A 50,074-nucleotide genomic window follows, 5' to 3' on the forward strand; every position below is an offset into this window, starting at 1 on the left:
CCCCCCAAACTCAGGCAGGATCGCGGCGTTGATGGCAACGACCTCTCCTCGCCGATTGAGCGCAGGCCCTCCGCTTCCGCCGGTTGTGGTTTCAGCATCATAGACGATGGCACCCGAACTGGTCCGGGCAACGATCCCCCGGCTGGCGAGGGGTTGGATTTTGCTTTGAGCAGACAGCTGAGACGCTATGGACCAGAAATTCAGGGTTCCATCTTTCTCCAGCGTTTCCAAAAAGCCCGGCCCCGCTTGGGCGATCAAAGCCTTTAAACCTGTTGGGTATCCCAGCAAGTACAGTTCTTCTCCGGCCTGCGGAGCGGCATCTGCCAACGGCATCCCCAAGCCGTGTACCTTACCTGGATCAACTGCCAATATCGCCAAGTCTGCCATTTCACTGAACCTTTCCAATTGAGCGTCTATTGGTTCAGCTTGATCCGGCAGATAGGCCAACAACCTCAACATTTCTGCCCTAAGGCCCGCGTCTTTCAGAGTTTGCTCTCTGTCTCCCGAAGTCCAAGGTAAAGCGACATGACGATTGGTGGCCATTAACGGAACCCCTTCCAACAGAAAGCCGGTGCCGGTGAACTGAAATTCAGCGGGTTCGCCCATCGCACCCGGTTCAATCAAAGGCTGGCCTAAAGGGGTTTTCAGCTTTTCTCCGTTCGGCCCCAATACATGCCGCAAAAGCTTCCCGCTTTCCAAGTGCCGCAACCCATAAGCGCCCTGAATAAAAGCGACGGATCGAGTCGAAGCTGCGATCACTCGGGTTGGCGCTCCTGCTCTGTGTTCCAGCGTCCCTAATCGCTGCTCAGCCGACAAAACTTGGCTTTCGAATGCTTCTCGCAACGAGGCCAAATCCTTGGGCGTGAGTGCGTCTTCCCGAGTCTGTGCAAGCATAATTGCAACCGCTTCGATCTTACGGGATTCCTGTTCGATGCTGTCCGCCAAGCGTCTGTCGTTTTGGTAAAGCAGGAACCCAAAGCCTAAGATCACAAGCAGCGCAGCTACGACTGTGATCCTGAACAGAAATGTGGTCTGGGACACAAGCCGACGCCCGCTGTCGCGCAACGCGCCAGACATTTTCTTGGCGAACGGTCGCCGGCTAGTACGAGTATAGGCGTATGCATCACTGAGGATATCTTCAACCGAATGGCGAACAGGATACGAGTGATTGCACAACCTGTACCGAGACATCGGACCTTTTTCGCCGAACTCGATCATGTCGCCATGAACAAGCAGCGTTGAAGAGATTTCTTGCCCGTTCACCCACACATTTCGTCCCGCTGACACGGTTATCGCATATCCGTCATCTGCCCATTGAAGGGTGGCGATATCGTTATCATGCGGGGGCAGGTCGTCTTTGGGGCGAACGCTTAACGCTCTGCCTTCACCAACAGATACGGTCAGAGCATTGTCAGCAAGCCAGTTTACGTTACCACGCGATGGTCCAGTGAGGCTCTCTAAGAAAGCCCGCACTTCCCTTCTGTCAACAGTACTCGAGGGCGCGACACCATTCTCGCCCGGCTTGCGCATTTCGACCACCTCTCTTGACGCGTGTACGCATTCTAACACGCCTCAGCACGAAACTCATCGTACCGCTCGCGCAATAAATTTTTCCAATATAAATAGACTCTTGCAATCTCTGGCCAAGTTCATTCCTGTCCTTGCTTCCGGACCGCAACTCAAAGAGGATTGACCGATAGCCAACCCTCTGCGCCGTCTTTCCTTGGTTCGATTTCGCGCACAACACTGCGGCAGAAAACACCGTCTCAGACCTTGATCTTGCGCAAGCAATCACTCTTGGCATTGACAGCATTGAGCGCACCTACCGGGCTTGATGAATGAAGAACAGCCCGCCAACAGACAGCCCCGTCGCCCCACAGGAACGAATAATTTCAGAAGTCTTGATCGGATTCACAGGTCCGCCTACCGTTTGAATTTAATGAGTTCGAGTTGCCCACTTATAAAACCGCGGAGCAAATCCGTATGAAATGGCCGTTCTTGGTACTGGTCTACGTTTTGCTGATCCTAGCCCCATTGGGTATTTCTGGTTTTTTGGGCTGGTCCCCGCGGTCCTTTCATCAAGAGCTTGCTTCCGGACTTGGAATGCTTGCTTTTTCAATAATCCTGGTGGAATTCCTGCTGTCTGGAAGGTTTAGATTCATTTCTTCCGGTTTGGGTATGGATGTGACAATGCGAGTGCATCAACTGATGGCGCGCACCGCATTGGGCTTTGCTTTGATACATCCGCTTCTGTATCAGGGTACACCCACTGGTGGACACCGCCCTTGGGACGTGACGCATCAACTGACGATTACAACCGACCTTTCCACCCTGGCATCGGGTATCGGGGCTTACTTCTTGCTGTTCATACTGGTCGTCTCGGCGATTGCGCGCAAATCCCTTGAATACAAGTACGAGACATGGCGCTTCTTGCACGGACTGGGCGCCTTAGTGCTGGCCTGCTTGCTTTTGCACCATACGGTGTATGCCGGACGCTACGGCGGACATCCGTCACTGACCTATTTCTGGCTGGCACTGAGCAGTGTTGCGGTGGGAACTCTTCTATATGTCTATCTGGTTCGCCCTTTGCGTCAGAGGAAAAACCCGTGGCGCGTCACTTCTGTGTCTCGACTGACACCGAGGCAATGGGAATTGCGCCTCAAGCCCGATGGTCACAAAGGAATAAACTTCGAAGCAGGTCAGTTTGCCTGGCTCAACGTCGGCCACAGTGCTTTCTCGTTAAACGAGAACCCATTTTCAATCAGTTCAGCACCAGCCGACGACCCCGAAGTTTCATTTGTCATAAAAGAGCTTGGGGATTTCACACGCAATCTCGGACAGATCACTTTGCAGACCCACGCATATCTGGACGCCCCTCACGGAAACTTGTCGATTAAAAACAGGCCGGAGAAAGGCGTCGTTCTGATCGCAGGTGGTGTCGGGATAGCACCGATGCTGAGCATTCTGCGTCAAGTCAGGCTTACCGGAACACAACACGATCTAAAGCTCATCTATGGCAACCGGACCGAGGAACAGATTGTTTATCGCCAGGAGCTGTCCAAAGAGGACGCAGTGTTTGTTCTTTCCGAACCCCCAAAGGATTGGCAAGGAGAAACAGGTTTGATCGACGGTCCTCTTTTGGACCGCAACTTGTCCTCGGAGCATTTTGAGAACTGGCTGTTTGTGCTCTGCGGCCCAACTGCAATGATGGACAGTGTCGAAGAACACCTGATCGCCCGAGGAGCTTCGTCAGAGCGGATTCTGTCCGAAAGGTTCGACTATGATTGATCGGTTCAGAAACCAAACTGCGCGGCGACGATTAAGATTGGCTTTCTGGGTCATCAATACTTTAATTTGCTTCGCTGTTTTGGCCTTTTCTCTGCGATAGCAAAGCAGACCATTTAGCGTTGAGTGGCTGAACTAAGCCATCACAAAGCGTCTTTGTTCACGCCGTACTGAGCGCAGAAAAAATGTGCCACAACACCACCTCATTGATCCGGAAAACGCTTTTGATTGAGATCAAGGGCAAACACGCACCATTCATTCATATTCTAGGATCTATTCAGGCCGATTTATGGGAGGATCGGAATGACCGTACTCATAGCCTTCGCTACAGTCGAAGGTCAGACCGCAAAGATCGCGCGGTTCGTCGGTAAAATTGCCAAGGAAGCCGGTTTCAACACAAATCTGGTCAATACCGACAAAATGTCCGACCGCGTGTCACTGGGTGATGTGGTCAAGGTCATTCTTCTGGCTCCTGTCCACGAGCGACGGCACCCCGAGTCATTCGAGGCTTTTATCTCCTCACACAGGGATACCTTAGAGAAACGAAAATCTCTTGTGCTGTCCGTTGGTCTGAAAGCAGCATTTGCTTCGGGTCGTGAAGAAGCGCGCGACTATCTTACCGAAATGCTGTTGCGAACAGGTTTCCAACCTGACGCTACCGCTTTGATTGCGGGTGCGGTGAGGCCCGAAAACTATGGGTACTTTGAGAGAGAAATCCTCCGACACGTTGTTTTGCTGGGGCGGAAAATCGATCCACGAGATGGGGCGCGGGAATTCACTGATTGGGAGGAACTCACGTCAATTGTGTTGGATTTCCTGAGTGAAAAAGGTCAGGCAGACCAGCATCAATCGCAGGTTAAGTCTTAAAGAACATCAACTGCCCCGCATTTCACAAAAAAGACTGCAAGCTGTGGCTGCCCAGCTAAATTTCAGTCGTCGGCTTGTATTTTCAGTGCCCGAAAAGCACTGGCATCCCAGTCTGCTCTAACATTGCTTGCGTCGTTCCTCCAAAAATTGATTCACGCATATAGGAATGCCCATAAGCGCCCATCACAACCAGGTCGGCCCCAATTTCTCGCGCGCGCGTTTGAATGCAGTGCTCGATTGAATTCCCGCCACGCGGGAACTGCGACACGGTCACGTTGCACCCATGATGGCTGAGCCATCCAGCAATGTCAGTTCCGCGCACTTGACCTTCTAAGTCGTCAGGCGGCGGCAAATCAAAACACCCAATCACAACTTTGCTGGTTGCGCGAAGAAAGGGTAAAGCTAAATGCGCAGCCCTAGAGGCAGGCAAGCCATCATTCCATGCCAGAAAAATGCAGTCGCGCCGGACAAACGGATCCCCATTTACCATCAAGGCGATTGGTGAATGGAACAGTACTCCGCACGCAATCCTATGAAACAAGTCGGGGTCTTTTCTCAATTCGGCGTCTAGAAAAGCGATATCCGAGCTATTGGCTTGCTGTGCCACAAGGTGCTGTAACTCTAATCCAGATCCGATAAAGGCGATTACTTTTGTCGACACACCTTGTCGCTCCAGAAGCGCTTCAACCTCAGCAGCTCGAGACTTTAAGGCTACGTTTTTAGCCTTCAGAAGATCCAACCAGTTTGAAGGAAGGCCGGCCTCAACGAACCTGTTTGAGCCATACTTTAGGTAAGGTAGGTTGGGTAAAGCGGCAACCAAAATACACGTCAAATGACCGTTCTGGTTACGTGCTGCTTCGGCACATTCCAAAATGCGCGCATCGTCCGTATTAACTCCCAGATAATACGTCGAAGTTCTGTGTTGCATCCTTGGCCTCCGTACTAGGCTTCACAACGCTCAGGGGTTGAACGCGCTATTTCAATCAACACAGAGGCAATATTGCTGATCGTTCTTCTTACTTCGGCATCATGAAGAACTCTTCGAGAACGATCTTGCCTTCTGCCACTGAATACACCGCTATCTCACGCAAGGTTATATGCTCACCTGTGGCCTTCTGAACCACTTCAGCCCTGAACCGCACTCCAAAACGGTTGGGTGGGTGGACGTAAGGACCATCCACGTCGAGTTCTTGTATTTCGTGCGATGCCAACCAATCTTCTCTTTTTCCCTTGATGCCTTCCCGGCCCTTTGTAACGCGAAATTGTCGAACAGGAGGCACAACTGCCTCTATCGACTGTGCATTTTCGGCATACATTTCATCAACACTTGCAAGGCCCCTGCGCTCACGCATGGCCTGAACGAATGATCTTCCGATTTCAACTAAGTCTTCCATATCCACCTCATTGCTTTGGCACAGACTGTAACACGCGTTGACCCCGCCAATCTTGACAAGGATCAATGAGCTTATCGACGGAGCTGTCACGTGGGTGCTGCCAGACGAACGCGAACTAGGCTCAATTAGGGCAAAACGGCTGAATTTTTGGTCGCACGAAGACCGCGCCACTAAGTGATCGCGGGACACGAGTCAGCTTGAAAGTGTCTCGGCTGCAGAACGATCCTTTCCGATTGAAATGGTTGCGGACACCCTGCCCGCCTCAATCCAAGTTCCTCCGGCAAGACCGCCAATCAAATAATTCGAGCTGAAAAGCGAGCAAAAAAGTTTCCCTTTAGCCTCTGAAACAAAGGTCCCTCAGGTAATCGAGTCCGAGATCGGTGCCGACAGCAGCAATATGTGCTATGGTTTCCTTTTTTACTTTCAGCAACGCAAGAGGTCGGACTTGTCTAACAGTCGTGTAGAACTGCGTTATTTTTCAATAGCATTGGTGCCGGTTTTGATTTTCGGTTTGCATGAGCTGATCCACCATCATCTGATTGCAACTGATTTGAACGTGCCGCTCGAAATACTGAATGATGAAGTTACGTGGCTGGAAGCCGTTGGCCGATTTCGGTTTCTTGCGGCGTCTTGGTTTTTTGCGTCTCTTGCCGTGTTGGCAGTGGCTCTGCTTGTCCGCAACTTGGCAAAACCAATGGCGCAACAAACAAGAATTACTGCGATTGCCACGGTACTTGCCATATTCACCCTAGCGGTGGTTCCAACAATCGAACAATATATGACTTCGGCCACACCTCGAATTTACCACCAGGTCGGGAAAGCTGTCTTCGAAACGGCGCTGTCACTTGGAACGCTGCCAGGGTGTTTAGAACCTGACGATCAATGGCTTTTGGGCACGTGCGGAGAGATACCTGTTTTTACAATGTTTATGCGGGTGTTGGATATCATCAACGCGCTCGCCGGACTTGCGGTCGGTTCACTGATAGTTGGTATGATCCTGTGCCTGGCGAGCAGTGATCACGAAAGTGTTGAAGAAACAGCTGCAGAACTAGCCAGAAGCCTTCACCAGATGCGGCAGCAGCTATACTTGTCCAGTCTGGTTCTGACCTTTGGAATGTTCTTTGCGTCGAGCTGGATGTATTGGCCTCTGCCTTTGATCTCCGAAACTGAAAAAGCCGCGTACAACTCGCTCATCACAGCATCGGCGCTATTTACCGGAACTTATTTTTGTCTGCTTATGCTGAGTTTCTACCTTCCGGTCGCACTGATTTTGGATAGCAGGATTAAAAACCTTAGCCTCATGGTAAGCAAAGGTGAAATGAACAAACAGAGCTTTGATATCGAAGACTGGAAAACCGCGCACGGGTTGAAAGAAGGTGTGGGTGAGATCTTGCGCACAGGGCTGGCAATCGTTGCACCAATTTTGGCTTCATTCGCAGGTGGAATAGCTCCGCTTGCTGTCTAATCCATGTTGTCGGAGGAATGCCACCCGGTCTCTGACAGTTCATCGAGGCAGCATTAAGCCTCTTCGAACAAACCGAAATACCTGGTCAATACCGGAGCCAGATTATCACCCTTAAAAGCTCTGGACTGGTTTTGAATTACTTGAATAGCGATTGCTCAATCATGCGCGAAGGCTGCGAAAGGCACCTGTTCTGTCCCAAGACAAGTTTTTCTGGCAAGACACTCGCGGGAATTGCGGTACAATTCCGGATCAGAATACACAACTGAAGTGAGACAGGTATGAGTGGCGGTGCTGTCAGACGAATTCGAACCAGTCTCAGTTTGCTGCGGAAACCGCGGACCTATCCGGAACAAAGTTGACGCCACTCGCTAAGAGCGGCGGCGCGGGTCAGCTTGAAGGTGTCTCGACTGGCTAGCGATCTTTCCTGGTTGAAGTGGTTGTAGACAGAGGAAAGGACGGAGGCGAATTTCTGTAGACTTCGCATGCGCCTGAAACGCTGCATCGCGCGTTCGCGTCGTCGAAACCAGGTGCGAATTCTCGACGCGGTTTTTGAGCCACCTGCCCGTCTGCTGTTTTTCAAGCGCGCCCATTTCTCTGAGCGCAGCCTTGTAGGAAGCGAAGCGATCTGTGACGATCTCTTCGGCGCAACCGTGCCGCTTCATCAATTTCTTGAGGAATTTCAGTGCTGCGGCTTTGTTTCGACGCTTCGTAACGACGGCCTCAAGCACCTCACCTTCGTGATCAACGGCCCGCCAAAGATAATGCCGCTTGCCATTCACTTTCACAAAGACCTCGTCCACGTGCCACTTCCATTTGGAGAAGGCGCGCAGGTGCTGAACACGCTTTCTTCGGATCTTTGATGCAAACATCGGGCCAAACCTGTTCCACCAATATCGGACAGTTTCGTGGCTTACGTCGATGCCTCGCTCATGCAGCAGATCTTCGACATTCCGAAGCGAGAGCGGAAATCGGAAGTACAGCATCACCGCAAGGCGGATGACCTCGGGACTGGTTTTGAAGTATTTGAAAGAGACAGGTCTGGTCATGGGCAAATGCTACGCAACCGCCCTGCCCCGCTCAAGCAAAGTTCTTCTGACAAAACCATTCTGGCTCCGAAGCCCCCACGAAATTTTATGCATACCGACCAGTTCTAAAAAAGCACCTAATGCGGGCATGAGTTGCGCAAGTTGGAGACTGGAAAATCATTGAACATCGCAGGCGCGATCCAATTCAGGAAACTGTCGTCATCTATTAGATCAGCGAAGGCCGCGGTCATCATCCCTAGCTGAGAGATTAAATTGGCTTCACGCGCAGGATCGGCCTCTCCATGTGCGAATTCGCCTGGGTTATCCATCAGCCTCGTGGCCATCGCCCGAATACGCTCTGCCGAAACGGGATGTGAATTCTCCCGCCGCCCTTTCTCGCTTGCCGGGTCGTGCCACCAGGCAGCCTGATAGTACCAGAAGATGCCCATCGGATTGCCGCCCAGCCGCGCGAAATGATCAAGCGCAAAGGTGTCCGCCTCGGCTTCCTGCCGCTGACTCTCTGCACCCTCAACCCCAGTGCGATGATCAAGCAGGATATGCCCCAATTCATGTGCCAAAAGAAACTGCACACCTGACGAAAAGATCTTTCCGCTGAGATCGTAGGTGTAATTGTCAGCGAACAACTTGTCTCGATCCAGCCCAAACGCGACGAGTGGCGCAGGCAGGTTTTCATCGGCTCGAAGCAGCGCCGCCAGGTAGGTCTGAATGTACTCTTGCGGACATGAGCGGGACTCAAACCAGGCGTGCAACGTCGCGATGTCGTCATAGAAGCGCAAAGATGTCAGCGGCAAATGGATCTCCTGCCTCGCAGGTGCCGCATAGAACGACATCAGGCCCGGACCGCGTTCGGGAAATATCAATTTTACGTCGCTGGCACGGGCTCTGTACTCGGATGGCAGGCGAGGCACGATATCCTGCCACATCACAGACTGGATCGAAGGGACCGTACGTTCTCGAACACGTTGAATTTCTGCCGGGCTGTAGACGACCTCGGCTGTCGAAAAACCCGCGGTGACAATCCAAAGGAAAAAGACCTTCTTTAGCATCCGGTGTGCTTTCCATCAAAGAATTCAATCGCTTCCGGTGTCGGATTGGTGCCCAGGTTGGGATTGCGCGCCCAGTTTTCGAACTGAAGCACGGCACCCCAATTGCTGTCCCAAACTTCTCGCATGAGCTTCAGCTTGATTTCTGTCAGTTCAGATTGCGCAGGTGGACGTACGGTGGTCGAGGCCGCCAGGCAGTTGAGCGTCCAAATCTGGTGGCGGACACGCTGGCGCGCGTAGCTGCTGACCCCAGCCGCGGCGATGTCATGCGTTTGGGTGTTGACCGCGCCCGTGAACTGACCCGGAGCAGTTGCTTCCAAAGCGGCGGTCTGCCCGGAAACGGCTTCACTAGCAGGAGGTGGCGCGCTGTAGGAAATCGGGTGCGACAAGCTTACCCAGGCGTAGAGAATAACCGCCAACAGTGCGAAGACCGGCGTAGACAACGCCACTGAACCCGTGATGCCAAGCGAACCGCCATCCTTCAGCGTCACTCGCTGCACAGTTTTCCAGAAGCCGACGAGCACGACCAATGCCACGACGATAACAATTGCGGTCAGCAGCAGACGTTCGGACATACGGAAAACGATAATGGGGTTCAATCCTTCGAACATACCATAATCCCGTATCTGAATACGAAATCATACCACAGCGCGCGCTCGAAACCAAAACTCGGCCCATCAGTCTTCTGCAGGAAGGTACACGCGGAGACGTGTCAAATCGATTTCTATTGAATGCTGTGGGTTTACTAAACGTGCGTCTGCCAGCCTTCAAAATCCCTTTGAAACGCTTCTGATCCGGGTCGCACCTGATTGTTGGGTCTCCGTAGCCGCCCCTCGCCCCAACATTCACCAGCAAAATCTGAGCTAAATTTTTTTAATCCAAAACAGTTGTTTAGCGCGAACTTTTCCCTCACGTTTATCGCTGTTCCAGAATGTTGTTGATCAGAGGCCCAGATCTTCTGGTCCGTTTACCTCTCTTCGTGCGGCCATGCTTTCAAATTCACCACCTGCAACATCAAATGCTTGGAAGTCGCTGGTTTTCAAACCCGTCAGTTCGCCAATTACATGTATTGGCAACGCGCGCAGCTACTGAACACGCTTTCTTCGGATCTCAGCAGCAAACATCGGACCGAACCTATTCCACCAGTAGCGGACAGTTTCATGGCTGACATCGATCCCGCGTTCGTGAAGTAAGTCTTCGACATTTCGAAGCGAAAGCGGGAAACGGATGTACAGCTTCACAGCAAGGCGGATGATTTCGGGACTGGTTTTGAAGTACTTGAAAGAGGTAGGTTTGGTCATGGGCAAAAGCTACGCAACCGCCCTGCCCTGCTCAAGCCAAGTTCTTCTGACAAAACCTTCAACGTAATTGGCTTTTTGAATCATGGCCCGTGTCTAGAAGCGAAGTACTTAAGCGCCTTGGTCGGCGTTTCGATCTGGGCATAGTCGGTCTCAGGTATCGACACGCCTAAGCGCGCGTGCAGGGCCGTCACAAGGTTCAGAATATCCATCGAGTCGAGTTCCAGATCATCTTGCAGATGGTCATCATCAGACACATCCGCCGGTTCTATGTCCGGCGCGATTTTGTGGATTTCCTCCAGAAAAGCCTGTCTAATCTCACTATCGTTCATAGTTCCTCCGGTCTCGAAAGCTTATCGGCCAACACTGTAAGGAATTTTGAGGCCTGCCTGCCGTCGCAAACGCGGTGGTCTGCAGAGAGCACAAAGTTGGTGACCTCACGGGGGGCAACTTTCTCCCCATCCACCCAAGGGCGGATTTGTGGGGCACCGACCGCCAAGAGGGCGACCTGAGGAGGGAAAATCACTCCCGTCATGCTGTCGGCACCACTCTCACCAAGGCTGGAAATAGTGAGCGTTCCGCTGGTCAGTTCTGAACTACGCAATCGTCCAGAACGAGCACGGGTCACCAGATCACGCATCCCTTCCATGACCTCCTCAAGGGACATACGGTCTGCATTGAGGAGCGCTGGGGCGACCAGCCCGCCGCCACGGAGTGCGATGGCGACTCCTGTATTGATCTCGCTAGAGGGGACAAATTCTCCATTCACAATATGACCGTTCAGCGATTTGACGGCCTGCGCTGCGAGGGCGGCGGCCTTCACGATGGCCGCGCCGAGCAATATCCGTTCTGCCGGGGGCCGGTCCTTGTTGCGAGCGGCCAGCCATTCAGATAGGCCCTGAGTTTCGATCGTGTGCGAGACGTAGAAATGTGGAATTTCCTGCTTTGCGCGCGTCATCGCTGCGGCAACCGCCTTGCGCATTTCGGATAGGCCGTCCGTGGCTTGTTTGGAACTGGCCGCGTTTTTCGCGAAGATCTCGACATCGGCCAAAACAACTGCCCCATCCGGGCCGCCGCCTCGGAGTTCAGACAGCTTCAGGCCAGCATGTCGTGCTGCAACGCGGGCCGCCGGGCTGGCTGCCACAACTGCCGTCGGTCTGGGCGGCGTGGCCGAGACCTTTTGCACATCAGGGCCAAGCGATGGAATGTATGGAGGCGCAGTGTCGGCCGGGTCTGGCAAAACCGCTGACACTTCCGGCGTCTCCTCTCCTATACGGGCTAGCGGCTCTCCCACAGGAACGGTTTGACCGACTTGCGCCAGTAATTCTGAGACGTCCCCGGCTTCAAAGCTCTCGATTTCTATGGCGCCTTTCTGTGTCTCTACCACGGCGACGACATCCCCCCGGTGCACCTCGTCCCCTGGCTGAATCAACCACTCGACCAACGTACCGGCCTCCATGTCCGCACCGAGCGAGGGCATCCGAAAGATACTCATGTCAGCTTTGCCCCATCACACTTTTGGCCGCCGCGACAATCGCCGGAACCTGCGGTATCGAGGCGTCTTCCAGATGTTTCGGGTAAGGGATCGGAACTTCTTCCGAACACACCCTTCCAACTGGGGCATCGAGCGTCCAAAAGACCTGTTCGGTGATCCGGGCCGAGATTTCAGCTGCCAGCGAGCCGCTGCGCCATCCTTCGTCAACAATGACGGCGCGGCGCGTCCGGGCAACCGATCCCATGATTGTTTCGTCGTCAAGCGGACGTAGCGAGCGCAGGTCGATGACTTCAGCGCCAATCCCTTCTGAGGCAAGCGAATTTGCCGCCTCTAATGTCTTGTGGAGCGACCCGCCATAGGTAATCAGCGTCAGGTCTTTGCCCGGCCTGCGAATAGCTGCGCGGGAAATGTCGACAGGGCCTGCGCCCGAGTCGATTTGACCGCTCAGATTGTAGAGCATAACGTTTTCGAAGATCAGGACTGGATCGGGATCCTGCAGAGCGGTCCAAAGCATGCCGCGCGCATCTTCCAGCGTCGCAGGCGCGAGGACCTTAAGTCCCGGAATATGAGCGTACCAACCTTCAAGGCTACGGGAATGCTGGGCCGCGAGTTGCTTGCCCGCCCCGGTCGCCATACGGATGACCACCGGTACGCCGAACTGCCCTCCGGACATGTGCCGGAGGGTGGCTGCAGTGTTCAAAATCTGGTCGAGTGCCAAAAGGCTGAAGTTGACGGTCATCAGTTCAACGATGGGGCGCATCCCGGCACATGCAGCGCCGATCCCAGCCCCGGTGAAGCCTGACTCGGAAAGCGGCGTGTCACGCAACCTGTCCGCGCCGAATTTGTCCATCAGACCTTTGGAGACGGCATAGCATCCGCCATATGCACCGACGTCCTCGCCCATGAGGAAGACACGGGGATCGCGAGTCATGGCGTCGGAAATCGCGGCCCTAACGGCTTCGCGATAGGTCGTCTCGACCAGCTCACCGGTAGGGGAAGAGGCCTCAACAGTTGTTGCGGATGGCGCCATTACGTCCTTAGTTAACGACGACACAGGCTCCCAGGTTCCGGCCTCGGAAAAGGCTACGGCTTCGTCGATTTCGGCATCGGCTTGCTTTTCGAACTCCCGGATGTCTTCTTCGTGGATCAGCCTATTCTCTATGAGCCATGACTGGAAGCGCAGAATTGGCCCCTTTTTACGCCATTCCTCAACTTCGTCATTTGGTCGGTAAAGTTGGGCATCAAACATCGAATGCGCCCGGAAACGGTAAGTTCTACATTCGAGAAAGACTGGCTTTCCCGTTTCGCGGATTTCCTGCAGCGCCTGTGTTGCGGCCACTTCCACCGCGACAATGTCCATGCCATCGACCACACGCGCCTCGATCCCATAAGCGGCGGCCTTGCGGCTGACATCGGTCTCAGACTCGGAGCGAGCCAGGGCCGTTCCCATTGCGTAGCCATTGTTTTCGCAAACAAAAAGAACAGGTAGCCGCCACAGTACCGCGAGGTTAAGAGTCTCGTGGAACTCGCCCTCGGCCACGGCGCCTTCGCCAAAGAAGCAGGCCGTCACGCCCGTGTCGCCGCGCATCCGTTCGGCTAGAGCCAGCCCCGCAGCCAAGGGGAGACCGCCACCGACAATGGCATTGCCGCCATAGAAGCTCGTGGCGGCGTCAAACAGGTGCATCGAACCTCCGCGTCCGCCCGAGCAGCCTTCGGCCTTGCCATACATTTCGGCCATGACCGAGGACATTGAGACGCCGCGCATCAGCGCATGTCCGTGTTCTCGGTACGTGGCGACGACGCGATCTTTGTCCGACAAGAGCGGGATAATCCCAGCGGCAATCGCTTCCTCTCCATCATAGAGGTGCAGGAAGCCGCGAATTTTTTCCTGAGTGTATAGCTCCGCACATTTGTCTTCGAAACGTCGGATACGGATCATGTCACTCAGCAAGCGTTTCACATGGTCGCGGTCCAGTCTTGGTTTGCTTGTGGTCATTTCTCGTCCGTCTCCAATGTAGAGATGTCACCTTCTGGCAGACCAAGTTCGCGCGCCTTCAAAAGGCGGCGCATGATCTTGCCAGAGCGGGTCTTGGGAAGGGCATTTCGGAAAACGATCTCGCGGGGGGCCACAGCCGCTCCAAGCCGTTTGCGGGCAAGGCCGCGAATGTCGCGCTCTAGCTCCTCATCCGCGGTTTGGCCGGAATTCAGGGTCACGAAGGCTTTGACGATTTCGCCCGCTGTCTCGTCTGGAATACCAATCACAGCGGCCTCGGCGACGGCTTCATGCTCAATCAGCGCACTTTCAACCTCGAAGGGGCCGACCAGATGGCCCGACGTTTTGATTAGGTCATCGGCTCGACCGACGAACCAGAAATACCCATCACTGTCCCGCATCGCGAGATCGCCTGACAAGTACCAACCATCATTGAAGCATTTTTCGTACCGCGCCTGTTCGTGAAGATAGTCCCGCATCATCGAGGGCCAGCCCGGTCGCAGAGCAAGCTCTCCTATCTCGCCATCCGGTAATTCCCGCAAGCCACCGTTGTCTGGTTCCACAATGCCAGCAACAACGCCAGGCAGGGGTTTGCCCATCGATCCAGGCTTGATGTCATGCGCTCTAGTATTGGCAATCATGATGCCCCCGGTTTCTGTCTGCCACCAATTGTCGTGGAACGGACGACCGAATACCTCGTTGGACCAGACCACGGCTTCGGCGTTCAGAGGCTCACCGACGCTTGCAAGAAACTGCAGAGCACTGAAGTTGTACCCTCGTGCGGCCTCACTGCCAGCGCGCATCATCATGCGGATGGCTGTTGGGGCTGAATACCAGACCTCAACGCGTTCCCTTTCAACGATCCCATACCAGCGTTCGAGATTGAATTCTGCCTCGTCCACGATCATCGTCACGCGGTTCACCAGTGGTGAGATAATCCCGTAGGTCGTTCCGGTGACCCAGCCCGGGTCAGCGGTGCACCAGTAGGTCACGCCGGGCTGCAGTTCGAGCGCGTATCGACCCGAGAGCGCGTGGTGCTGAACTGCGCCATGCACGTGAACCGCACCTTTTGGCCTCCCGGTGGTACCCGAGGTGAAGTGAATCAATGCCGGGTCTTCCGTCTGTGTGTGGGCAGCCAGAAATTCTGTCGAGGCCTCTTGCAATGCCGGGGCCAGAGCGACGCAATCATCAGGAGCTTCGTCGCCAACGATGAGGACCAAACGCAGCGACGTCATTTCCTGACGCCACGATGCGATTTTGCGTTTGTAGAGTGATTTAGTCGTGACCAGAACATTGGCATCGCCGATTTCCATCCTGGTTCTCAGGGGTTCTGGCCCAAAGGCGGCAAAGAGTGGCGTAAAGACCATCCCGGCCTTTAAAGTGCCAAGGGCCGCAGCATAAAGCTCAGGCCGCCGCCCCATCGCGACAAAGACGCGGTCCCCTTTTTGTTGTCCGTGGTCGTAGAGCAGATTTGCAAACCGCGACGACATGGCTGCGAGATCTCCATAGCTGAGCGTTTGCTGCGCTCCCTCCTTGGATAGCCAGATCAGGGCAGTATGGTCTCCATGCCCCTGCGCTACATGGCGATCGACAGCTTCAAACCCGATGTTGATCGAGCCATCTGGCAAACCTGTGAGAAGTCCGCGGCCAAGGTCGTTTGTCGGCTGCTCTAGGGCATCCGAGGTTGGTTGCCAACACGCAGCGGCGCGCTCTTCGGGTGATTTCCCAATGATGCTCATTGCTACATCCTCCCGCAGAAAGTCTGGTGGGGAGGTCTGGGGGAAAGCAATGACTCAAATCAAAGCGCGCAATATAGCGGACGGCTTCATGGCTGACATCGATCCCGCGCTCGTGCAGCAGATCTTCGACATTTCGAAGCGAGAGCGGAAATCGGATGTACAGAATCACCGCAAGGCGGATGATCTCAGGGCTAGTTTTGAAGTACTTTAAGGAGGCAGGTTTGGTCATGTCCGAAGGCTATGCAACCGCCCTGCCCCGCTCAAGCAAAGTTCTTCTGACAAGACCAGCTACGTAACCGCCCTGCCCTGCTCAAGCCAAGTTATTCTGACAAGACCCTTTAATTGCTCGCGCCCCGCGCGGCCTGAGGGTTCTCAGTCAGAAAACCTCGCAAAACGGTGAAGAGAGCCCTCGCATGTTGAATATCGTCAGCATGCATTGCAGCGCGAATATCGTCGCAGATCATTTCATGTACTTTTTGCGGCCCGTGGTGAATTTGCATAAGGTAATTCCCCATTAGCGCGGCGTCGTATGTGGTGAAATGCTCGTGTTCAGCGAGCGCGTCGATCTCTGCCCTCGTGAGCGCGGACATGTCTTCGATATCTTCAGCCGAAATCATGGTTCTTTGCCTCCCAATGAAAGAACATTAACAATCCGATCGACGCAGCACATTGATTTGGCTCAAACGTCGCTGGTCAAGCTGGATTGGATATAACAACAACTGGGCGACCGATGCGGACCCCTCATGGACTTTTTGACTAATGATTTCTGATCCAAGAAAGCCACCGCTGAACCACACTAAAAATGGTGCTGTCAGACGAATTCTAGCTAGTCTCAGTTTGCCGCTGAAACTGCGAAGCTATTCGGAACAAAGTTGACGCCACTCGGCAAGAGCAGCGGTGCGTGTCAGCTTGAAGGAGTCTCGGCTGCTGAGCGATCTTTCCTGATTGAAGTGGTTGTAGACGCAGGAATGGACGGAAGCGAACTTCTGCAAACTTCGGATGCGCCTGAAACGTTGCATCGCGCGTTCGCGTCGTCGGAACGGCGAGTGCGAATTCTCAACGCAGTTATTGAGCCACCTGCCCGTCTGCTGTTTTTCGATAGCGCCAAGCTCTCTGAGAGCGGCCCGGTACGATGCGAAGCGATCCGTGACGAAGTTGTTCGCTTTTCCGTGCCGCTTCATCAATTTCTTGAGGAATTTCAGTGCTGCAGCTCTGTTTCGACGTTTGGTGACAACGGCTTCCAGCACTTCGCCCTCATGATCGACGGCCCGCCAAAGATAATGCCGCTTGCCACTCACCTTCACGAAAACCTCGTCCACATGCCACTTCCATTTGGAGTATGCTCTCAATTGCTGAACACGCTTTCTTCGGATTTCAGCAGCAAACCTTGGGCCAAACCTGTTCCACCAATACCGGACAGTTTCGTGACTCACGTCTATGCCTCGCTCGTGCAACAAGTCTTCGACATTCCGAAGCGAGAGCGGGAAACGGATGTACAGCTTCACAGCAAGGCGGATGATCTCGGGGCTGGTTTTAAAGTACTTAAATGGCGACTGTTTAATCATGCGCGAAGGCTACGAGAGCACCTTGCCCTGCTCAAGCAAAGTTATTCTGACAAGGCCGCCAGGAACTCAAGCAGTTCCGCCGCAACTATTCTGACCCAAACCGAGGGCCAACTGGCAAGGGCACGGGCCGCTACCGCGCCCTGAAAGACGTTTGCGAGGCCTGTCCATCAAAAGCCAAATGCTGCCCTAATGCCGATGCGCGCAAAATCACCCGCGAAGAGCATGAAGACGCTCGCCAGGTCGCCCGCGAAATCGCCAAAACACGCCAATACGAGATCTCAATGAAGCTCCGAAAGAAAGTCGAGATGCTCTCTGCCCACCTCAAACGCATTCTCGGCTTGGGACGGCTCCGATTACGCGGACCATGTGGTACCAATGACGAATTCCTCCTCGCCGCCACCGCCCAGAACCTCCGCAAATTGGCCAAGATCTTTCCCGCGCCGCAGCAATCGCGAAAAGCCTGATCAGAAAGGCGTTCGTGCCGTGCTCGGGTTACCCCATTCTGCACCAGCAACACGTTGTTTTTCCAAAGAATCGGCTCGGTGCAGACGTTCGCTGCGCAGTACATCAGTGACCGCTATGCGGACATTGCAGCCAAGCCCTTTTGATCCGCATCAAGGACGTGGAACGGCGACCAGCTCAATATCTCTCCAACCTATCAAAGAGGAGAACCCGGAAATGGTTGAGAAATCTCACACCAGTGGCTTCTGGCCTTCGCTTTATGAACCTCTTCGGCAGGCGGGGACGCATGTATCCGAATGGTTGGCCCCCGCATCAGAGGCCTCAGGATCGGAAGACACTTACCGTATAAGCGTCGAACTGCCAGGGGTGGCTGAAGGAGACATCGACTTGAGTGTTCATGACGGTGTTGTAACGCTGAAGGGCGAAAAGCAGACAGAGCGCGAAGAGAAAGGTGAGACATGGTTCTTCTCTGAGAGGCAGTATGGCTCATTCAGTCGGTCTTTTCGGCTGCCGCCGGACGCGGATGCTGGCAGTGTCGACGCACACTTAAAGGATGGAGTGCTGACCATCACTATTCCTAAGGTCGCACCGAAAAAGTCGGAAGGTACCAAGGTGCAGATCCGCAGATCCTAGGGCGATACAACTTGAACGTTACACTCAATGGGACGACTGCTTCGTGAGCTAGCAGACGCTGGAAGAAAATATGGCCTTGACCACAACGCGGACAATGTTGCCGCTTTCCGTGTCAGCGCCTCTCTCCCAAAGTGCATGGGAGAATTGACAGGCTAGAATTCTATACGACGGCGAAAAGCGTGTGGCCGAAATACAATTCATGATACAGTTGAAGGCCTCCGACTGGCGCCAAACTTCAACGGAGACCCCTATGGAACGCCGAACCATACTTTTTGTTATGAATGTAAAAACCGAGGACCACGAGATCGGCAAGGTTGCGGAAATGGCCGCAAGAGAGGACCATCATTTGCTTTGTCTTATGCTTGATATGGCCCCCGCCTTGCCTGCATATTCCTACTCGGTTCCGCCATATGGCGGGCTGAATATTCCGGACGATTGGAAGGAGACCCTAGCCTCCACGCAAGCTAATCTCAAATTCAGGTGTGATATCATTGAACAGCTGCTCGCACAGAGAAATGCGTCGGGGGAGGTTGAGGCTGTCCTTACTGCAAGCATGGATACCAAACATGTCGTTGCGCGTTTTGCCCGTGTCAGCGATGAGGCGATCTTTTCTCAAAGTCTGCGGGAGACCCGCGATCTGATGACCGAAGCGGCATCCGGCGTTTTGTTCCACTCACCGATCGGATTTCGGATCAATGCCAACCTAGCACGAAATTCCGAATGCATATTTGTCGCCTGGGACAGCAGCGAGGCCGCGTCTGCAGCAGTTCACGCCGCCCTACCGCATCTGCTGGACGCGCGCGAGGTGATTATAGGATGTATCGACCCTGTGACCACGGTTAACCGTGACGGGCAGGATCCCGGAACCGATGTGGCCGCATGGCTCAGCCATCATGGATGCTTGGTAACCTTGTCACAGTATCCCAGCGGTGGACGCTCCGTCGCCGATGTTATTCAGGACCGCGCGGCGGAATCCGGCTCAGATCTGATCGTGATGGGAGCATACGGTCAGGCCCGGATGATCCAGACTGTTTTGGGCGGAACGACCCGGTCGATGGTCGAACAAACCAAGTTACCGGTCTTCCTCGCCCACTGAGAAACCCCCAGCGGGATCCGCTTTTTTGAACGAGCACTCTGCGGACAAACCTGCTGGTTAACGGCCAGACGAATGATCTCGTGGTTGGTTTTGTAGTACTTTAATGGCGATCTTTTATTCATAAGCTGAGGCTACGAAAGCCCCCTGCTCCGCATCAAGCCAAGTGCTTCTGACAAAACCTAGCAAGGATCATCGCTCATTGCGCATGTCCATCAAGTGTCGTGCCGGTGCTTGTGCCGACCCAGTCTGCTATGTCGCTTGCGGATATCACGCCAGTCCGCCGTCCGATTTCTTTGCCACCTTGGAAGGCAATCAGAAGTGGAATGCCGCGGATGCCATACCGGGCTCCCGCCGTCGGAAATGCCTCAGTATCGAGCTTGGCGAGGCGCGCGCTACCTTTGAGCGCCTGAGCGGCCTTGGCGAACTCTGGCGCCATCATGCGGCAAGGCCCACACCATGCGGCCCAAAAGTCCACAATCAATGGAACGTCGTCGATACGTTCCGCCTTCTGTAAAACGTCGAGAGAGACATCGATGGGAGCCCGGGGCACGAGCATGGCACCACATTTTCCACATTTGGGAGAAGCGCGCAGACGGCCTTCCGGAACCTTATTTCCCTGACCACAGGCGAGACAAGCAAGCTTCAAACTCATATGCTAATCCCCCTTATCCTTCTGTTCATCAATAATTAGCCTTTCGCTCAGCTCCATATTTCTTCAGGGAAGATAAGACTTTGGAGTGGGATCCTGCAGTGCCTCAAGGTAATTTGCGATCGCGATCAGCTTAGTGGGCATTAGGATTGGCTCACCATTGCCTCGATCGAATTCACTCATTTCATTGTCCAAAAGGTCGACGATAATCGGCATATCCTCTCGCGGGAGAATGTTGCGGGAATACCCGCTCAGTATCTCCATGATCTCAAGAGCGGGCCACACCCCGTTGCGCCGCGCTGCAATTCTCGTCAAGTCTGGCGGCGGTGTGCTCAAACGCGCAGCCACAGGCCCATCGCCCTTTCCATCAACACCATGACAAGACACGCAGTTTTGCAAGTACAGCGTTTTTCCGGTAGTTGTTTTTTCTATAGTGGTTCCCATCAAAAGAAGAGGAACCATAAGCAGCCAATATTTCATACGAGTGATCTTTCCGAAACGGTGCATCAAAGTTAACGTTTCTTTTCAACCAGTACTTTGATCCCGGTCAATTGACTAATCACGGCTTAGGTGCTGTCAGACATATTCAAACCAGACTCAGCTAGGCCAATATAGCTGCCCTTTAAGTTGCACCAAGTTCGCGCCACTCGGCGAGAGCAGCGTTACGTGCCAGCTTGAAAGTGTCTCGGCTGGCGAGCGATCTTTCTTAGTTGAAGTGGCTTCAGATAGAGGGGTTAACGGATGCGAATTTCTCCAAACTTCGCATGCGCCTGAAGCATTGCATGGCGCGTTCTCGTCGCCGGAGAGGAAGATGCGAATTCTCTACCCGGTTGTTGAGCCTACGGCCCTTTTAGCTGTTTTTCGAGAGCACCCAAATCTCTGAGCGCCGCCTTGTAGGATGCGAAGAGGTTTGTGACTATTTCCTCCGCACAACCGCGTCGCTTCATCAATTTCTTCAGAAAATTTGAAGCTGCAGTTTTGTTTCGGCGTTTGGTGACAACGGCTTCCAACACTTCAAACGTATCGTAAGACCACTGCAGGCAATGATCGCTGCACCGGCTACAAAACTGGCTTGTGATGAGAAACACATGCTTAAACCACCTCCACCGTTTTACATAGCTGAAGTCGTTGAAGCAAAGAACACTTTTCATTTCGAAGTACTGCGTTGCGCCGCCTAAAGGGCGCATTGTGAGTTGTCTGGCCAACCATTTAGGAACCGGTGCTGCCAGGTAAATTCGGACCAATCAAATCGGACCAACCAGCGGAATGTTGGTTGTTCAGCGTTGACGATCTCAGCGACCGGGTCTGCGAAGAAGTCGGTTAAAAAGTTAAGTGTCTTTTTGTTTTCTTCCCACGTATCAAGGAATGCCGATACTCGTATTTCAAGCTGATTGAGTAGCGTTAGTGCATTCGACTACGTATGCGGTTGGCTGGGCGTCGCTTTTCGCTTGGTACCTTTGCAAAGCTCACAAACCCATTCAGCGGTTCCATCAATCGCTCGACTTGAACTCTTTAGGTCGTGGTAGGAAACGATCCGCTGTTCGCGGCAAAAAGGACAAGTTGCAATCGCATGAAAATCGGGAACATGGACGGCTTTCGGCGGGGCGGGATTGCAAACCATAGAGTTCTCCAATTGGGAGGATACCGCGCGTGCTGAACATAGGTTAGCGGCCTATTTTGACACTTTGTCGGGCTATATCATCACCAATTCTAACATAAGTCGCTACGCTGTGCGATTTTCGTTTCGGAAGGCACGCCTTGAGTGCGGTTTAGTAATTTCACAGATTTAGTTAATCGTCTGCCTTGCAGACGATGCGGTCATTGGGCTTCGCAAGTTTGAGCTATTTCGGGCCGTCTAGTGTGCTACAGCGCCAGCATCAGTTCGTGAAAAGTTCCATTACTCCGATATTTTTCGCCCGTGCCGTCAACTTTTTTGAGAACTTCTTACGGCTGACTGTGTCGAGTTCGTTCCAGAACTCTCGGCTGACACGGATGCTTCCAAGCTTACTATGGCCGTCCAGTATGTCTTCGGAATGGATCTGTTCAAGCCGCGCTGCTTTGTTAACCTCTGTCCCAATCATCGTGAACTGATGTCGTGTTGCAGAACCGAAATCTCCACTCACGACCAGCCCGATATGTAGGCCAATTCTGAGGGCCAAAGGCTCGTTTCCTATTCTAATCTCATTAACGTTCTTTACCGATTGCTCAGCGGCACGAACAGCGTCCGAACAGATTGACGAGGCGTCTTCGACTTTGCCCTTCATCACCCAAAACGCCATCAACCCGTCACCGATGAACTTATCTATGTGTCCGCCTCGATCGAGGACGGGGGACGTTTGTGCGTTGAAAAAGCGCTGAACGATGTCGGCGACGCGCTCCGGAGGCGTATTCAATGTGAACTTGCTGAATCCGACCACGTCGGAAAACCAAATTATAGCCCGCTCGATGAGGTATTCGGCTTGTTGTTCGCTCCCGGACTGCATTCGGCGACTTAAGGCGTACTGGTTTGTGTAAGCGTGTAGAATGCGCGTGTCGTCAGCCAAGTGGCGGCTAAGAGACGCAGTCTTCCTAGTCGTGTTTCGAAGTTTGATCGAGATAATTTTTGCGATGTTTCTCCAAATGATACCCGCTTCTGGGTGTGTCTCTATATTGGTCCGATCAATAACTAAAACATCGACAATACTCTCGTTTGCGACAAGGTCGTAGACACGTTGATACCCGTTGCCGGCCAAGTGTTGTTCTCCGATCACTTCGTTTCGCCGCCGAACGAAAAGAGTTTGTCCATTTAATTTAATGGCGACAGATCCATTAACGATAATCCAGAGACACTCTGCCGTATCGCCGGCACTGCAGATAGATTCACCTTCGGTGTACCTGTATCTACGTGGTTCGAGCGGCGTGGTGTCTTCGACATCGTCAATGAGTCCGGATAGCGCAAGTGCTTCCTCGTACTCTGGACCCAGCTTCTCAATTGGTGTGATCGACGCATTTTCCGCCATTCGAGCCTCCGCATCCACATCCACGTCTCCTGCTCGCAGTATCACCATAGCACGAAACCCCAAATCGAAAGTGTTGCTTGGGAAGATTGAAGGAATGCGATCTGCTCTCGGGTGGCTTGCCCGCAGTGTTCTCAAATTCCGCTCTGGGCTCGGAGTGGCCGCTCGCGGCACTAGGCCTGAATGACGGCTCTGCGGACGAAGCAGATGTTGGCGACTGTGCAGTGTTCTCGGACTGTTGGATCGGCTGTTCGCCGAACCGACTGCTCTCTTGCGACACTTCTGTTTTGAGCAAGATCAAAGCTAACGTCGCAGTTTCTAGTAGAATCTCCTTGCATTCTGATCGTGGAAAAGGAGGAGGTTCAGAAGATGCTTGAGGACAAAAAGTCACCGCAACTGTTCACTGGAACAAACCCGCTGACTGACAGTTTTCGGCGGGAGATGGAAACAATGATGTCGCGTTTCTTTGGAGGCGCTTCACCATTCGCGCCACTTGAGACGGCTGCACAACGGACTGGTTTCCCGTCGCTTGATATGACCGGCGCGGTTTCACCTGCCATAGACATCACCGAGGCAGATACGGCTATCGAATTGACAGCCGAGTTGCCTGGACTGTCAGAAGATGACGTCGAACTCGAACTCAAAGATGGAAGACTGACGATCCGCGGTCAGAAAAACGTCACACACGATGACAAGGGCGATCTGCGCATTAGCGAGCGGAGCTACGGCAGCTTTGCGCGAACGATGACGTTGCCTGACACGGTAGACATCGAAAACATCAGCGCAGAGTTTGACAAAGGCGTTTTGCACATCACGATGCCCAAAACCGAGCCAAAAGAACCAAGCCGGAAAATCAAGGTATCTTCGAAATAGCCGCCCAGCCAGTCCCAAGCGGCTTCAAGCGCAAAGCCGGATTTCGTGAACACTCAGAACGAAGCGCGGCTGGGGGCAGCGCCCCTGGTCATGTCGTCTGGTCGTCCATTTTAGCATCTGGCGCGTTTGTCATAACAGACGATATACCTTTGTCCCGAGCAGCTTCGCTGCTGTAGGTTTCGCTTGTACCGATCACTTGTCCGTTCGACGCTTTCAAATTGAACATTGGTTGCCCAGAAGATGCGGTCTTGCGTTCAAATCTGCCGTCCATCGCAGCATTTTTTCGAACTGACTCGATCCCGTTTTCCGCGCTGGCTTTTTGTTTGTAGCCCTCGCTGGCAAGGATAATCTCACCGTTTCCGGCCTTCAGCCGAAACCGGTACTCCCCGGCTTTGTCTTTGTAGAGTTCGAACTTGCCCGCCATAAGAAATTAACTCCCAACCAGTGTGTTCACATGCGAACAATGAGGTTAATTTTGGCGTTTTGGCAAGAAACTCCGGTAATTGCCGCCAAACAACTCTACGCGGCACATCGCACCAAAGCGCTTGGGAGTCGGAGACCCTCAGCGTCATGCTGGGAGCGGCCATTAGGTGGCTAAACGTGAACGACTGCTGTGCCGGACAAAACCGCCATTGCTTAGCGAGTGAATGGTTCCGAACTACGACTGCCTTCGCCTAAGAATATTCGACTGAAATCACCTGTTACGAGCTCTGCTCAATGTGACGGGCGTCATTCCCAGGTATGAAGCAATGTGGAAATGGGCAAACAGCGCTTCATACCCCGGGTGTACCTTTCGAAACCACTCTAAACGTTGCCGCGCGCTCAATGCTGCAAGGCACCACTCGCGTCCGACTTTGCGGGTCAACTCCTCGCGCATTAAGTTGTTACCCCATTCGCGTATGCTTTCGAAATTCACCATTAGGTCCATCAACTGCGCAGCTGGCATTGTCGCAGCAACGGCGTCATCCAAAATCTCAATATCCACCAACGAACATCCAACTGACGTTCTGGCCATGTTGGGCGTTATCACCATTGGAGCGGCGTACAGGTTCAGGGTTACCTCCGTACCCTCGGCATCGGTGACTACGCTTCGCGCACGTCCACTTAGTAGGAAATACTCATTCTCGTCTCGCTCACCTTGGCTCGACATGTAAGTTCCGATTGGCCAGTTACGAACTTCGAATGCATTTACCAGTGTCTCCCGATCTTTGTCCGGGAGTTCCATCATGAATTCTTCGATGGTTTTCAGATGAATTTCCACTCCATGCGCCCCTAACTCACGTTATCAAATGATAATGCTTGAACCGGCCGCGCACTGATAGTCCAGCATCGTCAATGTTGGAGAACATCTATGAATAACTCACTTCCCTACCCACATCATGGTTCACGAATCCTGCTGTTCTGGTGCGCCGCGATGCTCGTCTACTTTCTTATGGTCTTCGGTTCGCTTGTAGACATTGAACAGATCACCGGGGTTAGGGCATTCGACATGCGCCCAAACGGCTATTCCTACGCTGATGCCCTGGCACTCATTTCCGCACTCGGAGAAGAAGGACGACGAGTTTATCTTACCATGCAAATTCCACTGGACACGGTGTACCCGGCTCTATTGGCGATTTCGAGCGCCAGTTCGCTTTATTGGTTGTCGCAATCCTTTGGCTCGACTGCTCGATGGTATCGAGCCGTTGCCGCTGTAGCTTATCTTGCGGCAATCGCGGACTATGCTGAGAATGGGTTGATCGTCTGGATGCTAAATGCCGGTCTTGGCGTTCCCGAAGCACTGGTTACAGCGGCAAGTTTGGCGTCGGTGAGCAAGGCTATCTTTTCGACGATTGTGTTTACCACCTTGCTGATTGCACTAGTCGAGTTCGCTATACGGAGAATACGTCAGCGACCAAAGGTCAATTGAACGTCCGCTTTGGACTCGAAGCGGTTGCTCGTAGAGTTTGGGCGAACGTCTGCTGTGTGGACGGAGCAGACATTCAAAGCAAAGGCCGATGCCGCCAGCGGCCCTTCGGATTTAGAAAGCTTGCAAGGCGGAACGGCAGCGATGCACAGTGGACGCATGTCAACCTTTCAACGGATCATTCTACCTGCAACCACTCTGATGGTTGTTGGTACTGCGGTAGTGTCTTTGGAGATGTCCTGCACTCACCCTGACAGGCCAAATCACACGTATAGCATTGACGGTGATCAGGGTGTCTTTACCTGGGATGACCACGACATCGAACGCACTTGGTTGCTCAAGTGCAATGATCAACGAAACGGCTTTTATGCTTGCCAAAGGTCAGAGAGCTTCGGCGAGCGCGGCGCTAGCGTGATTACTTTCGTGATGCTTCCAGATGGAATCTTAATCCAAAGCGGCTATTGGGCTCTGCTCGATACTAGCCGCGTCAGCGTAACATCAGGCTTCGTTTGTGAGACCGAAGGCAATTGACCGCTTTGCGGACAAAGCTGTCGTTAGCTGCATTGCAGCACGTTTGGTTTGAGTGAACGACTGCTTGAGCGTGCTCAATCTTGGTCTTGGTTAGCGGATCGAGAGTCTCAAGCGGGTCTCAGTTCAGACTTTGAAACTTCCAACCAATGCGACGCTTTAGTTATTTGAAGCCGATAGTAAGCGTCAACTCGTCCTCTTCAGAAGTTTAGGGCGAGCTCAGCCGTTCATTGAGGAACCGCTATGATTAACCAAATCTGAGCTCGAAAAAGGCGGGAAATACTATTTCAAGTAAGCCCTAAACTGAACACAGTTAATTTCAGAGCGCTGCCTTGACGGGCGCAATTCCATTGATGATGGTTATTTTATGAGCGCTTTGAGAACACTTTTGCTTTCAAATCTGTGCACCCTGGTGTCTTCTGGGTTGCTATATGCGGAAAGTGGGATCGTAAAGTCCTTTGCGGGTTGTGCAGGGCGATTCTCGGCTGAAATGGAACACGCGTGGCTTTTGAACGATCCAAAAGCTCAGGACTATGAACTGCGGCGCGGCGGATTTATCTCATTGCTGGAAGCGACTACGACAGCGGACAACGCAGAATTTGTCCTAAGCCACAGGGTGAATTCCAAACACGCGCATGCACGTTTGCTGCAAACCGCGACCTTTGCTTCGGATGAGGTGAAAGCAAGTGCGGCGCGCCGTACCGCCAAGCAGTATTTGGATCAGTGTAATCTGTTGATCCTGGGCGGTGTATAAGAGTCGCTTCGCTGCGTTGCCGCATTTTTAAGCGAGACATGCTGCGCTGCCGCAAAATCAGGCAATACCCTCAATCTGTCCAGTAACTCGGGTCATGAGACTCTGAGTGTTGTGGAGAACTATCCTAGCACTATGGAGTGCCGCAAGACGGCTTGGAACATGTGCGAAGGTGCCCGGCCTAGGAACCTGAAGACGCCCTCGCACACCGCAATTATGCGTAGTGGGTATATGGGACGTTTAAGCGCCCCGAACAACCCTGCTGCGCGTCGCATAAAAGGAAATGCTGATGCACACCAAACTTCTCACCACAACCGCCGCAGTCCTGTTGGCCAGTTCATTGCCTGCACTGGCCGATTGCCCGATCAAGATTGGCGTCCTTCATTCGTTGTCTGGCACCATGGCCATTTCGGAAACGACGCTGAAAGACACAATGGAAATGCTAGTCGAACAGCAAAACGAAGCCGGTGGTCTTTTGGGGTGCGAGCTTGAAGCCGTCGTTGTAGACCCGGCCTCGGACTGGCCACTGTTTGCCGAAAAGGCGCGTGAGTTGCTGACAGTGCATGAAGTTGACGTGATCTTTGGCAACTGGACTTCTGTTTCCCGCAAATCCGTCCTGCCGGTAATCGAAGAATTGAATGGACTGCTGTTCTATCCGGTTCAGTACGAGGGCGAAGAAAGCTCGAAAAACGTATTCTACACAGGTGCCGCGCCGAACCAGCAGGCGATCCCAGCCACGGATTACTTCTTGGATGAGCTGGAAGTTGAAAAATTCGCGCTGCTGGGAACCGACTACGTCTATCCGCGAACCACGAACAACATCCTCGAAAGCTATCTGAAGCAAAAGGGCATCGCGGAAGAGGACATTTTCGTTAACTACACGCCGTTCGGTCATTCGGACTGGTCCAAGATTGTGGCCGACGTGGTCGCGCTTGGCGCAGACGGCAAGAAAGTCGGAGTGATTTCGACCATCAATGGCGATGCGAACGTCGGTTTCTACAAGGAACTTGCTGCCGCCGGTATCTCGGCTGACGACATTCCGGTTGTCGCCTTCTCGGTCGGTGAGGAAGAGTTGGCCGGTCTGGATACCACCAACCTCGTCGGTCACCTGGCGGCCTGGAACTATTTCCAGTCGGCCGAAAGCGATGCGAACGAGGCATGGGTCGAAGCGTGGAAAGCCCGCATGGGTGAAGACCGTGTGACCAACGACCCGATGGAGGCCCACTACATCGGCTTCAATATGTGGGTGAACGCGGCGACTGCTGCCGACACCACCGATGTCGACGCCGTTCGGACCGCCATGTACGGTCAGGAATTCCCGAACCTGACAGGCGGCACCGCTGTGATGTTGCCCAACCACCATCTGGCCAAGCCGGTTCTGATCGGTGAAATCCAGGAAGACGGTCAGTTCGACATCATCAGCCAGACAGAAGAAGTTCCGGGCGACGCCTGGACCGACTATTTGCCTGAATCCGCCATTCTCGTGTCGGATTGGAAACAGCTGGGTTGCGGTATGTACAACACCGAAACTGAGAGCTGCGTACAGATCAAGTCCAACTACTAAGAACCTGAATTCCTCGGGGCGCACGAGTTGTGCCCCGAGGCTCAAAACAAAGGTCTTCCTAAATGACGCTTCCGTTCAGGCGGGCAGTGCTTGCCCTGCTGGTCCTTGTGGCCCCTACCCTTTTGCAAGCGCAATCCGCAGACGCCCCGGTTCAGCAGATATTGCGGTCCCACGCGGAGGTGATCCAGAAATCCTCTCGCAAGACGATTGGCCCCGCGATTGACGCGTTGGCGCAAAGTGGACTGCCGGAAGCGCAGACCGTTCTGGAGCGTTGGCAGGCCAAGGACATGTGGTTCAACAAAGAAACCGGTCTTTTTGTCTTTGCCTCAACGGCTGACGGTGGGTTGCAGATTTTTGATGTATCTGACGGTGTCGAGATCGGAGTTGTCGATAAGAAGGAATACAAACAACTCAAACCCAATTCTGGTATTCGCGGGTTGATCGCGTCTGCCCTGGTACAGTTTCAGCTGAACGACCCCAATCCCAGGACACGCGACGCTGCTTTGACAGCGATTGAGCGAGACGCCGAGGCGTCGCACCTGTCTGCCCTGCGGGGTTCCATCGAAGCTGAACAAGACGCCGACCTCAAGGCGCGCAAAGACCGGTTGGAACGCTTGCTCACCATTCGCTTTGATGAGGATGAGGCTGCGAGGCTTGCTGCAATCGACAGCTTTGCCGGCGATCTGGGTGTAGATGTCAGGGCAACGCTCAATCCTTTGGTTTCATCCGAAATCAAGGTCGCAGATCAAATCCCGGACGGTGCGGTTGGCATTGAGGTCGGATCAGACGAGTTGACGCAGGACCAGGCCTATAAACTTCTTGTCGCAAATGGGTTGGCCCCGGAACCGGTGGATGCCGCAGCGGTAAAGCAAACCCTGATCGCCAACATAAACGGCGATACCGTTGCGGGTGTACAAGTGGCGAGCCTTGACGAGGACGCCGCCCGAGAGGCCGCGTATCAGGTGTTGGCCCAGCAAGGTCTTGCGACCCCGCTGGTGACACAGGAAGATATTGCCGAAACTGTTCAAAAGCATAAGTTTTTCAAGGTTTACGTCTCAGCCCCCCTGCCCATCGCTCTTGCTGCGCAGGCGGCTTTGGACAACATCGAAACGCAGGTTGCTTTGAACCAGACAGCGGATCTGGTGTTGGACGCGCTGTCTCTGGCCTCGATCTATTTCCTTGCGGCGATCGGTCTTGCGATCACCTTCGGGGTCATGGGCGTGATCAATATGGCGCATGGTGAGTTTATCATGATGGGCGCCTATACCGGCTATGTGGTGCAGTTGTTCATTCCTGACCTGACGCTTTCGATACTTGTGGCCATTCCCTGCGCGTTTCTCGTGACCTTCGGGGCCGGAGTTCTGCTGGAGCGGCTGGTCATTCGGTGGCTGTATCACCGCCCGCTAGAGACGTTGCTGGCAACCTTCGGCGTTTCCATTGCCTTGCAGCAACTGGCCAAGAATATATTCGGCACGCAGGCGCGTCCTCTGACGGCTCCGGCATGGTTGGATGGGTCGATGGTTCTGAACGACATCGTGTCGATCAGCTACATCCGCATCGCGATCTTCGTTCTGGCGCTGCTGTTTCTGTCGCTATTCCTTATCGTCATGAACCGAACTCGGCTGGGGCTTGAGGTGAGGGCCGTAACCCAGAACAACCGCATGGCATCCTCGATGGGGATCAACCCGGACCGGATCAACATGTTGACGTTCGGTCTGGGCTCGGGCATTGCTGGCATCGCCGGCGTGGCCATCGGGCTGTACGCCAAAGTCACGTCCGAGATGGGCTCTGACTACATCGTGCAAAGCTTTATGACGGTGGTCGTCGGCGGCGTTGGCAACATCTGGGGCACGCTGCTGGGCGCGACGATGGTTGGAACGCTGCAAAAGGGGATCGAGTGGTTCAACCCGTCCAATACGCTGGCGGCGCAGACCTACATGATCCTTTTCATCATCCTGTTCATTCAATTCCGACCGCGCGGGATCATCGCGCTCAAAGGTCGGGCGGCGGAAGCGTGATATGGTTGACATGACTTCTACAGTCGAACCGATACGCAAGCCACTGGTGCTGCGCTATCCCTCTGTCGCGATCTTTCTGATCTTCCTGTCCCTGTTTACTGCCATCATCACCGTTTTGGGCGAAGGGTTTGGCATCGGGCTGATTTCCACCAGCTTTATCAAAACTTTGGGCAAAACGCTGTGCCTGTGTCTTGCTGCACTGGCGATGGATCTGGTGTGGGGATACACAGGTATCCTGTCGCTGGGGCACATGGCGTTCTTTGGCATTGGCGGCTATGCCATCGGTATGTGGCTGATGTACGCCCGTACCGAGATTATCGTGGTCGACAGCCTCGCGGCCTCTGCCTTGCCGCCGACGGCCCAGGAAATCTCGGATGGCATTGCCACCCAGATTTTCGGCGTTGTCGGCGCATCCGAGTTCCCCCCGATCTGGGCTTTTGCACATTCCCTGCCGCTGCAACTGGCTGCCGTCGTGTTGGTGCCCGGTCTTCTGGCACTTATCTTTGGGTGGCTGGCGTTTCGCAGCCGGGTGACCGGGGTTTACCTGTCGATCCTGACGCAGGCGATGACACTGGCGCTGTCCCTGTACCTGTTCCAGAACGACAGCGGGTTGCGCGGGAACAACGGTTTGTCGGGGCTGCAGAACCTGCCAGGGCTGGACTCGGTGCCGCAATCAACGGTTTCGATCCTGTTCTTCTGGGCGTCCGCCTTGGCGCTAGGCCTTGGCTACCTTGTCTGCGCATGGGTGGTGTCTGGCAAATTCGGATCGGTTATTCGCGCCATCCGCGACGACCAAAGCCGCGTCCGGTTCCTTGGATACTCGGTCGAGGCCTACAAGCTTTTCATCTTTACCTTCACCGCCGTGATCTGTGGTATCGCGGGAGCTTTGTACTATCCACAGGCGGGCATCATTAACCCGGCCGAAATTGCGCCCATTGCGTCAATCTATCTGGCCGTTTGGGTGGCGATCGGCGGGCGCGGACGGCTGTACGGGGCGGTGATCGGTGCGGCCTTTGTCTCGTTGCTGTCGACATGGTTCACAGGCGGGCAGGCCCCCGACATCTCGCTGGGGTTCTACACGATCCAATGGGTCGATTGGTGGACCATCCTGCTTGGGTTCTCGTTTGTTGCGGTCACGCTTTTCGCGCCCCGCGGCATAGGGGGACTGATCGACAAGCTTACGGAACGCCGCGCACCGGACCGACATGGGGCCGACCTGGGACCGGACCTTGGATCGTTGCGCGAAAAGGAGGCGAATGAATGAGCACACTTCTCGAAGTTTCTGGCGTTTCAGTATCCTTTGACGGCTTCAAGGCGATCAACAACCTCACGTTCCAAATCGGCCCCGCCGAAATGCGCGCTGTCATCGGCCCGAACGGGGCGGGAAAGACGACGTTCATGGACATCATCACGGGCAAAACCAAGCCGGACGATGGTCATGTTCTGTGGGGCGAAAAATCTGTCTCATTACTGTCGATGAGCGAAAGTCAGATCGCGCAGGCCGGAGTGGGGCGAAAGTTCCAGAGACCAACTGTGTTCGAAGACCAAAGTGTCCGCGAAAACCTGATTCTTGCCCTGAAAAACAAACGCGGGCCGTTGGCCGTGCTGCGGTTCCGGGCGCGTCAGCAAGATCATGAGAAAGTCGCATCGCTGGCCGACGAAATCGGTCTGCAGAGCGCCTTGGACCGCAAAGCCGGTGAACTTAGCCACGGGCAAAAGCAATGGCTCGAGATCGGGATGCTGCTGGCCCAGGATCCGCAATTGCTGCTGGTGGATGAGCCTGCGGCAGGGATGACCCCGGCAGAGCGCGAACATACGACCGACATCCTTGTTGAAGCGGCCAAAACCCGAGCAGTGGTCGTCGTAGAACACGATATGGAGTTCGTCAGCCGCCTCAACTGCAAAGTAACCGTTCTGCATGAGGGGTCGGTTCTGGCCGAAGGATCGTTGGACCATGTCACCCAGAACGAAAGAGTAATCGAGGTTTATCTTGGCCGCTGACTTTCTGAACATCTCCGATCTGACCCTTCACTATGGAGGCAGCCAGATCTTGAACGGTGTCGACATCACCGCGCGTCAAGGTCAAGTGACCTGTGTCATGGGCACCAATGGCGTTGGAAAAACAAGCCTGTTGAAAGCTATATCCGGCGCGCATCCCCGCAGCGGTGGCGACTATGTCCTGAACGGCGAAATAATCGGCAATGTCACTTCCTTTGAACTCGCCAGAAAAGGAGTGGCTTACGTTCCGCAAGGGCGCGAGATTTTTCCGTTTTTAACGGTTCGCGAAAACCTCGAAACAGGCTTCGCCTGCCTGCCCCGCAGCGATCACGCGATCCCCGGCTATATTTTCGAGCTTTTTCCGATCTTAGAAGAGTTCCTTTCTCGGCGCGGGGGCGACTTATCTGGAGGTCAGCAGCAACAGCTTGCAATTGCGCGTGCGTTGATCACGAAGCCAAAGATACTGCTTTTGGACGAGCCGACCGAAGGTATTCAACCGAACATTATCAAACAGATCGGGGAAGTCGTCGGCCTGCTACGCGATCAAGGCGAAATGGCCATAATTTTGGTCGAGCAGTTTTTTGAGTTTGCTTATTCGTTAGGCGATGAATTCTTGGTTCTCGAGCGAGGCACCCCTCTTCTATGCGGATCCAAATGCCAAATTGGCAAAGAACAACTATTGTCCGCGGTATCTGTTTAACGGCATTTTAGTGGTTCCCTTCTACTCTGTCATGCTTGACGCACCGCATTCAACACTTCCGGCTTATGCACATACCGTCTCTTAACTCACTTCAGGGAACAAGTAGGATTTCGAGATCATCGGCCGCAATCATCTCATCTACGGCTGCATTAATAAGCTCGTCGTCCTCGACCTCGACAGCCTCAGTTTCTTGCGCGCCGATGGGAAAAGCAATCGAAAATGCCGTGAACCAAAGGAATGACCAAATCGTCAACGTTCTCAGCTCCTGTTTCATTTGGCTCTCCCCTACTTCCTTAACGGTCGAAGAAAGCACGTACTGACGCAATAAATCCAGAATTATGCTGATGTTTGAATGTTTCCTTGTGACGTCGAACAAGAATCTCTGGGAATCCCGAAATAAGCGACATTGCTCAAGGCGAGTCACATATCTCTTCTGACTATAAAATCGCTTCTTTCATAGTTTCCCTGTAACGACCCGCTCAATATATCAGCAGCCTCCTGGCGACGCCACTCACTTACATCTCCAGGAGGCGACCAGAAAAGTCTGGCGAATGCGTAAGTAACACAGGTAATTCAGTTTTACCACGCGTGCGGATACTTGATTCCAAAATGCAACAAATCAACTATTTTTACGCGCGCAAAGAAGAATAGTCTCGTTGGATTGAAGTTAACTTGCGTATTAAAACCCAACGGCGAGACACCAAAACGCAGCGAAATATCTGCTTGGGTGTTTGGTCACTAGTTTGAGCGCCGGTATCACGAGCTAGCGTTCACACCACACCGTTTGAATAAGTGTGCTTCTAGGCACGATCCAGATAGTCTGGGCAGTCCTGTATCCAAACTGTTGCCCGCGTCGTCAGTCATCCCAGACAAAGATCGCGCGGCCATCAACAACTAGAAAGTGTTTCGACGCGTTTTTACCGATTGACAATTTTGGGCTCTAGGCGGTCATCTGAGTGATTTTGTCAGATGACGGCTTAAGAACGATAGCGATCATTGTTCGTGGTCATTCCGAGAATTTTCGCCTGAAGGTCTGCATTTTACGACAGCGGCCGTTCGCGGCATTTTGAACGAACTGCCGATTTATATCTACAATTGATGGGTATGATGAACGTTAAAATGGGGAAGACCCACGTAGCTTCATTCGTCGACATTTGAGCGCGAGCCGCGTCCAGGACTGGACCCTTCACTACCATTGCCGTGTCCATTATTAGCCGTGCTTCCACGACCGCGGTTTTCACTCTCTGCACTGTCCGCTCCGTCGGAGCTGTCCCCACCACCAGAACTGTCACTGCCACCGGAGTTGCTCCCGCCACCAGAACTGCCACTGCCGTCGGAACTGTCCCCGCTGCCAGAGCTTTCGCTGCCGGAGCTGTCACGGCCACCGGACTGAACACCATCACTGAAATCAGCAAATTGGGAAGAATCCTGCTCACGGTCAGAATCGATTGCTCCGAGAGGTGGATCGGAAAAATTGCCGTCTTCAAACGGCATCCTAACTTCCCGTCGGCCGTTCTCAAAATAGAATGCAACTTCCAAGTCTGGGCAAGCATCGCCAAGTTGAAGAAGTGTTTCTCCGCCGCCGTCGTGAAGTTTTACTTGCCGCGCGACCACATGCGAAATCGCGTCGAACTGACATTCCTTGTCTGGATTTGCCAATGTGTCGTCAATCTGTGAGTCTCGCGTAATCGTTGTTTCAGAAGGCGTCGCACATGCAGAAAGCAAGCCTGTAGAAGCGACAAGAGATAGGGTCAAAGCCCGAAAACGAAAAACCATTTACCATACTCCAAAATGTCCCCCCACCTTGGCACTAACAAAGCCGAAATATCCGCCAAAACACAAAGCGGCACCGACTTTTCAAAGGGTCGCTTTGCCATTGAGAAATTTCAATAAAATTTTGAATTTGTTCGGTCAAAAGTGACAATTTTCAATTTTGAGGTCTTTTGCGTAAAGAAATTCTACTGTCTGTCTTCGAAGGAGTAACAAAGAAGGCGTTGTACTTAGATTGCGCGCGGCCTGGAAATTGCCTGCAATCTCCTAAGTTTTAGTTCAAAAATTCCGAGCGAGGTCGTTTAGAGTGAAGTTTGATTTCCTAGACGCATCATCCCGAAAGGGTTGCCAACGTAGCTTTTGACAAATGAAAAACAAAAAAAGCGGTGCACAACTGTAATTGGGGCAGTCTACTGGAAACGACCAGTGACTGCTGGGCAGGCAAAGCTTCCGTTTGTTGCGGCGGGGAGCTCCAGAATCAATTGAATGATTGATCAGCTGACCAAGTTGATGAATAGAGCTACCTTTCGCTGCTGGGCCTAACGGCACGGACCCTCATTTTCTAGCCGAGGGCAAAAGCCTTCTTCTACAATAGGATCGATACATAACTTGCGGCGGACGCTCTATTTAGAAAAAAGGCCAAAAGAAGAAAATATAGCAATACGGGAAAAGCAATTATAGCCTTCCTTATCATAGATTTTAGGTCGCTATTCTTGTTTGGGCTAAAATTTTCGACCTTGGCGTCACTTAAAGGTGGAAATAGATCCCTTTTGCTTTGCTTAATCATAGTCAACTCGTGAAAAACTGACTAATCTGTTTCAAACCTCACATTAACCGAAGATTAACGCTCAAATTATTTCAGTTTTGGCGTTTTTTTTGACCGCTTTTGGAGACAAAAGCTCCAAGCTAATTACTATTGTCAACAGTATTAATACTTCCCCAGTGATTCTTTTGGGAGTAACGGCTAAGCTGTTAATGTTAAATTAAAAATATCCACTCCGAAATGTCGGATAGTTGCCACATTCTGGCCCCGTTTTGGCAACACTCTTAAGTGTGGCATTTGCACGTCACCGCTAATCTGTATTTCGCTAAGTAAAAAGGATTTCTTACGTGTTGAACTTCCTTAAAGTGAGCGTCTCCGCACTCGTACTGTCTGCATTTGTAGTTGCACCGATCGTGACGGTTTCTGCCGCTGATTACGCATACGCCAAAAATGGTAACGGCAAGGGTGGAGGTAACGGCGGTGGAAAAGGGGATAACGGAGGTGAAAAGGGCGGCAACAGCGGTGAAAAAGGTGCCAAAAGGGGATGGGGTTCTGACAAATCGCTGAACGGGACAAACTCGAAGTCTGCCAGCAAAAGTCGTAAGTCAAAGAGCGGCAGTCGTTTAGGTCGAGCTATGAAGAAAGACTTTCAGGCTTTAGGCCGCAACCTAAAGCAAAACGGTATCAAAGGTCTATTCCAAGGGAACAAGGCGCGGACGACCACAACACAAGCAAAAAAAACGAGTGTTAAGCAGTCCCTCAGCCCACCAAGCAGAAAAACAAAACTCCTTGATGATGGCACGCTTGACCCTCGCAACCTTGGCAAACTGAATGGTGCGATTAACTCCAGTATAAATGCAAAACTCGCGCATATCGCGAACGGACAGTATGCGAAAGGTACAGGGCCGGTAAGCCTGGCTGCAGGTCTTGCAGTAGCCGACGCGAACTTCAATCATGTCATGGGTGAAGACTACGACTTGAGCCCAGAAGAAGTGAAGGAAATTGCTGCGGCGTATGACTATTTGGACACGGCTCCAATGACGCTGGAGGAAGCTGAACAGGTTCTTGCCGATGAGGCGGCCACCCCCGGTACGATTGCGCCTGAAGATCTTGAGACCGCACAAGCGGTGAAAGATGCGCACGACGTAACAACAGATGAGGACGGAAATAAGATAGGGCAGCCGACCGACGATCAGTTGGCGGCTGCGGAGGCGGTGCATGACGCGGAAGCCAGCCTGTTGGGGCACTACAAAGGCGACTTTTCTGACGACACAATCATCGCGGAGGAACAGCAAGACCGCGTCCTTGGCGCCGTCCGCGCCTCCAATCCCGATGAAGAATCGGTAAAAGCCACACTAGGCACTTCGGACGACGGAAGCATTTATGCCGACGGCCAGGAGGACGATGATGCTGATGGAGAAGCGGAGGGAGCAGATCAAACCCCAGATGAAGAGCCGGAAGACGAATTTGCAAGCAACGGATAAATGTAATGTAAGAGGCCTCAGAGCGAGGATTTAGATGCCTTTTTTGATATTGTCAGCCTCCAGTTGGATTGAACCCGATTTATGCATTAGGTGGCAATATCGCTACTAAGAGGACAACCTAAAACACAACTTCTGCGAAACAACCATGTCCGCTTCCGGCTCGAAGCGGACAGTCGGCAAATTTGGTGGAGCGTCTGCTTCGCGGGACAAAACCGCCATCCGAGAAGATCGAACGCTCAACCCTTTGCGCAGTCCCCGGAATACACCACCTTGTCAAACTCATTTGATCCCCATTCAAGAACGGAATTTCGTTTTGATAGCTTTTATCGAGTTTGTGCCGTTTAATGTCAGTTAGTAATATCCACAATTTCAAAGCTATCAATCTTTATTGGACTTTCGGGTGCATCACCCCACCCATAGACTTCGAAATTTACCTTTGCGGATGGGTCGATCAACACCTGCTTTCCCAGTGAACTCCATTGCACTCCATCTGGACTCGAAGCCCCCTCAAATTCTACATCGGTTTTGGTGAACTTCAAATACAGTGGCTCACCCAGAAGGCCATCATCTCGAATTGAAATTTCTTTGGCGTCCTCGTTGTCTAAAGTCTTGTTCGTAAACTGATAAAGGCTCTTATAATAGTCCACATATACACCCACCCGCACGTTGTTTGACGCGTCGCCAATGCGAATTTGCACACCTTGTTGTCTTTCAGATGGGGTGCCGGCTAGCCTGATCGTTACGACATAATTCTCCGGAAGAAGGCCATTGTACTCAATGACGTTTTTCTTGTCTTTATGCGCAACAAGAAGAAGAAACTCGTCCTGTGTAAGTGCCATTCTTTGCCGGTCAGGGTTCAAAACTCTGAACGCAGGGCTAAGCGTCTGCCCTTGGAAGTCATCAAAGAATTCGCGCTTTTCTTGTGCCATGCCCACCGGCGAAGACAAACAGATAAGTAGACTTAGCGTGGCAGTGGAAATAAACTGCGTTGTGGTCGTCATGGGTCACCTCCTATCGGCTGAATGCCGACTACGCTAGCTTCCGGTAGCCACTTCACACTCTTACCGAATTCAGCTGCGCAAATTGCGGATTCGTCACGTCTGACCTGCACTTTGCCGTCGGTGTGGTTCCGCACCGAAACCGGTAACCAAGCATCCCGTTCGGGCAGTTTAGCATAGAGGCTCGCACCAATGAAGATTTTTGGCTCTATCGTCACGTAGATCTGAGAAAGCGGGAGTGTTTTAAGATCATCAAAATCAAAAAGTACAAGTCCGCTGCCGCTGTCTCGTTCAATGAGTTCGCCTGGAAACAGACATCCTGACTCGTTCCACTCCGCAAGGATGAAACTGTTTTTAAGAACCGATGGCGTTAGGTCCTCTGGAACGGACGAACCTGGCGGTGTGTTGCGGGTCAAATCGGTGCCTACCGTTTCCGCGGAGAACGGGAGATGCAACAGAATCGCTGCTGTCAGTATCGCCGGTCCAAATAGCTTTAGTTTTCGGCGTTGGTCATTTTCAAATTGTGGGATCTTTACAATGCCGAAGTCACGGCCATGAAACCAAGGCGCCAGCGTAAGGATCAAGCCGAATACGAGCAACACATAGCCAAAGCCGTCCGGCAGATTTGCCCTCTCCAAAATACTCATCTGTCTGGCTCTTTACTATGGATTCTTTGCGAAAGTATATTTGAAGATGACGACGAGGGAACCCAGCTTGAAAAGGCTCTGTTTTGTGTAGTGTTAGCTGAAGCGCGATGTTTGTATCTCTTTCTGCGAAGATAGTTTGAGAGAGCCGCATATCGATCAGATCGCCACTCTGAGTGCAGAACAGGCGCTTGCCGCGAAGCGGTGCTGTCAGACAAATTCGAACCAGTCTCAGCTAGGCCAGTAGAGCTGTCCTTTATTCGGCACAAAGACCGCGCCACTCGGCAAGAGCGACGGTGCGTGTCAGCTTGAAGGTTTCTCGGCTAGTAAGCGATCTTTCCTGGTTGAAGTGGTTGTAGACAGAGGAGTGGACGGAGGCGAACTTCTGCAAACTTCGCATGCGCCTGAAACGTTGCATGGCGCGTTCGCGTCTTCGAAACGGGAGGTGTGAATTCTCAACGCGGTTATTGAGCCACCTGCCCGTCTGCTGTTTTTCGGTAGCCCCAAGCTCTCTGAGAGCGGCCCGATACGATGCGAAGCGGTCCGTCACAATCTCTTCCGCACAGCCATGGCGCTTCATCAATTTCCGGAGGAATTTCAATGCGGCCTGCTTGTTTCGGCGTTTGGTGACGACTGCTTCCAGCACTTCGCCATCATGATCTACAGCCCGCCAGAGGTAGTGCCTCTTGCCATTCACCTTCACAAAAACCTCGTCCACGTGCCACTTCCATTTCGAGAATGCGCGCAGGTGCTGAACACGCTTCCGTCGGATCTCAGCTGCAAACATTGGACCAAACCTGTTCCACCAATATCGGACGGTTTCGTGGCTCACGTCGATGCCTCGCTCGTGCAACAAGTCTTCGACATTCCGAAGCGAGAGCGGGAAACGGATGTACAGCATCACCGCAAGACGGATGATCTCGGGACTCGTTTTAAAGTACTTGAAAGAGGCAGGTTTGGTCATAGACAAAAACTATGCGACCGTCCTTCCTGCCTCAAGACAACTTCTTCTGACAAGACCTTGTCAGGGGCATCGCCGCCGCCGCAGAGGTCGGGATAGAACCCGGCGCTCTGCCGACGATGCGGGAATCGACGAGATGATATTCGGAGTTGGTTCCGGGCCGGTTCACCGAACCTGCGTAGTAAACTTTTTCACCGACCGAAAAATTTTTGACGGCATCACCGATGTCAACAATCTCACCGGCGGCATCCCACCCCAATATATCTGGTGTCCCTCCAGTCGGAGCACGCCGCTGCCGGATTTTGGTATCCACAGGGTTGACTGAAATCGCCTCCACCTTCACCAGCAGATCATGTCCAGTCGCGGCGGGCTTATCGGCATCAAAGTCGATCAATGCATCGGGTCGAACAATCGGGCCCGTCTCGGTATATCCGACAGCTTTCATGGCGTGCTCCTTCTGGTCTGATCAGCCGATGATGCTCATCTCGTTCAACGTGAACTCTTCGACAGCCCCATCGGTCGCTGCCATGTAGGCGGCCAGGTGCGGCGCACCCATATGCGTCTGCCACAATTCACGGCTTTCCCAGTTCTCATAGAACAAGAAATGCGCCGGGTTTTCGTTGTCCTGATGCAGATCGTAGTTGATACAGCCTTCTTCGGCCCGCGTGATGTCGATAAGCTTAAGAAGCTCGGTTTTTACCAGGTCGATCTTGTCAGGGTTGGCTTTGATGTTGGCGACGATGGTCAGCTTGGCCATTGGAATCATCCTTTGTTCGGTGTCGATGACGGCAATTTACGAACCCGCTTTTTCGGGATAAACGGCCATATACCAAAATCATAATCCGGAATTTACGGCCAATGTTTATCGACAACCTGCGACTGTTCCTGACCATTGCTGAGAAAGGCAGCCTCGTTGCAGCGGCGCGCGAATCCGGCCTATCCACAACAACTGTCTCCGAACGCTTGGCGGCTCTCGAAGCCTACTATGGCGTGGTTCTGCTCAACCGTACAACGCGTTCAATTAGCTTAACTGAGGAGGGCCGTACGCTTTTAGATGGAGCCAAGTCAGTTCTGAGCGAGGTTTTTGACCTCGAAACACGCATTCGCCACGGGGCCAACACGCTCTCTGGACCGATCCGCATCTCAGCACCTGTTGATCTTGGGCGTTCCATTATATCGCAGGCTATATCGACGTTCACTCAAGAGAACCCAGCCGTTTCCATCGAACTGTCTTTGTCCGACGGATACGTCGATCTAGTCGGTCAGGGATTTGATCTGGCAGTGCGCTTTGGCAACGTGACCGACTCCACTCTCAGGGTGCGAAGCCTCGGGGCCTTTCAGCGCCTCGTTTGTGCGGCACCGGCGTACCTAGAAAAGCATGGTAAACCGCAATCAGCTGACGATCTTGCAGATCATAATTGCCTCGTGATGCGCTTTGGCGAGACCTTGGACAACGTGTGGGACTTCGGCAAAGGGCCCAAGCGTCACCGGGTCACGGTTCGTGGAAGTCGGGTTGTAAATGACGGATGGCTCATTCGGTCTTGGGCGCTGGCCGGACACGGGATCGTCCTGAAATCAGAGTTGGATGTCGCTGAAGACATTCGCTCCGGAGCCCTGGTATCATTGCTTGAAGACGACTTACCTCCGCCAAATCCACTGCAGGTGATGTTCCCACCAGGGAGAGCACAGCCACGCCGGGTGACTGCATTCGCCGAACACCTTCGTGTCAAGGTGCGTGATCAGCGTAGTGAAAAGTAGAGTTTTCTTCGAGGTATCAAGGCACCCCGCCAACGCGATACTACATTAAGCTGCCGTTCGAATCGAGAGCAACAATGGCAGCAAAGTCCCGCGACTTGCTCATTGATGTATTAGGTCTCGCCGCGCTCAGCGTGAATGGCTGGTTTTCACGCCGCGCAGCGGCGCTGAGAATGATGCGGACGCGGCGATTTTCGTGCTGTGAGCGCGCGCAGCGAGAAATTGCAATGGCGGTCATGGGCTCGCTGCAGACGTTCGCTGCGCAGTGCATCAGTGACCGCTATGCGGACAAAGCGCTCGTTCATATCACGTTAACAAACCAAGCTGATCTTGGTCACTCGCTCGCTTCTGCAATGAGCGTTGTCCACGCATCGTGCTGGGACAAGAAAACCCTGCCGTTCAGTCCGTCGACAATATGAGACCGCTTGAGTCTGTCCATAACAGGACCCTTAACTTCGGACAGATGTAGGCCAACGCCAAGCTCCTTAAGGCGGTGATTGATTGCTTCGAGAGTTTCCAGCGCTGAGTAGTCCACTTCGTTAACGGCAGAGAACATCAAAACAACATGTTTGACCTTCGTCCGCTCGGCAAGGCGACTGAAGATCAGTTCTTCCAGAAAGCCGGCGTTTACAAAGTAAAGGCTCTCGTCGATGCGCAACGTCAACACCGTGGGTGCGGTTTCGACATCGTGGCGCAGGACATTTCGAAAGTGCTCTGTCCCGGGCACGCGGCCCAATTCCGCAACATGCGGTCGAGACGTCTTGTACAAATGCAAAAGTATTGAAATAGCCACTCCAGACGCGACGCCGACTTCAACACCCAGACTGAGCGTCAGCAAAACCGTTGCAGATACCGCGATGAAGTCCGCACGGGAAAAGTCCCATGTTCTGCGCAATATTGAAAAATCCACAAGGCTCAGAACCGCCACAATGATTGTGGCGGCCAACGTAGCGTTTGGCAGGAAGTACACCAATGGTGTCAACGCCAAGGCGGCGATCGCGAGGCCAAGCGCAGTATAGGCGCCAGCAGCAGGAGTTTCAGCGCCGGCATCGAAATTGACGACTGATCGCGCAAATCCCCCCGTGACCGGGTAGCCTCCTGTGAACGCTGCGCCGATATTGGCTGCGCCCAGTCCAATGAGTTCCTGGTCCGGATCGATCCGTTGACGTTTCTTGGCAGCCAAAGTTTGCGCGACTGAGACGGATTCGACAAAGCCAATCACTGAAATCAGAATCGCCGGAACCAACAGCGCTGCAAGCAAATCGGGCGCAAATCCTGGCAAAGTAAGCGGCGGCAGGCTTTGCGGGACTTCCCCAACGATTTCCACACCCATTTCGACAAGATCTAATGCCCAAACCGCAACCGTAGTAGCAACTACGGCGGCAACAGGTCCCGCCTTCGTCAGAATATCGGCAAGCGCCGCCGGGGCGCCTAGCCTCAATAGTCCGGGTTTTAACCAACGGCGGGCCCCAAAAAGGAAGGCCGTCGCACTGAGACCGATAACAAGCGTAACCCAATTCACCTCGTGCAAATGCGCAGCAATCGATGCGAGTATCTCGAACACTGTATGTCCGTGAGCATTGACACCCAAAATGTGCTTGAGTTGGCTGGCGGCGATCAAGATCCCGGATGCTGTGATAAAACCCGCAATCACCGGGTGGCTCAAAAAATTAGCCAGGAAGCCTAGCCGCAAGAACCCCAAAAGCAACAGGAAACCGCCAGAAAGAAATGCGAGGGTTAGTGCCGCAACCGCGTAGCCTGCCGTGCCTTGTTCAGCAACCTGACCGACCGCTGACGCTGTTAACAGTGAGACAACGGCAACCGGGCCAACGGCTAAGGCGCGACTGGTTCCAAATATTGCGTAAAGCAGAATTGGCGCGATGGATGCGTACAGCCCCGCTTCCGGTGGCAACCCAGCCAAGAGCGCGTAGGCCAAGGATTGGGGTATCAGCATGATGGTGACGATCACCGCCGCCATCAGATCGTTAGAGAGCTCCGCCCGTCCATAGCTGCGAGCCCAACTCAGAACCGGCAGATATTGATTCGCCCGCATCGTTACCTCCCGCTACGCCGCAGTGCCTCGTAGTGCGCGCCACAGCGCTGCAGCGCGCTGACCGCTTCGGCAGTAGCCAAGGACAGGCTCAGGCAGCTCTGCCAACGCCTTAGAAAATTCAATGTGGTTCGCTTCTGTTGCGCCGGAGTGTTTGACCGGCACATAGCGAGCTTGAAGACCTTGAGCCTTGGCGCAGTCTTGGATCTCGCCAAAGGTAGGCTGACCCTTTTCTTCGCCGTCAGGACGGACACAGATTAACGACCGAAATCCAAGCGTTTTGACTTCCGCAAAGTCATCGGCCTCTAATTGGCCGCAAGTACTGAAGTCGTCGGAAATTTGGGTGATTTCCATCGCTCTCATCCTTTCAAAATCAGAGTTTGTTGACCGGAATCTTGAGCATGGGGTTGCCGTCCACGTCCGTTGGCACCTCACCCGCACGCATATTTACCTGAAGTGATGGGATGATCAGCTTCGGCATTGCCAGCTGAGCATCTCGTTCTGTGCGGAACTTGACGAACTCTTCTTTTGATTTGCCACCGCCAACGTGGATGTTGTGGGCTTTCTCATCGCCGACAGTTGTTTCCCAGGCAATGTCCCGCCCGTTTGGTCCGTAGTCATGACACATGAAAAGTCGTGTTTCGTCCGGCAAGCTCAGGACTTTTTGAATGCTATCGTAAAGCGTTGCTGCATCGCCGCCTGGAAAATCTGCGCGCGCCGATCCCCCATCCGGCATGAACAAAGTATCGCCCACAAAAGCCGCATCCCCTGCAACATGTACCATGCAAGCCGGCGTATGGCCGGGGGTGTACATTGTGAACACCTGCATATTGCCAACCATGTACGCATCGCCGTCTTCGAAAAGCTGATCGAACTGGCTGCCATCACGCTGGAACTCGGTACCTTCGTTGAAGACCTTTCCAAACGTGTCCTGCACGATCATGATTTTTGAACCAATGCCGATTTTTCCCCCAAGCTTTTCTTGGATATACGGCGCCGCACTCAAATGATCGGCGTGAACATGGGTCTCAATGATCCATTCCAAATTCAGATCTTGGCTTACGATCTGGCGGATGAGTTCGTCTGCGTGATCGTAAGTGATGCGCCCGGCAGCGTAATCAATGTCCATTACGCTGTCGACAATGGCACATGAGTTCGAGGTTGGATCCTTTACAATATAGCTGATGGTGTTCGTTGCCTCATCGAAGAAGGCCTGAACGTCCGGCTTGATGTTTATGTTCGAGTGATACGTCATCTAACTTTACTCCTGAGAGTTTGAGGCAATGGGTGATTACGCCGCCGACTTAACAGGTCGCGCGAAAAGGAGCCTGCGCAGTACAAACCCGGCAAGAACGGCAACCAGAAAGAGAGCGACTTCCCAACGCCCGGTGCCAAGTGCCGGAATAGCAGCGCCGGGGCAGAAGCCTGCAATTCCCCAACCGACGCCAAAGAGAGCCGAACCACCAACCAGTCGCTTGTCTACGGCCGTCGCGCTTGGAATCTGAAAACGCCCGCCAAAGAGCGGCGTTGTTTGCCGCCAGGCAAGTCTGTAGCCGAAGAAAGTGACCAGGAGCGCACCACCCATAACAAAGGCGAGGCTAGGATCCCACGTCCCGGCAATATCGAAGAAATTCAGAACTTTGGCCGGGTCCATCATGCCCGACACAGCGATGCCAATGCCAAAGATCAGGCCAGTAAACAAAGCAAAAACAAGCTTCATTGCATTAAACTCCAAAGACATGACGGATCAGGAAGACTGTGATTGCAGCTGTGACCATGAAGGTCGGCACTGCCACCAAGGAGCGAAAAGACAGCCGAGATAGTCCGCAAACACCATGCCCTGAAGTGCAGCCAGACCCGAGACTGGCGCCCAGGCCTACGATCACGCCGCCGATCACGATCATAGTTGGGCTGACAGGTACCGTAAGTTCAGGCATCGCACCGGTTGCAGCATAGATCAGGCCCGGTGCGAGGATCATTCCCACAACCAAAGCTGTTCGCCAGGCGAATTCCTCACGGTTTTCTGGGAATGCCAAACCGGACAAAATGCCCGTCGCACCCATGATGCGTCCAAGTCCGAGCATCAAAAGCACGGATCCAAGTCCAATTGCTAGCCCACCTCCAAATGAGGCGATCGGCGTAAACGCGGTTTCCATCAGGCGTCTCCGGTTGTTCGTGTTGCAACCTGATTACCGACCGGTGCCTTGCTCTTCAGTGACAATGTCACCCAACGCAAAAATTCATGCGCTGTCCGCCAAACGCTCTAATTGAGGTTTGTTCTGGAGGGTAATCCGCCCTCTCGTCTGAAGGATAAGTCCGCGCTTTTGAAAATCGTTCAGTATGCGTGAAACGACCTCACGCGCTGTCCCTAATTCGTTGGCCAAAGCCTGATGCGTCGCCTGGATTTCAGAATGACCTTCTCCCAGCGCCAAAAGGCGCTCTGCCAGTCGAACGTCCATTCTGCCAAAGGCGACATCGTCGACCACGCGCAGAAGATCAATCAACCGACGAGAATAGGCCGAGAAAACGAAGCCGCGAAAACTGTCTTCTTCAGCAGCCAGTCTATCAAAAGAGGTTTTTGGCAATGTGATTGCCGTAACGTCGGTCTCGGCAATACCCTCAGCATTATAAGCTTCCTCGGACAGCATGCAGGCGGTGGTCAGCACACAGCTCTCTCCAGCTTCAACACGATACAGCACGATTTCTCGCCCGGCATCAGAGCTTTGGGAAACGCGTATACGGCCGGCATGCAAAAACATCAGACTGTCCGGGATGTTGTCGGGTCCAAAAACTTGCTGGCCCTGCTTGTATGAAACCACGCGTGCTTCATGTAGAAGTTTATCCCTGACCCGCCGAGGTAGATTTCTCGTGCCAAGAAAGCTTTCGGTCCAATCTCCGACAGTTGTCTTCAATTTTTGTCCTATGCCCTGTGCGTTCGGTTCACTGGTTCCATACAAAGATGCGGTGGCACGCAATCTGGATCAATGGCTCTCTTCGCTTTTCAGACGAGCTAGATCCGAGCATCGCCCAACATTGGCCAGCCCGACTGGCTATTAATGCGCGGCTCAGCTCTTTGGCCGCTTCGGGCTCAGAGCAGCCGTTTGCTGGGCTCTGTTCGAGTGACCCCTACGCGGACAAAACAGCCGCTTATGAATAGATAGCTTTTGGCAGTTTGGCTGGATAAAGTCCTAAGATTAAGAAATCAGTTTTGAAGCTTCAGGGATTTTCCAAAATGCGGATACCGTACCTTGTTGTTTGTATGGCCTTTGTCACAGGGACTACTGCCTTTGCACAAGTTGTTCCACCTGATGCCAGCGATGCGTTTTTGAAGGGGCGACCCTATTCGCCTTATGCTGATCGCGCCTATCCAGAGAGAGTTTTCTTCGGGGACACGCACGTCCATACTGGCCTGTCGGCTGATGCGGGTGGCGGTGGAACACGCCTCATGCCACGCGATGCCTATCGCTTTGCACGTGGAGAACAAGTCACTTCAAATACTGGACAGCCCGTTAAGCTGCACCGCCCATTTGATTTTTACATGATTACTGATCATTCCGACGCGATGGGTGCAATCACAGACATTATTTCGGGAGCCCCCAACATACTGGCTGACGAGCAAGGCCGCGAGTTTCACAACGCTTTCAATACGGGTGGAGAAGAGGCTCTTCGTGCGATGCAGCAACTCATTGCGAGTTTTGCCCAAGGTACAGTCTCCCCCGCGCTCAATTATCAACCCGGCAATCCGGCATTTGCGACAGTTTGGGGTGACATTATCGGTGCAGCAGAAGAATTTAATGATCCCGGTGTGTTTACGACTTTCATAGCATTCGAATGGACCTCACTTGTCCAAGGCAACAACCTGCATCGCAACGTGATCCTGCGCGATGGGCCTGACATTGCACGCCAGATACTGCCCTACACAACGACGCCACCGGTAGGCTCGCCTAATCCGCAGGACCTCTATGCCTGGCTTCAGAATTTCGAAGACACAACAGGCGGAGATGCCCTCGCGATTGCTCATAATGGCAATCTATCCAATGGTTGGGTGTTTTCGCTGGTTGATGACTTTGCAGAAGGCAAACCTCCATTGGACCGCGCATACGCCGTAGCCCGCGCGAAGTGGGAACCGCTCTACGAGTGGTCCCAGATCAAGGGCGATGGTGAAGCGCACCCGCTGTTGTCGACGGAAGATGAGTTTGCCGACTACGAAACATGGGATTTTGGCAACCTTGATGCCAGCGTTACAAAAACGCCGGAGATGCTGCCCGGAGAATATGCACGGTCAGGGCTACTGCGCGGCCTTGCTCTTCAAGCTGAGCTTGGTGTGAACCCCTACAAGTTCGGTGCCAGCGCGGCCACAGACACCCACACTGGTTTGTCTGCCGTCGCAGAAGACAATTTCTTTGGTAAACATACGGCTTACGAACCAAATGCGGAACGTGCAAGCCATGTTGGGAAGTCTTTTTCTGATGGCGATGTAGCTTACTACGGTTGGGGTTACAGTGCCGCCGGATTGACCGCCGTGTGGGCGCGGGAAAACACGCGAACATCTATATTCGACGCAATGGAACGTCGCGAAGCCTATGGCACTACCGGCCCTCGCATGACTGTCAGGTTCTTCGGTGGTGACTATTCCGAAGACGCAATTGCACGGCGCGATCTAGCTCGGATTGGTTACGGTGGAGGGGTGCCGATGGGCGGTGACCTCACCGTTGCTGAAGGCGAGGCCCCAGACTTCTTGGTGTATTCATTGCGTGACCCCGTTGGTGCAAACCTCGACCGCATCCAGATCATAAAAGGGTGGATTGATGCGGATACCGGTGAAGCGCAGGAGAAAGTCTATGACGTGGCATGGGGTGGAGACAGAAGCCCGGGCGAAAATGGTAAGCTGCCAACTGTTGGGAGCACGGTCGACTTGTCCATTCCGTCTTGGACAAATACGATCGGCGCGTCGGAGTTAGGAGCGGTATGGACAGACCCGGATTTCGATCCCTCGGAACTCGCTTTCTATTATGCTCGTGTGATCGAAATCCCAACACCACGGTGGACTGCTTACGACGCTGTGAAGTTCGGTGTCGAAATGCCAGAGGGTACACCGATGGTCACGCAGGAACGCGCCTACACATCGCCGATCTGGTACACGCCGAACAACTGAGAGTGCATCGTTTACACGTGATCGCTTAAGGCTGCCTTGGGCTCGAAGGCGTCAGTCGGAATGTATTGGTCGAAAGACCGGTCCGAAAAGACGAACGGCAGCAAAGACCGTTCGTCTATTATTCAGATGTCAATCTTCTCAGCGGTGCTCAGCGCATCTTCGAGCTCAACACTTAGGTATCGCACGATGCTGTCAACCTTGATATACCCAAGCAAAAGCTGCGCCGCGCGCAGATTGCCAGTCTTGCGATAGATCTGCGCTGCTTTTGTGCGTCTCAGCGAATGCGTGCAATAACCGCTCGGTTCGAGACCTATGGCGGAAAGCCGCCCTTCGCTCTCAGGTAAAAAAACGACCGCATTACGCGGTCGCTTTTGGGATTCTGTATATGGCCTCTACTTTTTAGCCGCCCTGGTTGCGTTGCAAATTTTCCAGCACCTGATCGATGGAGAAACTCGCCGGCTTTTGTCGGGGCGGATAATCCTCGAATGTTGACAAGAATTGCGCAACGAACGCCTGAGCAGGGACCAAGAGATAGGTCCGGTCGAGTCGCCATCTTGAGTACCCTATTGACTCGTGCTCCGCCCGTTCGAATGGATCGGTGTAAAGATCGATGATCTTTGGTAGCCGCAGGAACGTCAGGGGCTCCTGCCAGACGTCAAATCCATGTGCGCGCTGTTCCGCAAAGACGACCTTCCAGCGATTATAGCGGAGGTTCATCAGGTCGCCACCGTCCGAGAAGTACAGGAACTCTCGCCGTGGGCCTTCTTCCGCCTCACCCCGGAAGTAGGGCATGAAGTCATACCCGTCGAGGTGCACCGGCTCGTTGCCCTCGCCAAAAGGTGCCTCGGTCAGCATACGTTCCTTCATGTCTCCATCGCCGAGCGCCGACATCAGCGTTGGGAACCAGTCGAGGTGGCTGATAATCTGGTTAGATTTTCGACCCGGCTCGATCACGCCCGGCCACTTGATCAGCAGCGGAATGCGGAAACCACCCTCCCAATTGTCGTTCTTTTCTCCCCGGAACGGCGTTGTGCCGCCATCTGGCCAAGAAAAGACTTCGGCGCCATTGTCAGTAGAATACATCACAACGGTGTTGTCGGCGATGCCAAGCTCGTCGAGCTTATCCAGCA

General features: G+C 53.4%; 49 protein-coding genes and 6 pseudogenes (1 of these 55 running past the window's edge). 19 read left to right on the forward strand and 36 right to left on the reverse strand.

The window, feature by feature from the left end:
* On the reverse strand, positions 1-1,530 hold the 5' portion of the coding sequence (locus GS630_RS09385) for a trypsin-like peptidase domain-containing protein (RefSeq protein WP_171619395.1). 63 nt of this gene lie to the left of the window's left edge; only the first 1,530 of its 1,593 coding nucleotides appear in the window; it begins with the start codon at positions 1,528-1,530; its stop codon lies beyond the left edge, outside the window.
* 573 nt (positions 1,531-2,103) lie between these two features.
* Here GS630_RS09385 and GS630_RS09390 point away from each other — a divergent pair.
* Together GS630_RS09390 and GS630_RS09395 are read left to right on the forward strand one after the other, a co-directional pair.
* Positions 2,104-3,288, forward strand: a complete 1,185-nt coding sequence (locus GS630_RS09390) for a ferric reductase-like transmembrane domain-containing protein (RefSeq protein WP_171619397.1) — start codon at positions 2,104-2,106, stop codon at positions 3,286-3,288.
* Positions 3,289-3,588: 300 nt separating this feature from the next.
* A complete protein-coding gene (locus GS630_RS09395) occupies positions 3,589-4,152 on the forward strand; it encodes a flavodoxin domain-containing protein (RefSeq protein WP_171237308.1) in 564 nt (187 codons plus the stop codon).
* Positions 4,153-4,234: 82 nt separating this feature from the next.
* On the opposite strand, the gene GS630_RS09400 is transcribed toward GS630_RS09395, so the two are convergent.
* Together GS630_RS09400 and GS630_RS09405 are read right to left on the reverse strand one after the other, a co-directional pair.
* Entirely contained in the window at positions 4,235-5,080 is an 846-nt protein-coding gene (locus GS630_RS09400) for a universal stress protein (RefSeq protein ID WP_171619399.1), read from the reverse strand.
* A gap of 88 nt (positions 5,081-5,168) precedes the next feature.
* Entirely contained in the window at positions 5,169-5,546 is a 378-nt protein-coding gene (locus GS630_RS09405; RefSeq protein ID WP_171175016.1) for a nuclear transport factor 2 family protein, read from the reverse strand.
* Between the two features lie 445 nt (positions 5,547-5,991).
* Between GS630_RS09405 and GS630_RS09410 the strand changes: the two genes are divergently transcribed.
* Complete coding sequence (locus GS630_RS09410) at positions 5,992-7,011, forward strand: hypothetical protein (RefSeq protein WP_171619401.1); 1,020 nt, start codon at positions 5,992-5,994, stop codon at positions 7,009-7,011.
* A gap of 340 nt (positions 7,012-7,351) precedes the next feature.
* Here GS630_RS09410 and GS630_RS09415 read toward each other — a convergent pair.
* Positions 7,352-7,997, reverse strand: a pseudogene (locus GS630_RS09415) (IS6 family transposase).
* Between GS630_RS09415 and GS630_RS22585 the strand changes: the two are divergent.
* Positions 7,917-8,165, forward strand: a complete 249-nt coding sequence (locus GS630_RS22585; RefSeq protein WP_348540084.1) for a hypothetical protein — start codon at positions 7,917-7,919, stop codon at positions 8,163-8,165. The pseudogene GS630_RS09415 and the gene GS630_RS22585 overlap by 81 nt on opposite strands.
* Before the next feature lie 8 nt (positions 8,166-8,173).
* On the opposite strand, the gene GS630_RS09420 is transcribed toward GS630_RS22585, so the two are convergent.
* From GS630_RS09420 to GS630_RS09465, 10 genes and pseudogenes are all read right to left on the reverse strand, one after another.
* Positions 8,174-9,103 (reverse strand): hypothetical protein, encoded by a 930-nt coding sequence (locus GS630_RS09420; RefSeq protein ID WP_171175020.1) that lies wholly within the window; start codon positions 9,101-9,103, stop codon positions 8,174-8,176.
* Entirely contained in the window at positions 9,097-9,711 is a 615-nt protein-coding gene (locus tag GS630_RS09425) for a hypothetical protein (protein ID WP_171175022.1), read from the reverse strand. The genes GS630_RS09420 and GS630_RS09425 overlap by 7 nt, the downstream gene beginning before the upstream one ends.
* A 483-nt stretch (positions 9,712-10,194) precedes the next feature.
* A pseudogene (locus tag GS630_RS09430) lies at positions 10,195-10,401 on the reverse strand (IS6 family transposase); the annotation flags it as partial.
* Positions 10,402-10,481: 80 nt separating this feature from the next.
* Positions 10,482-10,730: an acyl carrier protein gene (locus GS630_RS09435; RefSeq protein WP_171236914.1), complete on the reverse strand. Its 249-nt coding sequence runs from the start codon at positions 10,728-10,730 to the stop codon at positions 10,482-10,484.
* Positions 10,727-11,893: a dihydrolipoamide acetyltransferase family protein gene (locus tag GS630_RS09440; RefSeq protein ID WP_171619403.1), complete on the reverse strand. Its 1,167-nt coding sequence runs from the start codon at positions 11,891-11,893 to the stop codon at positions 10,727-10,729. Before GS630_RS09440 ends, GS630_RS09435 begins: the two co-directional genes overlap by 4 nt.
* Before the next feature lies 1 nt (position 11,894).
* Positions 11,895-13,889: a pyruvate dehydrogenase (acetyl-transferring) E1 component subunit alpha gene (gene pdhA, locus GS630_RS09445; protein ID WP_171619405.1), complete on the reverse strand. Its 1,995-nt coding sequence runs from the start codon at positions 13,887-13,889 to the stop codon at positions 11,895-11,897.
* Complete coding sequence (gene acsA / locus GS630_RS09450) at positions 13,886-15,625, reverse strand: acetate--CoA ligase (protein WP_171619407.1); 1,740 nt, start codon at positions 15,623-15,625, stop codon at positions 13,886-13,888. Before acsA ends, pdhA begins: the two co-directional genes overlap by 4 nt.
* A gap of 76 nt (positions 15,626-15,701) precedes the next feature.
* A pseudogene (locus GS630_RS22380) lies at positions 15,702-15,854 on the reverse strand (IS6 family transposase); the annotation flags it as partial.
* Between the two features lie 109 nt (positions 15,855-15,963).
* Positions 15,964-16,242, reverse strand: a complete 279-nt coding sequence (locus GS630_RS09460) for a hypothetical protein (RefSeq protein WP_171619411.1) — start codon at positions 16,240-16,242, stop codon at positions 15,964-15,966.
* Positions 16,243-16,482: 240 nt separating this feature from the next.
* Complete coding sequence (locus GS630_RS09465; protein ID WP_171619413.1) at positions 16,483-17,190, reverse strand: IS6 family transposase; 708 nt, start codon at positions 17,188-17,190, stop codon at positions 16,483-16,485.
* A gap of 65 nt (positions 17,191-17,255) precedes the next feature.
* On the opposite strand from GS630_RS09465, the pseudogene GS630_RS09470 reads away from it, so the two are divergent.
* The 3 genes and pseudogenes from GS630_RS09470 to GS630_RS09480 form a co-directional block, all read left to right on the forward strand.
* Positions 17,256-17,654, forward strand: a pseudogene (locus tag GS630_RS09470) (transposase); the annotation flags it as partial.
* A 214-nt stretch (positions 17,655-17,868) separates the two neighbouring features.
* The gene (locus tag GS630_RS09475) at positions 17,869-18,285 is read left to right on the forward strand and encodes an Hsp20/alpha crystallin family protein (RefSeq protein ID WP_171237016.1); all 417 of its coding nucleotides are present in this window, start codon (positions 17,869-17,871) and stop codon (positions 18,283-18,285) included.
* A gap of 250 nt (positions 18,286-18,535) precedes the next feature.
* Complete coding sequence (locus GS630_RS09480; protein ID WP_171237015.1) at positions 18,536-19,381, forward strand: universal stress protein; 846 nt, start codon at positions 18,536-18,538, stop codon at positions 19,379-19,381.
* A 196-nt stretch (positions 19,382-19,577) separates the two neighbouring features.
* On the opposite strand, the gene GS630_RS09485 is transcribed toward GS630_RS09480, so the two are convergent.
* The 4 genes and pseudogenes from GS630_RS09485 to GS630_RS09500 form a co-directional block, all read right to left on the reverse strand.
* Positions 19,578-20,033: a co-chaperone YbbN gene (locus tag GS630_RS09485; protein WP_171619415.1), complete on the reverse strand. Its 456-nt coding sequence runs from the start codon at positions 20,031-20,033 to the stop codon at positions 19,578-19,580.
* A 63-nt stretch (positions 20,034-20,096) separates the two neighbouring features.
* The gene (locus GS630_RS09490; protein ID WP_171619417.1) at positions 20,097-20,510 is read right to left on the reverse strand and encodes a cytochrome c; all 414 of its coding nucleotides are present in this window, start codon (positions 20,508-20,510) and stop codon (positions 20,097-20,099) included.
* Positions 20,511-20,652: 142 nt separating this feature from the next.
* Positions 20,653-21,046 (reverse strand): annotated as a pseudogene (locus GS630_RS09495) (DDE-type integrase/transposase/recombinase); the annotation flags it as partial.
* 861 nt (positions 21,047-21,907) lie between these two features.
* Positions 21,908-23,029 carry an adenylate/guanylate cyclase domain-containing protein gene (locus GS630_RS09500; protein WP_171711988.1) on the reverse strand — a complete coding sequence of 374 codons (1,122 nt, stop codon included), beginning with the start codon at positions 23,027-23,029 and terminating at the stop codon, positions 21,908-21,910.
* Positions 23,030-23,395: 366 nt separating this feature from the next.
* On the opposite strand from GS630_RS09500, the gene GS630_RS09505 reads away from it, so the two are divergent.
* Positions 23,396-23,899, forward strand: a complete 504-nt coding sequence (locus tag GS630_RS09505; protein WP_171237004.1) for an Hsp20/alpha crystallin family protein — start codon at positions 23,396-23,398, stop codon at positions 23,897-23,899.
* Between the two features lie 88 nt (positions 23,900-23,987).
* On the opposite strand, the gene GS630_RS09510 is transcribed toward GS630_RS09505, so the two are convergent.
* On the reverse strand, positions 23,988-24,323 hold the full coding sequence (locus tag GS630_RS09510) for a YegP family protein (RefSeq protein ID WP_171237003.1): 336 nt from the start codon (positions 24,321-24,323) through the stop codon (positions 23,988-23,990).
* A 270-nt stretch (positions 24,324-24,593) separates the two neighbouring features.
* Positions 24,594-25,160 (reverse strand): Crp/Fnr family transcriptional regulator, encoded by a 567-nt coding sequence (locus GS630_RS09515; RefSeq protein WP_171619421.1) that lies wholly within the window; start codon positions 25,158-25,160, stop codon positions 24,594-24,596.
* A 90-nt stretch (positions 25,161-25,250) separates the two neighbouring features.
* Between GS630_RS09515 and GS630_RS09520 the strand changes: the two genes are divergently transcribed.
* The 8 genes from GS630_RS09520 to urtE all read left to right on the forward strand — a co-directional run bounded on the left by GS630_RS09520 (position 25,251) and on the right by urtE (position 33,364).
* On the forward strand, positions 25,251-25,808 hold the full coding sequence (locus GS630_RS09520) for a hypothetical protein (protein ID WP_171619423.1): 558 nt from the start codon (positions 25,251-25,253) through the stop codon (positions 25,806-25,808).
* A 54-nt stretch (positions 25,809-25,862) separates the two neighbouring features.
* The gene (locus GS630_RS09525; RefSeq protein ID WP_171619425.1) at positions 25,863-26,336 is read left to right on the forward strand and encodes a hypothetical protein; all 474 of its coding nucleotides are present in this window, start codon (positions 25,863-25,865) and stop codon (positions 26,334-26,336) included.
* 364 nt (positions 26,337-26,700) lie between these two features.
* The gene (locus tag GS630_RS09530; RefSeq protein ID WP_171236977.1) at positions 26,701-27,087 is read left to right on the forward strand and encodes a hypothetical protein; all 387 of its coding nucleotides are present in this window, start codon (positions 26,701-26,703) and stop codon (positions 27,085-27,087) included.
* 286 nt (positions 27,088-27,373) lie between these two features.
* The gene (urtA, locus tag GS630_RS09535) at positions 27,374-28,648 is read left to right on the forward strand and encodes an urea ABC transporter substrate-binding protein (RefSeq protein ID WP_171175039.1); all 1,275 of its coding nucleotides are present in this window, start codon (positions 27,374-27,376) and stop codon (positions 28,646-28,648) included.
* Positions 28,649-28,710: 62 nt separating this feature from the next.
* The gene (gene urtB / locus GS630_RS09540) at positions 28,711-30,666 is read left to right on the forward strand and encodes an urea ABC transporter permease subunit UrtB (protein WP_171239127.1); all 1,956 of its coding nucleotides are present in this window, start codon (positions 28,711-28,713) and stop codon (positions 30,664-30,666) included.
* 10 nt (positions 30,667-30,676) lie between these two features.
* Positions 30,677-31,930: an urea ABC transporter permease subunit UrtC gene (gene urtC, locus GS630_RS09545; RefSeq protein ID WP_371732350.1), complete on the forward strand. Its 1,254-nt coding sequence runs from the start codon at positions 30,677-30,679 to the stop codon at positions 31,928-31,930.
* The gene (gene urtD, locus GS630_RS09550) at positions 31,927-32,667 is read left to right on the forward strand and encodes an urea ABC transporter ATP-binding protein UrtD (RefSeq protein ID WP_171175043.1); all 741 of its coding nucleotides are present in this window, start codon (positions 31,927-31,929) and stop codon (positions 32,665-32,667) included. Before urtC ends, urtD begins: the two co-directional genes overlap by 4 nt.
* Positions 32,657-33,364: an urea ABC transporter ATP-binding subunit UrtE gene (urtE, locus tag GS630_RS09555; RefSeq protein ID WP_171175045.1), complete on the forward strand. Its 708-nt coding sequence runs from the start codon at positions 32,657-32,659 to the stop codon at positions 33,362-33,364. Before urtD ends, urtE begins: the two co-directional genes overlap by 11 nt.
* A 91-nt stretch (positions 33,365-33,455) precedes the next feature.
* Here urtE and GS630_RS09560 read toward each other — a convergent pair whose 3' ends face one another.
* On the reverse strand, positions 33,456-33,638 hold the full coding sequence (locus GS630_RS09560; RefSeq protein WP_171619427.1) for a hypothetical protein: 183 nt from the start codon (positions 33,636-33,638) through the stop codon (positions 33,456-33,458).
* 866 nt (positions 33,639-34,504) lie between these two features.
* Entirely contained in the window at positions 34,505-35,140 is a 636-nt protein-coding gene (locus GS630_RS09565; protein ID WP_171236973.1) for a hypothetical protein, read from the reverse strand.
* Between the two features lie 1,104 nt (positions 35,141-36,244).
* On the opposite strand from GS630_RS09565, the gene GS630_RS09570 reads away from it, so the two are divergent.
* Positions 36,245-37,381 (forward strand): hypothetical protein, encoded by a 1,137-nt coding sequence (locus GS630_RS09570; protein ID WP_171619429.1) that lies wholly within the window; start codon positions 36,245-36,247, stop codon positions 37,379-37,381.
* A gap of 347 nt (positions 37,382-37,728) precedes the next feature.
* Here GS630_RS09570 and GS630_RS09575 read toward each other — a convergent pair whose 3' ends face one another.
* The 5 genes from GS630_RS09575 to GS630_RS09595 form a co-directional block, all read right to left on the reverse strand.
* Positions 37,729-38,382 carry a hypothetical protein gene (locus tag GS630_RS09575; protein WP_171619431.1) on the reverse strand — a complete coding sequence of 218 codons (654 nt, stop codon included), beginning with the start codon at positions 38,380-38,382 and terminating at the stop codon, positions 37,729-37,731.
* A complete protein-coding gene (locus GS630_RS09580) occupies positions 38,379-39,026 on the reverse strand; it encodes a hypothetical protein (RefSeq protein WP_171619433.1) in 648 nt (215 codons plus the stop codon). The genes GS630_RS09575 and GS630_RS09580 overlap by 4 nt, the downstream gene beginning before the upstream one ends.
* Positions 39,027-39,279: 253 nt before the next feature.
* Positions 39,280-39,987, reverse strand: coding sequence for an IS6 family transposase (locus GS630_RS09585; RefSeq protein WP_171175025.1), 708 nt, complete (start codon positions 39,985-39,987; stop codon positions 39,280-39,282).
* 31 nt (positions 39,988-40,018) lie between these two features.
* Entirely contained in the window at positions 40,019-40,429 is a 411-nt protein-coding gene (locus tag GS630_RS09590; protein WP_171621542.1) for an alcohol dehydrogenase catalytic domain-containing protein, read from the reverse strand.
* A gap of 21 nt (positions 40,430-40,450) precedes the next feature.
* The gene (locus tag GS630_RS09595; protein ID WP_171175031.1) at positions 40,451-40,741 is read right to left on the reverse strand and encodes a putative quinol monooxygenase; all 291 of its coding nucleotides are present in this window, start codon (positions 40,739-40,741) and stop codon (positions 40,451-40,453) included.
* Between the two features lie 101 nt (positions 40,742-40,842).
* Between GS630_RS09595 and GS630_RS09600 the strand changes: the two genes are divergently transcribed.
* Positions 40,843-41,742, forward strand: coding sequence for a LysR family transcriptional regulator (locus tag GS630_RS09600; protein ID WP_171621543.1), 900 nt, complete (start codon positions 40,843-40,845; stop codon positions 41,740-41,742).
* A 40-nt stretch (positions 41,743-41,782) separates the two neighbouring features.
* Here GS630_RS09600 and GS630_RS09605 read toward each other — a convergent pair whose 3' ends face one another.
* From GS630_RS09605 to GS630_RS09635, 7 genes are all read right to left on the reverse strand, one after another.
* Complete coding sequence (locus GS630_RS09605) at positions 41,783-41,977, reverse strand: hypothetical protein (protein WP_171621544.1); 195 nt, start codon at positions 41,975-41,977, stop codon at positions 41,783-41,785.
* A 96-nt stretch (positions 41,978-42,073) separates the two neighbouring features.
* Complete coding sequence (locus GS630_RS09610) at positions 42,074-43,792, reverse strand: SulP family inorganic anion transporter (protein WP_171237115.1); 1,719 nt, start codon at positions 43,790-43,792, stop codon at positions 42,074-42,076.
* A gap of 12 nt (positions 43,793-43,804) precedes the next feature.
* Positions 43,805-44,143, reverse strand: a complete 339-nt coding sequence (locus GS630_RS09615; RefSeq protein ID WP_170612187.1) for a TIGR01244 family sulfur transferase — start codon at positions 44,141-44,143, stop codon at positions 43,805-43,807.
* 19 nt (positions 44,144-44,162) lie between these two features.
* On the reverse strand, positions 44,163-45,044 hold the full coding sequence (locus GS630_RS09620; protein WP_171237114.1) for an MBL fold metallo-hydrolase: 882 nt from the start codon (positions 45,042-45,044) through the stop codon (positions 44,163-44,165).
* 36 nt (positions 45,045-45,080) lie between these two features.
* Entirely contained in the window at positions 45,081-45,509 is a 429-nt protein-coding gene (locus GS630_RS09625; protein ID WP_170612192.1) for a DUF6691 family protein, read from the reverse strand.
* A 4-nt stretch (positions 45,510-45,513) separates the two neighbouring features.
* Positions 45,514-45,945, reverse strand: a complete 432-nt coding sequence (locus GS630_RS09630) for a YeeE/YedE family protein (RefSeq protein ID WP_170514316.1) — start codon at positions 45,943-45,945, stop codon at positions 45,514-45,516.
* 84 nt (positions 45,946-46,029) lie between these two features.
* A complete protein-coding gene (locus GS630_RS09635) occupies positions 46,030-46,701 on the reverse strand; it encodes a Crp/Fnr family transcriptional regulator (protein WP_170612194.1) in 672 nt (223 codons plus the stop codon).
* A 320-nt stretch (positions 46,702-47,021) separates the two neighbouring features.
* Between GS630_RS09635 and GS630_RS09640 the strand changes: the two genes are divergently transcribed.
* Positions 47,022-48,944, forward strand: a complete 1,923-nt coding sequence (locus tag GS630_RS09640; protein WP_171621545.1) for a DUF3604 domain-containing protein — start codon at positions 47,022-47,024, stop codon at positions 48,942-48,944.
* A 122-nt stretch (positions 48,945-49,066) separates the two neighbouring features.
* On the opposite strand, the pseudogene GS630_RS22385 reads toward GS630_RS09640, so the two are convergent.
* Positions 49,067-49,267: pseudogene (locus GS630_RS22385) on the reverse strand (integrase); the annotation flags it as partial.
* Positions 49,268-49,343: 76 nt separating this feature from the next.
* Positions 49,344-50,074 (reverse strand): sulfatase-like hydrolase/transferase (locus GS630_RS09645; RefSeq protein ID WP_171711991.1); only part of this gene is annotated, 731 nt, incomplete at its 5' end.

It is taken from the genome of Ruegeria sp. HKCCD7303 (assembly GCF_013111185.1).
GTDB lineage: Bacteria > Pseudomonadota > Alphaproteobacteria > Rhodobacterales > Rhodobacteraceae > Ruegeria.

Coding starts and splice junctions, on each gene's coding strand:
- GS630_RS09640 (WP_171621545.1), top strand. CDS start 47,022: ATGCGGATACCGTACCTTGTTGTTTGTATGGCCTTTGTCACAGGGACT.
- GS630_RS09595 (WP_171175031.1), bottom strand. CDS start 40,741: ATGGCCAAGCTGACCATCGTCGCCAACATCAAAGCCAACCCTGACAAG.
- GS630_RS09425 (WP_171175022.1), bottom strand. CDS start 9,711: ATGTTCGAAGGATTGAACCCCATTATCGTTTTCCGTATGTCCGAACGT.
- GS630_RS09395 (WP_171237308.1), top strand. CDS start 3,589: ATGACCGTACTCATAGCCTTCGCTACAGTCGAAGGTCAGACCGCAAAG.
- GS630_RS09520 (WP_171619423.1), top strand. CDS start 25,251: ATGAATAACTCACTTCCCTACCCACATCATGGTTCACGAATCCTGCTG.
- GS630_RS09620 (WP_171237114.1), bottom strand. CDS start 45,044: ATGACGTATCACTCGAACATAAACATCAAGCCGGACGTTCAGGCCTTC.
- GS630_RS09390 (WP_171619397.1), top strand. CDS start 2,104: ATGCTTGCTTTTTCAATAATCCTGGTGGAATTCCTGCTGTCTGGAAGG.
- GS630_RS09480 (WP_171237015.1), top strand. CDS start 18,536: ATGGAACGCCGAACCATACTTTTTGTTATGAATGTAAAAACCGAGGAC.
- acsA (WP_171619407.1), bottom strand. CDS start 15,625: ATGAGCATCATTGGGAAATCACCCGAAGAGCGCGCCGCTGCGTGTTGG.
- pdhA (WP_171619405.1), bottom strand. CDS start 13,889: ATGACCACAAGCAAACCAAGACTGGACCGCGACCATGTGAAACGCTTG.
- GS630_RS09510 (WP_171237003.1), bottom strand. CDS start 24,323: ATGGCGGGCAAGTTCGAACTCTACAAAGACAAAGCCGGGGAGTACCGG.
- GS630_RS09530 (WP_171236977.1), top strand. CDS start 26,701: ATGAGCGCTTTGAGAACACTTTTGCTTTCAAATCTGTGCACCCTGGTG.
- GS630_RS09505 (WP_171237004.1), top strand. CDS start 23,396: ATGCTTGAGGACAAAAAGTCACCGCAACTGTTCACTGGAACAAACCCG.
- GS630_RS09420 (WP_171175020.1), bottom strand. CDS start 9,103: ATGCTAAAGAAGGTCTTTTTCCTTTGGATTGTCACCGCGGGTTTTTCG.
- GS630_RS09580 (WP_171619433.1), bottom strand. CDS start 39,026: ATGAGTATTTTGGAGAGGGCAAATCTGCCGGACGGCTTTGGCTATGTG.
- GS630_RS09625 (WP_170612192.1), bottom strand. CDS start 45,509: ATGAAGCTTGTTTTTGCTTTGTTTACTGGCCTGATCTTTGGCATTGGC.
- GS630_RS09605 (WP_171621544.1), bottom strand. CDS start 41,977: ATGACCGCCATTGCAATTTCTCGCTGCGCGCGCTCACAGCACGAAAAT.
- GS630_RS09440 (WP_171619403.1), bottom strand. CDS start 11,893: ATGAGTATCTTTCGGATGCCCTCGCTCGGTGCGGACATGGAGGCCGGT.
- urtA (WP_171175039.1), top strand. CDS start 27,374: ATGCACACCAAACTTCTCACCACAACCGCCGCAGTCCTGTTGGCCAGT.
- GS630_RS09405 (WP_171175016.1), bottom strand. CDS start 5,546: ATGGAAGACTTAGTTGAAATCGGAAGATCATTCGTTCAGGCCATGCGT.
- GS630_RS09590 (WP_171621542.1), bottom strand. CDS start 40,429: ATGAAAGCTGTCGGATATACCGAGACGGGCCCGATTGTTCGACCCGAT.
- GS630_RS09610 (WP_171237115.1), bottom strand. CDS start 43,792: ATGCGGGCGAATCAATATCTGCCGGTTCTGAGTTGGGCTCGCAGCTAT.
- GS630_RS09600 (WP_171621543.1), top strand. CDS start 40,843: ATGTTTATCGACAACCTGCGACTGTTCCTGACCATTGCTGAGAAAGGC.
- urtD (WP_171175043.1), top strand. CDS start 31,927: ATGAGCACACTTCTCGAAGTTTCTGGCGTTTCAGTATCCTTTGACGGC.
- GS630_RS09585 (WP_171175025.1), bottom strand. CDS start 39,987: ATGACCAAACCTGCCTCTTTCAAGTACTTTAAAACGAGTCCCGAGATC.
- GS630_RS09435 (WP_171236914.1), bottom strand. CDS start 10,730: ATGAACGATAGTGAGATTAGACAGGCTTTTCTGGAGGAAATCCACAAA.
- GS630_RS09490 (WP_171619417.1), bottom strand. CDS start 20,510: ATGAAATATTGGCTGCTTATGGTTCCTCTTCTTTTGATGGGAACCACT.
- GS630_RS09560 (WP_171619427.1), bottom strand. CDS start 33,638: ATGAAACAGGAGCTGAGAACGTTGACGATTTGGTCATTCCTTTGGTTC.
- GS630_RS09565 (WP_171236973.1), bottom strand. CDS start 35,140: ATGGTTTTTCGTTTTCGGGCTTTGACCCTATCTCTTGTCGCTTCTACA.
- GS630_RS09630 (WP_170514316.1), bottom strand. CDS start 45,945: ATGGAAACCGCGTTTACGCCGATCGCCTCATTTGGAGGTGGGCTAGCA.
- GS630_RS09460 (WP_171619411.1), bottom strand. CDS start 16,242: ATGATTTCGGCTGAAGATATCGAAGACATGTCCGCGCTCACGAGGGCA.
- GS630_RS09615 (WP_170612187.1), bottom strand. CDS start 44,143: ATGGAAATCACCCAAATTTCCGACGACTTCAGTACTTGCGGCCAATTA.
- GS630_RS09575 (WP_171619431.1), bottom strand. CDS start 38,382: ATGACGACCACAACGCAGTTTATTTCCACTGCCACGCTAAGTCTACTT.
- urtB (WP_171239127.1), top strand. CDS start 28,711: ATGACGCTTCCGTTCAGGCGGGCAGTGCTTGCCCTGCTGGTCCTTGTG.
- GS630_RS09485 (WP_171619415.1), bottom strand. CDS start 20,033: ATGAGTTTGAAGCTTGCTTGTCTCGCCTGTGGTCAGGGAAATAAGGTT.
- urtC (WP_371732350.1), top strand. CDS start 30,677: ATGACTTCTACAGTCGAACCGATACGCAAGCCACTGGTGCTGCGCTAT.
- GS630_RS09465 (WP_171619413.1), bottom strand. CDS start 17,190: ATGATTAAACAGTCGCCATTTAAGTACTTTAAAACCAGCCCCGAGATC.
- GS630_RS09475 (WP_171237016.1), top strand. CDS start 17,869: ATGGTTGAGAAATCTCACACCAGTGGCTTCTGGCCTTCGCTTTATGAA.
- GS630_RS09500 (WP_171711988.1), bottom strand. CDS start 23,029: ATGGCGGAAAATGCGTCGATCACACCAATTGAGAAGCTGGGTCCAGAG.
- GS630_RS09400 (WP_171619399.1), bottom strand. CDS start 5,080: ATGCAACACAGAACTTCGACGTATTATCTGGGAGTTAATACGGACGAT.